Here is a 55918-nt window from a genome sequence, read left to right as displayed (position 1 = left end):
CGATGCTGGCTGCGGCGAAGGAAGCAAGCGCAATCGGCGGCGTGATCATCGACATCATGCCGAAGTATAGAACGAAGAGGTGGGCCGCCATCGGATGCAAGCCGACCTCGACCAGCGCGGGTGCAACCAGCGAAGCCAGCAGTACGTAAACGGCCAGCGTTGGTAGGCCCATGCCGAGGATTATGCAGACGATGGCGGACATCAAAAGCAGGACGATCGCGCTGCCGCCGCCGAGCTGCACGAGAGCGTAGGTGAGATTGAAACTTAGGCCCGTGATATTCATCACGCCGATAACAATACCGGCGGCGGCCGAGATGACGATGATCTCGACGACGGATTCCCCTGTTTCCACGATTGTGTCGAGGAGTTGGCGGACGGATGCACGCATGCCGTCGTAACCGAAGACGGCGGCTGTCGCCACGACACTGGCGCAGGCAAGGAAGGCAGCGCGTTCTGGGAGCCAGTTCATTCCAAAGAGCGCATAGATCAGCAATCCGAAGGCGATCAGGAAGTGGAGGCCGCCCATGATCGTACGGCGGCTAGGGATCTGATCCTCCGGAGCGCTTTTGATACCTAGTTTGGCCGCTTCGAGGTCGGCCTGGATGAACAATGCGCCATAGTAGAGCAGGGCCGGGACAAGAGCCGCGAGCGCCACGTCTGCATAAGGTACCTGCAGGAATTCGGCCATCAGGAAGGCAGCAGCGCCCATGACGGGCGGCATCAGCTGTCCGCCGGTTGAAGCCACCGCCTCGATGGCGCCAGCCTTGTACGCGGGATATTTGTCACGTTTGATCATGGGGATAGTGACAACGCCCGTTGCTACGACATTGGCGACAGCGGAGCCGGAGATCGAGCCGAACAGGCCCGACGCCACGACGGCGATCTTCATCGAGCCGCCGCGATAGCGCCCCATTGAGAGGAGCGCAGCATCCGTGAAGAATTTTGCGCCGCCGGTTGCCCCCAAGAGCGCGCCGAAGAATATAAAGGCCACCACGATCGTGGCGCCGACGGAGAGGGACAATCCGAAAACGCCATTGACATCGTAGGCCATGTAGCCTGCAAGCTTCTGCCAGTCCTGCGGACGGCCTGCCAATCGCCCGGGAACGATGTTTCCGAACATCGCATAGAGCAGGAATACGATCATGATGACGACGAGAACCCAGCCCGTGGATCGCCGCAAACCCTCGAGAAGCAGCACGAGCAGGATAATACCTGGCAGCCAAGCCTCGACCGGACGGGTGAATACGAAATTCACCACCGTAGCATAGTTGATGGCGATATAGGCGCAGGCTGTGAGGCTGAGGATCGCGCCGGCGACGTCATACCAGGGCAACGCCTGATCTGTCCGTTTCTCGCGATCAGGCCGATAGAGCATGAATGCGAGGGGCAGGGTCAACGCCAGGATGACGGCGAGGAACTGCTGCGGATAATAGGAGACGCCCATCATCCGGGGCACGTCCAGAGACCACGCCATCGCCGATAGGGTGACGGCTGCGGCAAGCGCAGCAGCCACAGGTCTCCATAGGCGGGCGGGAACGCCGAAATCGGGCTCCCTCGTGCGTTCCGCGTCCATGGCGGTCACTCTTTCCAAAGCCCGACTTCCTTGTAGAAGCGGATAGCGCCCGGATGATATTCTCCCGGCGCGGTCTCGCCCACCATGTTCTTGGGCTGGAATTCGCCGAAGGGCGGAAAGGCGGCTTTCATCGCTTCCTTGCTCTCATAAAGGATCTTCGTCATTTTATAGACGGCTTCCTCGTCTGCGGCGGAGTTTGTGAAGACAAGCTGCGGATAGGCGATGTAGGTGCCGGCTTCGCGTACGCCCGGAGTGGCCGGGCCGGGCTCCATCTTCACGACATATCCTGACTTCCAATGCTTTCGGATGGCGGCCTTCGCTTCCTCCGTGTCCGGTATAGTCAGCGCCCTTAGACCGCCCACGGCGGCGTCAGCCTCGCGCACCTTGCCTGCGCCATGGGCGAAGATGAAGCCGGCGCTCTGGCCAGAGATAAATGCATCTGCGCCTGCCACGACGCTCGGGACCTGAACAGGCCGCATATCCGCACGCGTCAACCCGGCGGTCGCATAGATGGCGTCGAGCTGCGGCAGGATCGTCTGTTGCGCCGTATAACCGTCGACCATAGGCTTGCCCTTAAGGTCGGCGATTGTCTTTATGTCGCTGTCGGCCCGCACGAAGATCGCTTCCTTGATCGGCATGATGAGCCCGACAATACGAAGGTTTTCGTTGACGCTGCCGGAAAACCAGGCCTCGCCTTTCAGGGCATTATTGAACTCCTCCAGATTGCCGACACCGAATTCGACGTCGTTTTGATTGACCAGCGGCATGTATTGGTTCGGGCTGGTTGCTGGCTGGATTGTCGCATTCAATCCCGCGTCGTTGGCCGCCTTCGCCACCGCCGTACCGATATTGTGGAAAATCGAGCCGGGATTTGAAGTTGCGATACCGACGGTCTGGGCGGACGCACTGCCGAACATGACGAGTCCAGCCGCCAGAGCGGCGGCAAACAACTGCTGCTTCATGATTTTCTCTCCTCCGCTTGTTTCCTCCATCGGCCAAGCAACCGACATAAAATCTCATTAAGAGAGATTATTGATCGATCATCTCTTGCATTTTGATAATTTACAAGTGCATTTTTGAGGTGACGCGAGTTGGTCGGGACGGCCGGGCGGGGCTGATAAACGGACACTGGGAGGACCTCATGGACGAAGCGACTGAAGGAACGGAGGTCCAAACGCTGACGACGGGCGCGGAATCCCTCCTTTTGGGGCTCAAGCGCAATGGCATCGATTACATCTTCGCCAATGCCGGTACGGACTTTCCGCCGATTATCGAAGCCTTTGTGTCGCTTGATAAAAGCTCCGTTCCCGAACCTATCACGGTCCCGCATGAGACTGCGAGTGTTGCCATGGCCCACGGTTATTACCTCGTCACCGGCCGGCCGCAGGCGACGATGGTGCATGTCAATGTCGGCCTGGCAAATTCCGTCATGGGAGTGATCAATGCGGCGAGCGACAACGTTCCCGTGGTGGTGCTTTCAGGGCGTACGCCGATCACCGAAAGCGGCCGCCGCGGTACCAGAGTGACGCCCATCCAGTATGGGCAGGAGATGTACGATCAATCCTCGATGGTAAGCGACGTCACCAAATTTCACTATGAAATGCGCTACCCGGAGCAGGGCGAGATCCTTGCGACCCGTGCGACGCGCCTTGCGATGAGCGAGCCGCGCGGGCCGGTCTATGTCAGCCTTCCACGGGAGCCTTTGATGGACGCTGTCCCGCCTATTGCCGGGCAGTCGGTTTCCCCGCAAGCGGTATCGTCGGTCGCCTATCCCGACCCGGAGGCGATCCGAACGGCTGCTGCCTGGCTTGCCGCGGCTCGCGCGCCGCTTGTCATATGCCAGCGCAGCGGTCCCGATGGAAAGGCGGCCGCGGAAATCCTTCGATTTACGGAGGAGTTCGCCATCCCGGTCGTCGAGCCCTACACGGTGCGAAACGTGATGCCGTCGGAGCACTCGATGTTTCTCGGCTATGACGTCAAGGCGCCGCTCAAGGAGGCGGACGTCGTGCTGGTGATCGACAGCGCCATTCCCTGGATGGAGTCGCTCCACCGCCCGGACAGTAATACGCGGGTAATCCAGATAGGGCCCGATCCGCATTTCCAGCGCATGCCGATCCGCGGTCATCGCAGTGATCTTGCGATCGTCAGCGATCCGGCCGCGGCCATGGCCGCGCTTCGCGAGGCGGTGCGGCCGTTGGCGGGCGGTGCCGAGGAGCGGCGGAGGATGATCGCCGCGCGGGCGCAGCAGCGCGTGGAGCGCGCCGCCGCACTGGCTGCTGCAGGGTGTGAGAGCCCGATGTCCGCCGAATGGATGAGCCGCTGCATTTCCGAGGCGATCGACAGTCGGGCGGTGATTTTTTCTGAACTCGGCGTCGTACCGGAGGTGATGAAGGTGAGCGGTCCCAATCGCATCTTCAACAATCCGCATTCCGGCGGGCTTGGATGGGGACTGCCGGCAGCGCTCGGAGCGCAGCTTGCCGACCGCAACAGGCTCTGCATCGCCTGTATCGGCGATGGTTCCTATATGTTCGCCAATCCTGTTGCATGTCATCAGATTGCAGAGGCACTGGAACTCCCTATTCTAACAATCGTCAAAAACAACGGCATTTGGAACGCGGTCCGCCGGTCCGTCGTCAGCAGTTATCCGGATGGGGCGGCAGTTATGGCGAACAAGATGCCTCTCGTCTCGCTTGAACCTTCTCCGGACTACAGCGCGATCGCGGCCGCAAGCCGAGCTTACACTGAACGGGTCGAGCACGGGCGCGACCTTCCGGGGGCACTGGAGCGCGCCATTGGCGTGATCCGCAAGGAGAAAAGGCAGGCGATGCTCGAACTCAGGATTGCCGTTTCAGACGACCGCTGAAATCGGCGTAAGCCCAAATTCTCACGACGGCTTTTATCTTTTCAGTCAGACGCGTGCTTTGGTAGTATTGCGCTAATCAGCGAAAGCATCACGTGGAGTGACTGCTCTCAAAGACTCGTGGATACCGTCGGAGCAGTTCAGCTATGCGGAAATCCGTCTTGATATGGGGTGCCGCCGCGGTTGCCACTCTTGGCATGGCAGGTTTTGGCGGTTGGATGATCAGCCTGCCGTCTGGTACGAGGGCTGCAAATGCACCCCTCGTACCGCAGGCGGAGGCGGACGCGATGCTTGCTTCGCTCAGGCCAACCAAGCGCGAGCGGCCGCTTGTCGCGGTCATCGGCATCAACGATGCCACCGAAACGACCGACTATCTCGTACCTACCGGCATCCTGCGGCGGGCGGACGTCGCCGACGTGATGATGCTGGCAACCAGGCCGGGGCCGGTTCAGCTCTATCCGGCCCTGAAGGTCGAGCCGGACGCGACGATCACGGAGTTCGACGCCAACCATCCCGACGGAGCGGACTACGTCATCGTGCCCGCCATGAGCCGCGACGACGATCCGGCAGCGCTTGCATGGCTACGGAGCCAGGCGGAGAAGGGCGCGAAGATCATTGGTATCTGCGCCGGCGCCAAGGTCGTCGGCGCTTCAGGTCTTCTCGATGGGCGGCGCGCCACCACCCACTGGTATTACCTGAGTGAAATGCTTGGCCGTAGCCCCACGATCGAATACGTAGCCGACCGCCGTATGGTGTCGGATGGAAGCGTCGTCACGACAACCGGCATCACCGCCTCCATGCCGATGATGCTGACGTTGATCGAAGCGATCGCTGGCAGGGGCAAGGCCGAAGCGGCGGCTCGCGATCTCGGGCTCGAGCGGTGGGGTGCGCGGCATGCCAGCGCTGCTTTTAAACTGACTCGACCGTTTGCGACGACCGTACTTGCCAACCAGGTGGCCTTCTGGAACCGGGATGAGCTCGGCATCCGCGTCGAGCCGCGCATGGATGAGGTGTCGCTTGCCCTGGTGGCCGATGCCTGGTCGCGGACCTACCGTTCGAGCGTCACGATTTTTTCCACCTCGGCGGATGTCGTAGAAACGCGCAGCGGTATTCGTGTCATGCCGGACCAGGTGCGTGCGAACTGGCCAGAAGGTCGTCGCGCGTCGACCTTTCCCGACCGGAAGCCGGCGGATGCGCTCGATCAGGCGCTGGAGGCGATTGCGGGGCGCTACGGTCACCCCACCACCAATGTGGTCGCCATGCAGCTCGAATATCCGCGCTGACCACGCCCGAAGTGCCGGCTATAACCGAATGTGCGGTAGCGCCTGCAGGTCAGTCGGCATCAATGCCCGATCCATTTCGGTGCGAGATTATAAACGCCGACCCCTTGCCGGCATCATAGACGTTGGCACGATCCAATTCTCAACCCTCATTTGGCCTGTTACCGTTACTGGGCGGATGTTCGGACATGTTCGTCGATGGCGGAAATGATCTCTCGCCAATCTTCGGGATGAATTTCATGGCCGCCGCCCTCTACCTTTACGAGCTTTGCATCGACCACAGCTCGCGCCAGTGCCTCGCCGTGCGCCAGCGGGAAGACCGGATCGGCCGTGCCATGAAGGACAAGAAGCGGCGCCATCATCTCGTTCAGCCGGCCCTGCCATATGTCGCCGACCTCAAAGAGGATGCTATGGTTGGTGGCGCTGAGATAACCTCCGGAGCGGTCGAAATCTCGTTCAAGGAAGGCTCGGGTCCCGGCTTCGTCGAACGTATGTGCCGTCCCGGCGGTCAGGCGCGCATCCTCGACCAGATATGCGACGGCGTCTGAGCGGTCCGACCAATCCGCCTCCAGGGACATATGCTCCATCCAGGCCTCGCCGCTCGGAGGGAAATGCGATTTGTCCACCCCGACCGGCGAGGTGCTGATCGCCGTCAGGGAAAGCACGCGTTCCGGAAACTTCAATGCGGCGCCTTGGCCGATCATGCCGCCGAGAGAAAAGCCGACGAGATGCACGCTCGAAATCGCGTAGCCGTCGAGCACGCGGAAGACATCATCGACGGCGTCGTCGAAAGTGTAGCCGGGCTGACCGGGCGGATATTTTGTCGAAAGACCTGTGTCGCGTTGGTCGTAGCGGATGACGAAGAGGCCCTGTTCAGCGAGCCGCCGGCAGAATTCCTCCGGCCACCACAACATCGATGCCATCCCGCCCATGATCAGAATGACGGGTGGATGCACCGGGTCGCCGAAGCTCTGCGTGGCGAGCTCGAGCCTGTCAGTGCGGATAACAAGCTCATTCATGCCAAGCCCTCCCGGTGAAACGCCGCTTGTACGGCGGGCCGCTGTTCGATCCGCGCGATATAATCGCCAAGCGGCTCGGGCAGCCGAAAGCCGAGTTGAGCTGCACCCCACGCCAGTTGGAAGAGATAGGGATCAGCGACAGTGAATGTCTCTCCAAACAGATATCCCCGCTCTAATCGGCCTGCTGCGAAGCCAAACCAGTGCAGTATTTCCTGAGCGGTCTGCTCCCGGATGCCTTCAGGAAGCGACAGGTAAGTGGGAAAGCGCTTGTGAATCTCGGTCGCGATGAAACTCAGCATTTCGAGCAGGCGCTCGCGGCCCAGATGACCCTGCGGCGCGAGCTGCGGTGCGCGATCGGCGACCCAAGCCAGGATCGCGACATTTTCGGTCAGCACCTCGCCATCGTTGAACTCAAGCGCCGGCACGTAGCCCTTTGGGTTGATATCTGTATAGCTGCCGCCGCCTTCGATCTGCTTGGTCTCGATGTCAACCTTGACCAGCTTGAACGGGAGTTCAGCCTCCAGCAATGCGATGTGGTCGGCCAGGCTGGTGAAGCCGGGCGCAGAGTAGAGCTTCATTGATCGACTCCTTCTAATATTGATTGCAATTTGCAACTGGTTGCATGCTAGCATACCGATTTTATTTTGCAACCGGTTTTTGAGGGGCAGATCGGGTGTAGTATATGGAGCGACTCTCTGCGGAAGCTCGCAGGCTGAGCGGCGAGCCAGCGACGCCTTGCAACGGATGGACGATTGCGCGGAGGTTCCTTATGAAGGCCATGGTATTGCATGAGGTCGGCAACCCGCTCGAACTGGTGGAGCGGCCAGATCCTGAACCGAAAGCGGGAGAGCTCCGTGTCCGGATAGAGGCATGTGCGGTCTGTCGGACCGATCTGCATGTGGTCGACGGGGATCTTCCAAACCCAAAACTTCCGCTTGTGCCCGGCCATGAGGTCGTCGGCATCGTGGATGCGGTCGGGGAGGGAGTTCCCTCGGCGAGAATTGGTTCACGAGTCGGGATTCCCTGGCTCGGCCATACCTGCGGTCATTGCGGCTATTGCAAATCGCGGGCCGAAAACCTTTGTGATGATCCTCTTTTTACGGGCTACACGCGGGACGGCGGTTTCGCCACGCATGCGGTGGCAGATGCAGCCTATGCCTTCGATCTCCCGATGGCGGCCGACCCTGTTGCCCTGGCACCACTTCTCTGCGCGGGCTTGATCGGCTGGCGATCCCTCAAGAAGGCGGGAGAAGGTAGGCGGATAGGGCTTTACGGGTTCGGAGCGGCCGCGCACATCATCGCGCAGGTCTGCCGCTGGCAAGGAAGGCAGGTCTACGCCTTTACGCGGCCGGACGACAAACAGGCGCAGGCCTTTGCCCAGGAATTCGGGGCGGCATGGGTGGGTGGTTCCGATGAGCTGCCGCCGGCACCATTGGATGCAGCGATCATTTTTGCTCCGGTCGGCAGTCTGGTGCCGGCAGCGTTGAAGGCAGTCAAAAAGGGTGGGCGGGTTGTCTGCGGTGGCATTCATATGAGCGACATTCCGCAGATGCCCTACGCCCTTCTTTGGGAAGAGCGGCAGGTGGTCTCCGTCGCGAACCTAACCAGGGAAGATGCGCAGGAGTTCTTCCCGACCGCGGCGGCAGCAAACGTGAGGACGCATACTGTCGTCTATCCGCTCGCAGATGCAAACCGCGCACTCGATGATCTTAGGGAAGGGCGCCTGAGCGGCGCAGCCGTCCTCATCCCCTGACAACCCAAAGGCGTCACTCCTCTGATCCCGAGAGAGCGCGTCTGACCTTTCGCAGGATTGCGCCGCGAGCCTTTTCGTCTGCCGCACTGTCCAGTTTCTCCTGGAGATCCAGGATCAGAGACTGGAAGTCGTTATGCCAGTCCCTGCGACCGACCTGTAATGGGTTGAGCCTCGGCGGAGCCTGCGCGATGGAAATCTCTCTCGGTTCCCTGGGCGTCAGAGCATATTCGGCATCGAGCGACGGCTCTATGACCCTGACGTGAGGCTGCAGGGTGGAAATGCGCTCCTTCATGGCCGCGACTGCGGGCAGTTCCCCATGGACCAGAAATACGGCTTTCCGGACCGGCGCGCGTGCCGCAAGCCATGCAGCGAGTTCCGGCCCGTCGGCATGGCCGCTGTAGACGTCAAGCTTGCGGATGCTTGCTCTTACGGCAATCTCGTCGCCCTGGATCCGGACGGTAGGGGCACCGTCTTCCAACAGGCGTCCCAGCGTTCCGGTAGCTTGATAGCCTACGAGGAGAACGGTCCCTTCCTCCCGCCACAGCCAATTTTTCAGGCGATGTCGTATACGGCCAGCCTCGCACATGCCACTCGCCGCGATGACGATGTGGAAACCTCGCATGTTGTCAATCGCCTTGGATTGCTCGGCGGTTTCGGTAAACCGGACATTCCTGGCTCGAAGGGCACGAAGCAGCAGGTCACCGTTCTCGAGGTCCCGGGCATGTTTCTTGAAGACCTCGGTTGCTCGCAGGGCCAACGGAGAGTCGATGATGATCGGGCATTGGTCAATCTGGTGTCTCTCCATAAGATTGATCAGGTCGGCCAAAAGCTCCTGAGTACGTTCGACGGCGAAGGATGGTATAAGAAGAGCTCCGTCCCGGTGGCGACAGGCATGGCGGACCTCATCACGCAACATGGTCCGCCGCGCTTCGTCGGAAGGATCGTGGCGGTCGACGTCGCCGTAGGTGCTCTCGCAAATCACATAGTCCCAGCCGGGAGGGGCTTCAGGATCGAATTGCAGCAGCTTGTGGCTCGGGCCGATATCGCCTGAGAAAAGAAGCCGCTGGCGCGCCGCGGCCGTCCCGATCTCGACCTCGATGGAGGCTGATCCGAGAAGATGCCCAGCATTCCAGAAACGGAAGCGGATGGCCGGATCCAGTTCCTCCCATTGCTCGAACCCAACAGTTCTCATCTGAACCAGAGCGGCCATAGCGTCAGCCGCGGTATAGATCGGATCGACAGATTTGCGGCCCCGCCGCTCATTGCGCCGGTTGAGTTGCTCCACTTCCATTTCCTGGATATGAGCGGAATCGGGCAGCATGACTGCACACAGATCCAAGGTCGCCGGCGCGCAAAAGATCGGACCGGCAAAGCCATCCTTAACGAGCTTGGGAAGCAGGCCGCTGTGATCGATATGGGCATGTGTGAGGAGAACCGCATCCAACGATGAGGGTGCGAACGGAAAAGGACGATAATTGAGTTCCTTTTCAGTCTTCGAGCCTTGAAACATCCCGCAATCGATGAGGATTCGGATATCTCCGAACTCAAGGAGGAAACAGGAGCCGGTTACAGTGCCGGCTGCTCCGTGGAACGCGATACGCGGGGAGTGATCGTTCAACGCGGGCCTCCTTGTGTCTCAAATGAATAAATATCGTATTTCTTCGTCTAACTCATCCTCACTGTCGGCAAGTTGACGGAAATCAACGTACTTATGCTCTCCCGATCGGGCGGCGTTCACGTCGCTGTTCCGCTTCTCAAGATTGCGGCTCTTCCGCCGGTCGGCGAATATGAGGTAACCGTTTCGCCGGGTGGCCGGAAGCGGTCGGCCGGATTGCATATTAAGATCCGCACGTATTCCAGGACGGTCTCCATCTTTTCCGCGGATGGTATCGAGCAGCGTCAAAGGCGCTTCTGGTGGCCGAGCCCAGAACGGTAGGATGATTGACACCGATCAAACCCTACGTTTCCAAAATGATTATCCTGCTCCTATCTCCAAGGAGGATGATGTGATGAAGAGCAAGGTCATTCCCTACGACGCCTGGGTGCTCGTTGCGGACGGGCAGAAGGCACTTTTGCTGCGCAATACCGGTACGGCGTTTAAACTGGCGTTGGAGGTCGAACAGGTGATCGAAGCGCCTGACAATCCTTCGGCACGTAGCCAGGGGACGGACAGGCCGGGTCGAGCGGCGGTTGGTAGCCGACGCAGCGCGCTTGGACAAACCGATTTCCATGAGCAGGAAGAGGAACACTTCTCCGTCACTGTCGCGGAGAGGTTGGAGGCGATTTGCGAAGAAAAGAAAGTCCATAAGCTGGTGGTCGTCGCACCGCCGAAGGCGCTTGCAGACCTGCGTCACGCGATGCCGGTCTCGGTCAGAAAGCTGATCCTTGCAGAGTATGATAAGGATCTTATCAAGCTACCGGTGCAGGAAATCGAAAAGCACCTGGCCTTCTAGTCTGAAAGAGACCGCCAGATACTGCCTGCCGGTCTCTTTCAACTCATGCAACCCGCGGTATTCAGCAATTGCTTCAATAACGACGTCTGCGACCGCAGGCGTACGGTGGGGTTCAGCAACAACGCGGCTTCTTCATCCTTTGGAGCCTACCGACATCTGCGGGGCGACTCACCAGCAACTTCTCCCGGTCTCGCGCCGGACAAGGCTACGGATATGTTGGAGCTATGTTGGAGCTATGTTGGAGCGGCTGTTAGCTGTTCGCCGACTAAAAAGAAAAGGCGCGCAAAATATTGATGCGCGCCGGGTTGGAAAGTAAGAGCCGGTCGGTCAAGCAGCTTTGATCTCAACCTTGCGCTCGTTCTTCTTAGCTTCTGCGCTCTTGGGCAGCTTGACCTTCAAAATGCCTTTATGAAAGGTCGCCTCCACCTTCTCGGCGTCAATCCCGTCCGGAAGCTGGAACGTCCGCTGGAAGGAGCCATAACGGCGTTCCGAGACGTGATATTCCTTCTGCTTTTCTTCCTTTTCCTCGGTCTTCTCACCGCGGATGATCAGGTAACCGTTCGAAAGCTTCACATCGAGGTTCTTTTCGTCGATGCCAGGAACTTCCGCGGTGACTTCAAAAGCGTCGTCGTTCTCAACAATATCGACAGCCGGCGCGGTGGCCCAGCCGTTCAACGACGGCATGGCTCGGCCGAACAAGGAGCGTTCCGGAGTACGCCTGGAGGTCGGAGCGAAATCTTCGAACAGCCGATCAATCTCATTGCGAAGCGTTTGGAAGGGAGACCAGAAGGTACCAGCCGGTTGTACTGGCTTTTCATCCTTCTGAACGGGCAGTTTCGTCGCAGCCTCAACCATTACATTCTCCTTTGCTGTTAAGGGACTTTATGCAGCGCAAACAAGCGCTCTCCTCGTCCCGGTGGCAGCTCTTCATCGAGCACCGTAATTCAAGCTCGTGTCGGATTTGCACGCATTGACCAGCATCAATGATATATGGCCGAGGAGCTTCGATGAATTTCTCGATTAGGCAGGGAGCAAGTTCCTGTTGCCTGTACTCGTGGTGGCGGTTTACGGAACTGATGTCTTTCCACCGGCCGTTAAAGCCAGCAACGCTATCGCGCATGCAGGGAGCGGAAGGTGCGGATGTCCTCAGACGTCACGCGAATATGGCCGGCGGCGTCGAATTCCTTCCTGTCGAACTTGTCACTTGCGATCTGGCTAAAGAGGTCGACATATTCTTGGAGCCTGAATTCATCTGCTCGTGGCGGATTGGCGATGGTTTGGAGCGCGTCATGAGTCCCAAGCACGACCTGGTCGCCTGTTCCCGAATCCATCAAGAGGCGGCCTTCGTCTCCGTCGGATGTCATAAATCCTGACTTGAGCTTCAATGGCATAGCATCCTCCTCGCTGTAGAAGGCTCCAGTATAGGCATGTCCCGCATATCTTCAGTGATCGAGATCAATGCTGCGGGCACCTCTAGGTTTCTGTCGGCCCCACCATTGCTCGCGTGTTTGTATGAGAAGGTGGAGCATCTGGAGAACGTTAGTCCCCATCAATGATCTTCGGGGCTGTGGTTCTATGCGTCGAAATTCGCCAACCACTTTGACGCAGATCATCGTTGCCCGCTGCTACGCGGTTACAACTTTTCGGTATCAGGTCAATTAAGGCCCATCGTGAGGGAACGTGCCATGCCTTTCAAGACAGTTCTTGCCGTCATAGGTGCCTCCGGCGCTGCGTCCGATATCAAGAAAGCTATCGCACTCGGCTCGGAACTCGAGGCTCACCTTTCCATCGTTGTTGCAGGCCTGGCCCTACCGCCAAATGTCGGCGACTTTCCAGCCGGTACCGCATGGCTCGATCAGCGATACGATGAGCTGAAAATTCTCGATGAGATCCGGAAGAAGGCGGAAGCAGAATGCAAAGCAAGCGGGCTGTCTTTTGACGTCGGCGAAGTCTATGCCGAGACTGTCACGCTCGACGAGGAGATATATAGGCGCGCGCTCTATGCGGATGTGGTCATTCTGGGCGATGGAGTTCGCGGCGATCCTCAACTTGCCAAGGCGATCATAAACGGTGCGGTCTTCGATGCCCACCGACCGCTTCTCCTGGCCTCCAAGGAACGTGGGTCGACTTTGAAGCCCAAACGGATATTGCTCGGTTGGAATTCTCGGGGCGAGGCGGCTCGCGCCGCCCGAGAGGCGCTGGACATGTTCGTTTCCGCGGACCTCGTTTACGTCGTGCTGATCGATCCAGACAGTTCCTATTGGGAGAATGGCGGAGAGCCTGGCGCGGACATGGCGACCTATCTTGCCCGGCACGGCGCCACCGTGCAGGTCGAGCAGGTTGCCAGCGGCGGACGGCCCGTCGCCGAAGTTCTGGAGCAGCGTGCGCTCGATTTCGATTGCGATCTGATCGTCATGGGAGCCTATGGTCATTCGCGGCTTCGCGAGAGGATATTCGGTGGCGTTACGGCCTCGATGCTGGACAAGTGCGATTTTCCCGTCTTCCTCGCCCGCTGATCCCATGTCGCGGCCTGCTGTATGCGGGGTCGGAAACAGGGTTGGACCAGATCAATGCCCGCAGCCGGTGCTGCGGGCATTGTCGGGCTCCGATTAACTATCTGAAGCGCGGCTGGCGACGAATGTTCGCCCACAGCTCATTTCTGATAGCGAAGGGGCCCAAAAGCCGTTGAAGCTGCCTGATCTCGGCCTCGTCAATGCCATGGCAACCGCAGAATGCTTCGACACTGATCGTTTCTTCGGTGGAAGAAGTGTTTGGACTCGGCAGTTTGCAGTGGCCGCGGTCGTCAAGTGGACGATGTCGTTCCCATAATTTCTCGACTGCTGCGCGATGAAGATCCAATGACGCCTCCTGCATGTGCCTGGGCTGGACGTTCATGCCGGCCAACCAGGCAAAGCCTCCAATTGTTATTGTAGCCACCCACAGCGAAGATCATCTTTGATCCCTCTCAAAGACAGTTCCTTTTGTCCCTGCAATAATTTCAGCGGCATCTTCCAGGCCGCCTATGACGGCTCGACGCCTGGCTTCCTTGAAGCGGGCCGCCGCGTCGATCCTGCCGGGAACTGCGTTTCATCCATGGCGGACGGATCAATCTTTGCCAGCGGGCGTGCAGCCCGCTTGCCGAAACCCGCATAGACGGCATCGGCGTCCGTCAGATGAAGCAGCAAGCAGCGCCCATTCTCTTCATCGCGGTTTTATCCTTAGCGCCCGAAGCGCGTTTAGAATGACGGCGACGTCGATTGCCTCTTGCAGGATTGCTCCCTCGACCGGGCGCAGGAAGCCGAGCGCTGCAGCCACCATGGCGAACACCGAAAGGCCGATCCTTACGACAATGCTCTCGATCGCAATCCTGCGTGATCGCCGGGCGATCTCTATCCCGGTACGGAGCCTGTCGATCCTGTCCACCAGAAGGACGACGTCCGCTGCTTCGGCGGAGGCGGCGGCTCCCCTCGCGCCCATCGCGACGCCGACGTCTGCCGCCGCAAGGGCCGGCGCATCATTGACGCCGTCCCCAACCATCATGACAGGTCCGTTCTTTCGCTCCGTCAGTACCACCAGTACCTTCTGATCCGGAGTGAGGCTGGAACGAATTCCATCGAGACCGAGGCCATCGGCGACACGTTCGGCTACAGCGGCGCGATCTCCGGTGGCGAGCAGAATACGCCGGATGCCTTCGTGGCGTAACCCGTCAAGCATCTCCGCCGCCTCTTCCCGCACCGGATCGGCCATCAATATGTAACCAACCAGCCTGTTTGCGATCGCGACAGCGACGACAACCGAACCGGCTGCGGTTTCCGGAATGGAAAATGGCGTGGCTTGGACGCGCCTTTCCACGAAGCCATTGCCGCCGACCGTCACCTCCTTATCGTCCACGCAGCCCGCTATCCCTTCTCCCGCCACCTCGTTTACCTCCGACGGCAGAGCGAGAGGGAGATTTCGCCGCCGGGCCGCCGCAACGATAGCCTGGGCGATAGGGTGCTTCGATGCTTGGTCCACGGAGGCGGCAAACCGTAGGATTTCGTCCTCAGTGTAGCCCAACGGGCTGTGGATCGAGGCGATCTGGGGCCGGCCGTCGGTGAGCGTCCCCGTCTTGTCCAGGACCAGAGTGTGAATGCGAGCCATGTTCTCGAGAGAATGCGCGCCCTTGATGAGGACGCCGAATGGGCGGCGCGCGAAAGCCCCGCCACGAGAGCCACGGGCACCGCCAGGATCAACGGACAGGGCGTCGCCACGACCAGCACCGCGACGGCCCGGATCGGGTCTCTTGTGAACCACCATGCGGCAAAGGCAATTATCACAGTGATCGCCAGGAATCCTGTCGACCATCTGTCGGCGAGCCGGGACATGGGAGCCTTGGAGCGTTGTGCGTCCTCGACCAGGCGCACAATACCTGCGTAAGTGCTATCTTTGGCTTCATGCGTAGCGCTTGCTTCGGGCATCGTCTTCGGATTCGGGCTGTCCTTGTCCGGCATGCTAAATCCTGTCCGAGTCCAGGGTTTCCTCGACATCTTCGGCGCCTGGGACCCAAGCTTGGCGTTCGTTCTTGGCGGCGCGGTCGTCGTCGCCTTCACCGGCGTGCAGGTGATGAAGCGGATGGAGCGTCCGGTACTCGACGACAGCTTCCATGTGCCGACGGACAATCGGATCGATGCACCCTTGGTGGTCGGTTCGGCTTTGTTCGGCCTGGGCTGGGGGATTGGCGGCTTCTGTCCCGGTCCGGCCGTTGCATCCCTGTCGGTCGGCCTCCCCCAGACGGTCCTGTTCGTCGCAGCCATGCTGGCCGGAATGACCTTGTATGGCAGAGTATGGAGCAGACGGACGTGATCTGCGGCGCGGCGGGCTGTGCGAAAACGGCAGTGCCGTGGATGTTCGAACTGACAACCTTTGTGACAAGACGGCCGTTTGACCTGCCTCAATGAAGGGAGCCGAAAAGTCGCCCAGCTTTACCTCGTCCAACGAGGGTTTCTCCATGCCTGAACCTGCTCGACATATCGTAATCATTGGCGGCGGGATCGCGGGCTTGTGCACCGGCGTCTACGCGCAGCTCTGCGGCTATCAGGTGACGATCCTGGAGCAGCATGCGATCCCGGGAGGCCTCGCGACCAGCTGGACGCGGAACGGCTACACATTTGAAACCTGCCTGCACTGGTTCCTTGGGTCCGCCCCAGACGGGACGCTGGGTCGGCAATGGCGCGAAGTCTTCGATGTCGACAAGCTCCGCTTCGTTGACGCCGAGGTATATCAGCGCGTGGAAACCGAAGACGGGCGCTCGCTCACGTTTTACTCCGACGTCGACCGGATGGAGGCGGAGCTTCTGCATGCAGCGCCCGAGGATGCCGAAGAAATCATGGAGTTCACGTCCGCCATCCGTCGGCTGGCAAATCTTCCGATGGATGATCTGAACGCCGCCTGGCCCCGCCGGACCTGGGCGATGCTGCGCCTGATCCCGAAACTTCCGCTGCTCACGCAATGGGCTGGCATGAGCGCGGCGGAATACGGCAAGCGCTTCAGAAACGACTTGTTGCGCCGCTTCTTTACTGAGAGCGCGACGGCCGACATGGCTGCCATCGCGCTCGTGCTGATGTTCGGCTGGATGAGTGCACGCAATGCGGGTTACGCGGTGGGCGGCGCTAAGTCGATCATCGACGCGATCACCCAACGCTTCCGCGCGCTTGGCGGAAAATTGCGCCTCATGGCGAAAGTCGAAACGATCCTGGTCGAGGATGACGTTGCCGTGGGCGTCAGGCTGAGCGACGGCGAGATTATCAGGGCGGACTGGGTGATCTCCGGCGCCGACGGCCACGCGACGATCTACGATATGCTCGAGGGCCGCTATCGCAACGCGGCGATCGACGCCTTCTACGACAGCCAGAAGGTCTTTCCTTCCTATCTGCAAGTCTCGTTGGGCGTCGCAAGGGACCTTTCGCAGGAACCCGGCTTCCTCGCTCGAACTCTGGCCAAGCCACTCGAAATCGATCCCGAGACCAGCCTCGACACCGTCGCGTTCCGCATCTTCCATTTCGATCCGACCTTTGCGCCCGCAGGCAAGACCGCGGTCACCTGCTTTCTGCCAACATGGAACTATGCCTATTGGCAGGATCTGCAGCGCAAGGATGCGACCGCCTACGAGGTGGAGAAGCGGCGCATTGCTTCAGCCGTGATCGAAATTCTCGAACGCCGCCTGCCGGGTGTCCGCGAAGCCATCGAAGTGACGGATGTTTCGACGCCGGCCAGCGTCATGCACTTTACCGGCAACTGGAAAGGCAGCATGGAGGGTTTTCTGCCTACGCCAGGCGTCGGCTTTCGGCCGCGTCGCCAGACTCTGCCGGGCCTCCACCGGTTCCGGATGGTCGGTCAATGGGTGCAGCCCGGCGGAGGATTGCCGTGCGGCCTCATGACGGCGCGCGCAGCGGTTCGGGCGATCTGCCGCCGCGACCATGTCGCCTTCCTGCCCGATGGCCCCGGCCGCCGGGATGAGAGCATGCCGCGGGAGTTATTCGGATGATGACGCGGCGCGGTCTGCTCATCGGAGGCGGCGCGGTGGCGATTGCGGGCGCAGGTGCTACCTATTGGAGCCTACGCCAGATGGGTTCGATGGAGGCGTACGAAGTTTCGATTGCGGCGAGCAGGGCGGTGCTCTCTGAAAACCCCCGGCTGCATGAACTTGTCCGCTACGCGACGCTTGCCGCGAACGGCCACAACACGCAGCCGTGGCGGTTTCGCCTCGGTGAGAGGCGCGTTGACATCCTCGCCGACCCTACGCGGCGCACCCCCGTGGTCGATGCCGATGACCACCATCTGTTTGCGAGCCTCGGATGCGCAGCCGAGAACCTCGCGCTCGCCGCCTCCGCGGCTGGCCGTCCTGCCGAAGAAATCAGCTTCGATCCGGCGTATCAAGGCGCCGTGACAGTGGTTTTCGGCGACGGAGCAGCGAGCCGATCCGATCTGTTCGCTGCGATTCCGAGGCGCCAGTCGACCCGCGCCGACTATGACGGCAAAAGCGTTTCCGCGGCAGACCTCCAGGCTCTGGTAGCGGCGGCAGACATGCCGGGCGTCGATCTCGTGCTGATCACTGGGAAGCCCGGGATGGATCGCGTGCGGGATCTCGTCGTCGCCGGAAACACCGCGCAAATGGCGGACGCCGCCTTCATGCGCGAACTGAAATCCTGGTTGCGCTTCAACCCGCGCCAGGCGATGGCATCTGGCGATGGGCTGTTCGGGCCTACGAGCGGCAACCCATCCTTGCCGAGCTGGCTGGGTCCGCACCTCTTCGATCTCGCGTTTCGCGCGGATACCGAGAACGATAAATACGCAAGGCAGCTTCATTCGTCAGCGGGCGTAGCGGTGTTCGTTTCCGCACGTGACGATGCGGAGCATTGGGTCCGCGCCGGACGTGCCTGCCAGCGCTTCGCCCTGCAGGCGACGGCGCTCGGTCTCAAGCATGCCTTTATCAATCAACCGGTGGAAGTCGCGCAACTGCGACCCGAACTGGCCGCGCTCGCGGGCCTGCCGGGACGTCGGCCGGACATCGTCATGCGGTTCGGATATGGGCCGACGCTACCCTATTCGCCGCGGCGCCCGGTGGAGGCGGTGCTGGCGTAAGCGAACACACGAGACCTCGCCGTCATGGGATCTGCGGACAAGCGTCATTGGCGACGGCCCGGGCCTTTCCGGTAGTTGCGGAATCGGATGCTCGAACCCCTTGCTCAGCTTCTCAGATGCGCCGCGGTCTACAGCAGACCTTCTTTGGGAACGAGCTGGCACTCGAGCCATGTCGCGGTAGCGGCGAATTTGATGAATCGATGAAGTTGGCGAGGCTCTTATCCGAGGGGGTGGCCAAGTTGGGACCGATTGCGCCCGCCCGGAATCCCTGAAACGTAATTCGTCCCTACCGCCTAATGCCGTGGTATCTCAAGGCATCCACGACGACCTTGAAGGCAGGGGAGTTCTGATGCCGGGTCGGGTAATAGATGAAATAGCCTGAAAATGGAGGCGACCATTCTTCCAGCATGGGCACGAGGCGTCCAGTCGCGATGTGTTCGGCGACAAGATCTTCCGGCAGATAGGCGATGCCACCATTTTTCATGGCAGCATCTATCATGGGGTAAGAGCTATTGAAGGTGAGCTGGCCGTCGACTCTGACACGTAGCTCTTGCCCGTCCTTCTCGAATTCCCAGACGTAGAGCCCGCCGCCGGTGGCCTGGCGCATGTTGATGCAGTTATGCTGTACGAGGTCCTGCGGATGCTGCGGCGGCGGTTGCGTGGCAAGGTACTGGGGCGAGGCGACAGCCAGCATTCGCCAGTCGGGACCGACCCTGATGGCGATCATGTCTTTCTCGATGCTCTCGCCGAGCCTTATCCCTGCGTCGAAACCGTCTTCCACAATATTGCGCAAGCCGTTATCCCGGCTCAGCTCAAGCTTGATATCGGGGTATTCAGAAAGGATCGGCTGCAGTCTGGGCCAGACGATGCTTTCCAGCGCGTGATCAGACAAGGTAATCCTAATAGTGCCGGACGGTTTGTCGCGCAGGGCCATGAGTGCCGCAAGATCATCCCTTATGGCGGAGACCCGAGGCGCCAGCGATTGAAACAGACGCTCACCGGCTTCGGTCAGCGCCACGTTACGGGTGGTGCGGGACAGAAGCCGCAGGCCCATGCGTGTCTCCAGGCGCTTGATCGTGTGGCTAAGCGTGGACTGAGTAATACCGAGTTTGGCCGCAGCCCTGGTGAAACTCCGCTCCTCTGCCACGGCCAGGAACCATAAAAGGTCGTTGAAATCTTCCCTGGCCATCGTTTCCCCGTCCGGTTTTCATAGACGACTTATGGTCTGGATCGATAAATTAAGCGAAGTATGGATACCAATCCATAGGCGTTGCCTCTGCTGCCGTCTTCAGCGAGACAGCATCCTTCTGTCTCGACGACGCCCGGCCGCACCCCTCCGTCTCGATTAGCGGCAAGGACGACATCGGCGGCTGAAAAGAGAAGGCCGGTGCCCGTAACGAAGCATTCTTGCGCAACTTTTAATTTGACGAATGTAATAACATTACATATGCAGGCCCGTGTGACTTTTGAGAGTGATTATACGACACGGGGCTCGGTATGCTTCTCCTCACCTATCACCGGCATCTCGCCGAGCCGATCTCGACTAAAGTCCCGGTCCGAACGGGCGCGGAAATCTCATACGCTTGCTCTTCGGTTTCCGCACCTTGGCTGCCGTCTTTTCCGGCTTGACGGCGAGAGGGACGGGCCTTTATCTGGCGATGACGGTTCCCGGAGTCAAAAGCAACGGGACGAAAAGGGAATACGGTGCGGACGACCCGAAGGGGATCCAAGACCGTGGCTGCCCCCGCAACTGTGAGCGGATTGCCGTCCATCCTCGTGGTGCCGAAAGGCGCCATGCCACTGCGCTGGTTTTCGGCGCGGGAAGGCAGATGGGCGACAGATATTCGCAAGCCAGGAGACCTGCCGTCGAACATCGATCCATCATCACGGGCGGGGATGCCCGAAGAGGAGAAAGACATGGCCGACACCCGCGCTTCATCGCGCTTTTGCGTATCGTATTTCCCAGATCTCCATCGTCGACGGGGCGACCGGGTGCTTTGAAGGCATCCTGATATCTACCGCGGCCCGTTTAGGACCCGCATTCACATCACACTTCGGGAAATATAACGATGATCACTTCCAAGCGGTGGCCGCACGTTGGCCTGTGCGCTTTGTCCTTGATTGTTTCAGGACTGTTTCACAACGCCATGGCGGCAGAAACCGTCTATCCTCTCACGCTTGAGAATTGCGGACGGCAGATAACCTTCAAGAGGGCGCCGGCGCGCACCGTCTCGATCGGCCAGAGCAGCACCGAGATTCTCTACCTTCTCGGTCTTGCGGACAAGGTGAGGGGCACTGCGCTGTGGGTCGGGCCTGTCCTGAAAGGCTACGAAGAGGTCAACGCCAAGATCGAACGCCTCGCCGACAACGATCCGAGCTTTGAAAGCGTCCTCAGCAAAAAGCCGGACATCGTCACCGTGCAGTTCCAGTGGCAGGTCGGTCCCGAGGGTGTCGTTGCCAAGCCCGAACAGTTCGAGGAACTGGGCATCGCGGTCTACACGTCGCCGTCCGACTGCATGGGCAAGGAAAATTCCGCCGCCGGCGACGGCGTCCGCCATCAGGTTTTTACCATGGACCTCGTCTATCAGGAGGTTCGTGATCTCGCGAAGATCTACGACGTGCAGGAAAAGGGCGAGGAAGTAGTGGCCGATCTCAAGCGGCGTGAGGCAGCGGCGCGCGCCAAGGTCGCTTCTGTCGAGGGCAGGCTTTCGGCCGTCTTTTGGTTTTCCAGCGCCCAGCAGGACGCTGACCCATACGTGGCGGGTAAAAACGGGGCGCCCGGCTACATCATGTCGGCTCTCGGGATCGAAAACATCATCAAAACCGACGAGGAATGGCCGACGGTGGGCTGGGAGACAATCGCCAGGGCCAATCCGACGATGATTGTGGCCGGCGCAATGAATCGCCGCCGTTACCCGCTGGACAGCATCGAGGCGAAACGCAAATTCCTGGACGCCGATCCTGTCGCCAGCCTGATGCCGGCAGTCAGGAGCGGCCATGTCTTCGATATGGATGCGCAAGCCATGAATCCGACGATCCGCACCATCGAGGGCATTGAGGCGCTGGCCGATGCCATTGCAGGCGCCGGTCTGGTCAAATGAGACCTGCAGTCTCTTCCATTGGCCGTACGGGCGCTATTCCGCTGGCGCTTGTGGTCCTCGTCGCAGCCTTGTGGCTTGGCGCAGCGATCGGCGAGACTTCGATCCCGTTCGGGGTGGTTGCCAAGACGGTTGCCAACCGGCTGTGGAGTGCGGGCTATGCGCTCGAGCCGATCGACGAAGGCATCGTCTGGAGCTATCGGCTCAGTCGGGCAGTCGTGGCGGCTTGCTGCGGTGCGGCGCTCGCCTTGTCCGGGGTGGTGCTGCAGTCGCTGCTGCGCAATCCGCTAGCCGATCCCTATATCCTCGGGATTTCCGCGGGGGCTTCCACCGGGGCCGTCAGCGTGGCGATCCTTGGCCTGGGGGGCGGCATGATGACGCTCCCGATGGGTGCATTTCTCGGAGCGCTCATAGCTTTTGCCCTTGTCAGCCTGCTGGCCCTCAAGGCGGGCAAAGGAACGGCGGCCATCATTCTTGCAGGCGTTGCGGCGTCGCAACTTTTCAATGCGCTCACTTCCTTCATCGTTACCAAGGCGGCGACCGCGGAACAGGCGCGGGGCATCATGTTCTGGCTGCTCGGCAATCTGTCGGGAGTCCGTTGGCCGGATGCCTGGCTGGCGATTCCTGCCGCATTGACGGGTCTTCTGGTCTGCCTTTGGCATGCCCGCTCGCTTGACGCCTTCACGTTCGGCGCGGAATCGGCGGCATCACTCGGCATATCCGTTCGCCGCACCTACGTCGCACTGGTCGGAGTCTCCGCAATGATGACGGCGGTCATGGTTTCGATCGTCGGCTCCATCGGCTTTGTCGGTCTGGTCATTCCGCATGCAGCGCGCATGCTGGTCGGCGTCCGCCACAGCGTGCTGTTGCCGGCTGCCGCGCTGATCGGCGCCGTTTTCATGATCCTGGCGGATATCCTTTCCCGCGTTCTCATCCCGGGTCAGGTCCTGCCGATCGGAGTGATCACCGCCCTTGTCGGAGCGCCGGCCTTCGCTTTCGTTCTGGGGCAGCGAAGGGGACGCGGATGACGCTTACGGCAAAAGACGTTTCCTGGGGCGTCGGGGAAGCTGCGATTGTGAAGAGCATCTCGCTGGAGGTCAGGGAAGGAGAGTTTCTCGGTCTCATCGGTCCGAACGGCTCGGGGAAGACGAGTCTGATGGCGTTGCTTTCCGGCATCCGCAGGCCGCGGTCCGGCGAGGTCATTCTGGATGGAGTGCCGATCGGCAGGCTCGGTCGGCGCGAAGTCGCCCGGCATCTGGCTTTTGTGGAGCAGCAGGCGGAGACCGCCGAGCGGATCACTGCCAGGCAGGCCGTCGAGCTTGGACGCACGCCTTATCTCGGACCTTTGTCGCCCTGGTCCGCGAATGACGATGCGGTCGTTGAGGCGACCCTTGCCAATGTCGACATGGCTCATCTTGCCGATCGGCTTTGGCATACGCTTTCGGGCGGGGAACGCCAGCGTCTGCATATTGGCCGCGCTCTTGCCCAGCAGCCGAAGATTCTGCTCCTGGACGAGCCGACCAACCACCTGGACATAGGCCACCAGATCGGCCTGCTCGATCTCGTCGGCCGACAGGGGCTTACAGTGGTCGCGGCACTGCACGACCTCAACCATGCCGCCATGTTCTGCGATCGGATCGCCGTGATGCAGGGCGGGCGGCTGGCTGCGCTCGGAACGCCTTCCGAGGTGCTCACCGCCAAACGCATCCGCGAGGTTTTTGGGATCGAAGCCGAAGTCGAAATCGATATCCAAGGAAGCTGTCACGTCCGTTTTCAAGCACAAGGCCGAAAGGGCGGGCAATCTGCTTCCATGGGGTAAAATCGTGGTGTGCCGACTGCAACTTCTCCCGAGGAAAGATCATGCCGGCGTGATGCAATACGCCGTCAATGAACTGCGGAAGGATACGATTTCCGGAGGTAATCCGGCAGAGCCGCACGTTGCCGGTTAAATCACGCAGGCGTTGCCATCTTCGCAGCATCCTGGAAGGAAACGAGCTTGCGGCTCTTTTCATCCCAAAGCACGAGCCTGACGCACTGAATGCTCTGCCACAAGGTTATGCGGCCGATACCAGCAAGCTCGGGATGGTCGTGAAGCACTTCCGTCAGCCTGTAGTAAGGAATCCGGCTCGATAGGTGATGGACGTGGTGAACGCCGATATTGCCGGTAACCCATCGAAGCACCAGCGGCAGGTCGTAATGGGATGCGCCGTGAAGCGCGGCTTTCGGGAACTGCCATTCGTCGCCCTTCGACCAATGGGTGTCCTCGAACTGATGCTGGACGTAAAAGAGCCATACGCCGGCTGCACCTGCAAGCAGAACCACCGGCAGATGGACCAGCAGAAAGGGAACGAGCCCGACGGCCCAGATCATCAGAGCCGTGAGGATTGCGACCGCGAGATTGGTCGCCATCGTGGAAACCCACGGCAAAGCCCCGGAATTCATCATCCCGAAAGGCAGGCGCTGCTTGAAGAGAAAGAGCCAGGCAGGCCCGATGCCGAACATGACCAGCGGATGACGGTAAAGCCGGTAGGCGAGACGCTTCGACCAGGGAAGGGCATGATATTCAGCAACCGTCAGCGTGGTGATATCGCCGACGCCCCGTTCGTCAAGATTGCCGGCCGAGGCGTGATGGGCGGCATGGGCCCGCCGCCAGTAGTCGTAAGGCGTCAGGGTCAGCACCCCGAGGGCCCGCCCGGTCCAATTGTCGAGACGCCGGCGCGCGAAGAACGAGCCGTGCCCGCAATCGTGCTGGATCATGAAGAGTCGCAGCAGAAAGGCGGCTGCCGGGAGAACGAGGACGAGCCCGATCGGAAAACCCAGGATGACGGAGATATAGGCGCCGGCCCAAAACGCCGTGAAGGGAAGAAGCGTGACGATCAGTTCGAATGCGCTACGGCCAAAACGGGGCTGCCGATATTTCGAAAGAATCTTCAGCCACGCGCCGTCGTTGTCATCTGCGACACTCGCGATTGGAAAAACATGGGCGTTCATGGAGTTCGATCCACCTTCTCGGCCTCGGGGCGCAGCAGCTCCGAGGAGAGATTCGCCGTTGCGTTCTGCTGGTATATGCTCTGCAACCGTCAGCGCTGACGGGCCTTGCGTGCCGCGTAGCGGCGGTCGCGTTCTGCCTTGCGGGCGGCTTCATCGGCCACGACGCGGGAAACGCGCTCGTTGATTTCTGCTTCTCTGGCGGCAGCCTCGGCTTTTTCATGGGCTTCCGCGGCGGCGGTCAATTCCGCCGCTTCCTTCCTGAGGCGCTCATTTTCCGCTGCCTTCAATGCTTCACGTTCGGCGCGGCGGGCTTCTCGCGCTGCCGCAACGGCTTCGCGCTCAGCACGCCGCTCCTGCATGGCGGGATCGTCCGCTTTCGGGGCGGACGCAAATTTCGCCAAAAGCCTTTGCTTAGCATCCGCTGCGGTTTTGCGGCGCTCGGCAAAGCTGTTGTCGTTCGGGTGTCTCAATGGATCTTCCTTGTATTTTTCGGCATGTTACAGGTGTAGGCGGAGATCGCTCGGCGGGAAGCCGGGCGACTATTCGCGTCAGCCAATTACCTTAACAGAAAAAGGCCAGACATCCGCCTGGCCTTCGCATACTTTCGCTACCCATGCCAGTACATCCGTGGTCATGGAAGCCAAAGTTTAGGCAGCCTGAAGCTGGCCTGCAGACATCTTGCCCGACTTCTTGTCGCGCTCGAGTTCGAAGCCGAGCTTCTGACCTTCAACGATCGAGCTCATGCCGGCGCGCTCGACAGCAGAGATGTGAACGAAAACGTCGGCGCTGCCGTCGTCAGGCTGAATGAAGCCGAAGCCCTTGGTGGCATTGAACCATTTAACTGTGCCAGTGGTCATAACGAACCCTTTCATAGCAATTGTGAACCGCCGGGCGACGCACGGCGGGATGTTTTCGACTTTTGAGAGGGAACGTTCGTCAAGAAGCGCGAGGCGCAGCAACAACAATATCAGCAAACAAAGTATCGATGGTTCTCAAATAGGGGATGCCAATGCGATTGTCAACTTTTTGTTTTAGGAAATATAAATAATGCTACTTAAGGTAGATTTTTACCGAATGCAATCGGCGCCAACACTGCGCCATCACGGAGCGGTGTTGAAGAAGGCGAGCCGGGTGAGGATGGTATAGTTCGCTTCCGAGATCATCAGCGCCGTGAAGATCAGCACGGCTGCCGGCGGCAGCAGGATAGCGTAAACGAGCGCCAGCCGTTCCCAGGCCATATGCATGAAGACAGCAACGATCAAACCTGCCTTCAGCATCATGAAGACGATGATCAGCAACCAGCGCGCCAAGCCCTGGACCCCGAGATAATCAACCATGTAGGAAAAGGCGCTGAGCACGAAGAGCAGGCCCCAAACGAGGAGGTAGAGCCGGATCGGATGCTGCGCGCTGTGCGCTTGCGTGGGTGTCTGCATATGCGATGTTGTCTCGCTCATGATGACGCTCCTTCACCACAGATAGAAAAACGCGAAGATGAATACCCAGACCAGATCGACGAAGTGCCAGTAGAGGCCCATGATCTCGACGGACTCGTACTGGCCTTTCCGGCTTGTGAAAAAGCCGCGGCGCGCCACGTCGAAATCCCCTCGCCAAACCTTGCGGGCGACGATGAGGAGAAAAATGACGCCGATCGTGACGTGAGTGCCATGGAAGCCGGTGATCATGAAGAAGGTCGATCCGAACTGGGGAGCACCCCAGGGATTCTCCCAGGGAAGCACACCTTCGGATATCAGCTTCGTCCATTCGAAGGCCTGCATGCCCACGAAGGTAGCGCCGAGAAGCGCCGTCGCCAGCATCAGGGCGGCCGTCCGTCCGCGTTCGCGGCGATAGCCGAAATTTACAGCCATCGCCATGGTGCCGCTGCTTGAGATCAGCACGAACGTCATGATCGCAATCAGGATCAGCGGTACGTCCTGCCCGCCGATATGAAGCGCGAAGACTTCGCTCGGATTGGGCCAGGCGACAGGCGTCGACATTCGGGCCGTCATATAGGCAATCAGGAAGCAGCCGAAGACGAAGGTGTCGCTGAGGAGAAAAATCCACATCATCGCCTTGCCCCAGGAGGCGGTCTTGAAGGCGCGCTGATCGGAGGAAAAATCGGCGGCGACCCCTCGCAGCCCGGTGGGACCGAGGTCGGAATTGCCGAGAGACTGTGTCATCCGAGATACCTCCTAGCTGATCAGTTGGCGGCAGAGATCGATGAAATCATTCGCCCAGCCGGCAAAGAGCACGAAGAGCAGCAGCCAGACGGCGAGCATGAAATGGGAATAGATGGCGGAAAGATCGACGCTAAGACGTAGCCTGTCTCGCGGTACATCCGCTGCAAATACCCGCACTGTCGTACGGCCAAGCACGACAAGCCCGCCGAGGATATGAAGGCCATGCAGGCCGGTGAGCATATAGAAGAAGCTGTTGGCTGGGTTGTCGGCAAGCACGTAGCCGGCCGATACCAGCTCCCGCCAGGCCTGGATCTGTCCGATGAGAAAGAGAACGGCAAGCGAAAAAGCGGCTGCTAGCGCCAGCGGCAGGCTTTCCATGCGGTCATGCCGCGCTTCTCTTTTTGCCCATTCCAGGGCGCCGCTGCTCAACACGAGCACGGCGGTGTTTGCCCAGAGCAGGCGCGGAACCGGAGTGGCCCACCAGTCCGCCGAGGCCATGCGCATGAAATAAGCGCTGACAGAGAGGCTGAAGAGGGCGCCGACGACGCCGAGGAAGACAAAGAGGCCGATTTTCACCGCAGGTTCGGACGGCAGTTCCTGCCTGTCTGTCGCGGGCGGTGCAGTCCCTGTTTCGAGCCAGGGTTTCGACATCAGCCGCTGCCCGGCCAGCCACCAGATAACGACGCCGCCGATTAGGGCAAGGAAGATCAGCACCACGTTCATGCGACGACCTCCCTCGTGAGGCCGCCGCTTGGAGGCTGCGTCTGCGGAATGAAATCCTCAGCCGATCCCGGCACGCTGTAGTCATAGGCCCAACGGTAGACCACCGGCAGATCCCTGCCCCAATTCCCGTGCGCAGGAGGGGTTTGCGGCGTCTGCCATTCGAGCGTCGTTGCCCGCCAGGGATTGCCGCCTGCTTGCCTGCCTTTGAAGAGGCTCCAGACCAGATTGAACAAGAAGACGATCTGAGCTGCGCCCACAACGAGCGCCATGACGGTAATGAAGACGTTCAATGTGTTGGCCGAAGGCGGAACGAAGACCGTGTCTCCCAGTTCGTGGTAGCGGCGCGGCATGCCGAGCAGGCCGAGATAATGCATGGGAAAGAAGATCGCATAGGTGCCGAGAAAGGTGATCCAGAAATGGATATGACCGAGGAAATCGTCCAGCATCCGTCCGGTAACCTTGGGATACCAGTGGTAGATCGCCCCGAAGATGACGAGGATCGGCGCGACGCCCATGACCATGTGAAAATGCGCGACGACGAACAGCGTATCGGACAGGGGAACGTCGACCACGACGTTGCCTAGGAACAGTCCGGTCAGGCCGCCGTTGACGAAGGTGACGATGAAGGCTAGCGCGAAGAGCATGGGCAGGGTTAGATGGATGTCGCCGCGCCATAGTGTCAGCACCCAGTTGTAGACCTTGATGGCAGTCGGGACAGCGATGATCAGCGTGGTGGTGGCGAAGAAAAAGCCGAAGGCCGGGTTCATGCCGCTGACATACATATGATGCGCCCAGACGATGAAGCTCAAGGCGCCGATGACGACGATCGCCCAGACCATCATGCGGTAGCCGAAGATGTTCTTGCGGGCATGGGTGCTGATAAGGTCAGAGACAATGCCGAAAGCGGGTAGCGCCACGATATAGACTTCCGGATGGCCGAAGAACCAGAACAGGTGCTGGAAGAGGATCGGGCTGCCGCCCCCGTGTTGCAGCTGCTCGCCCATCTCGACGATGGCGGGCATGAAAAAGCTCGTGCCGAGCAATCGGTCGAACAGCATCATGACGCAGGCGACGAAGAGCGCGGGAAATGCAAGCAGCGCCATCACGGTCGCGGTGAAGATGCCCCAGACGGTCAAAGGCATGCGCATCAGCGTCATGCCGCGCGCCCGTCCTTGCAGCACCGTCACCACATAATTCAGGCCGCCCATGGTAAAGCCGATGATGAAGACGATCAGTGAGAAGAGCATGAGGAGAATGCCCCAGTCGCTGCCGCCCGGCGTACCGGACAGAACGGCCTGCGGAGGATAGAGGGTCCAGCCGGCCCCTGTCGGGCCGCCGGGGACGAAAAAGCCTGCGACCAGGATCAGGACGGCAAGCAGATAGATCCAGTAGCTCAGCATGTTCGCATACGGGAACACCATATCGCGGGCGCCGAGCATCAGGGGAATGAGGTAATTGCCGAAACCGCCGAGGAACAGCGCTGTCAGAAGATAGATCACCATGATCATGCCATGCATGGTGATGAACTGGTAATAGTGATTGGCATCGATGAAGGCGAAATAGCCGGGAAAGGCAAGCTGGAGGCGCATCAGCCAGGAAAGCACGAGCGCGACCAGACCGATCGAGATGGCCGTGAGCGAGTACTGCACGGCGATGATCTTGGCGTCCTGGCTGAAGACGTATTTCGTCCACCAGCTTTTCGGATGATAAAGCTCGACATCCTCCACCTCGGCGGCCGGAACGGCGCCTGCGCTGCCAGACGGAATTTCGACCATGATATCTCCTCCCGTTTCATCCGATGCCGCTTTGACTGTCTTTCCCGGCCTCAGTTGACCGGCTGCTGCTCTCCCGATGCCAGAAGCTGGTTGAACGTCTGCTGTTGGTCGAGCCAGATCTGATAGTCCGCGGCCTCCTCGACCACGACCGTTCCGCGCATCTGTGGATGGCCGACGCCGCACAGTTCGGCGCAGAGAATGTCGAAAGTTCCGGTTCGCGTCGGTGTGAACCAGAAATAGGTCACCATGCCGGGGATCACATCCATCTTGGCGCGGAATTCGGGCACGTAAAAATCGTGGACGACGTCCACGGAGCGCAGCAGCACCCGCACCGGTTTGCCGACCGGCAAATGCAATTCGCCGCCCTCTACGATCACGTCGTCGAGACCTGCGGCATCGTTCCTGTTAAGGCCGAGCGGATTTTCGGAGGTGATGTCACGCGTATCCGCGCGGCCGAGTTTCCCGTCCACTCCCGGCAGACGGAAGCTCCACAGCCATTGCTGCGCGACGACCTCCAGAGGTGATGCCTCGTCCGGCACCGTGACGAACTGGTTCCATACCACAAGGCCGGGCGCGAGCATGGCGGCGACGCCGACGGCGGTGCCTGAGGCGAGCAGCATTTCCAGCCTGCGGTTTTCCGGCTCGTACGCCGCCTTGTTCCCGGGTTTGTGCCGGAAGCGAAAGACGCAATAGGCCATGAACAAGACCACGGCCACGAAAACCACGCCGGTAATCCAGAAGGTGACGACGAGAGTGCTATCGATATAGGTCCAGTTGGACGCAATCGGCGTCCACCACCATGGGCTCAGCACATGGAAGAGCAGCGAGCCCACCACCAGCAAGACGAGGATCAGCACGACAGCCATTTCCGCCCCTCCCTGAGCCGATCCGACCGTGGATAGGAAACCGCATTTCGCAACTCTTATTTTTTGATTATCTCACAAATAGAAAACACCCGCAATTACGGCAATTTAAGCATGTGTCCCCGGCGTCGGCCGGTTCCGTCGTTCAACCATCGATCCCCTCGCAGGCTCTGCGTCGCAGCGCACGGGATGGTTTCAGTCCGGAACCACCACCAATTTACCGACGAAATTCTTGGCCATGAAGTCGGTCTGTGCCTGATGAAACTCAGAGAGAGGATAGACGCCGCCGACAAGCGGCCGGATCTTCTTTTCCTCGATATAGCGGACGAGCCGTCGGAAATCGGTCCGGCTCCCCTGGCTCGACCCGTGCAGTTCGAGCTGCTTGAGATACATCGTCCGGAGATCCAGTTGCACGACCGGTCCGCCGATCGCGCCAGCCGTCGTATAACGGCCCTCCGGGCGCAGGATCTTCAACAGGTCGTTGAACATCTGTCCTGCGACAAGATCGGCGACGACGTCGACTGGTCTGCCTCGCGTCGCCAAATGCACGGCGTCGACCAGATTGCCCGCGCCTCGCGTTACGACCGCTTCCGCGCCGATATCGAGCACCGCCTGCTCCTTGCCGGCGCCGGCAATAGCAATGGGGACGGCTCCGCGCGCTCGCGCCAACTGGATGATCGCAGAGCCAACGCCGCCGGATGCGCCGGTGACCAACACGATTTCACCCGCCGAAAGTCGCGCCCGTTCGAGCATCCGTTCGCCGGTCAGATAGGCGCAGCAGAAGGTCGCGAGTTCGACGTCGGTGAGGTCGGTATCGACCACATGCGCATTCTCGGATGGCAGCGCCATGTATTCCGCATAGCCGCCATCCCGGCCGTGGCCCATGTAATCGATATCGGCGAGGCTGTCGTCGTCGCGGTTGTAGATCGAGAAATCGACCATGACGCGTTCGCCGATCCGGGCGTCATCGACGCCCTTGCCGACCGCGACGATGCAGCCCACCGTATCGGTGCCCTGGATGCGCGGAAAGGTCAACGTATTGCCTTGCCGGCGCCAGGTCGAGACGGCGGACGGGTCGTCTTCGGTGCCATAGGCCCCTTGGCGGACCCAGACATCGGTGTTGTTCATGCCGCAAGCGGTGACTTTAATCAGCACTTCGCCATCGGCAGGCACCGGAACGGGCGTGGCGCGGTTATAGATCAGTTTGTCGAGGCCGCCATGACCGATCAGCTGTACGGCGGCCATGGTTTTGGGAATCGTATTCATTCGGCACTCCTCAGATCGACTTGAAGACGCTGTCGATCGCTTCCGCCGTGGCTTTCACAACGGTGTCCGCCTCTTCGCGAGTGAGGCAGAGGGGCGGCGCAAAGCCGAGGATGTCGCCTTGAGGCATGGCGCGCCCGATGACGCCGCGTTCAAGGAGTGCCGTTGCGACTCGGGGGCCGATCTTCTGTGAAGGATCGAAGAATGTGCGGTCGTCCTTGTCTTCGACGAATTCGACCGCAGCCATCAGGCCGTCGCCGCGGACCTCACCGACATACTTATGGGAACCGACCGCTTTGGCGAGTTCGCTCCGGAAATAGGCGCCGGTCTCGCCTGCTTTCGTCACCAGATCGAGTTCGTCGATTAATTCGAGATTGGCGATGCCCGCAGCCGAGCAGATCGGATGCGCAGAATAGGTCCAGCCATGGCCGATCGCTCCCATCTGGTCCGAGCCCTGGACCAGTACCTGCCAGACCTTGTCAGAGACGATGGTTCCCGAGAGCGGCGCATAGGCCGAAGTCAGGCCCTTGGCTATCGTAATCAGATCCGGTCTCATGCCGTAATGGTCAGAACCGAACATGGTGCCGAGCCGGCCGAAGCCGGTGACGACTTCATCCGCGATGAGCAGGATGTCGTATCTGCCGAGCACGGCTTGGATCTTCTCCCAATAGCCCTTCGGCGGCGGTACGATGCCGCCGGTGCCGAGGATCGGTTCGCCGATGAAGGCGGCGATCGTATCGGGGCCCTCAGCCAGGATCAGTTCTTCGAGTTTGTCGGCGCAATATTGCGAGAATTGCTCTTCGCTCATGGAGCGGTCCGGCCGCCGGAAATAATAAGGCGCTTCGGTGTGCAGGACCGGTGCTCGCGGCAGGTCGAAGGCCTTGTGAAAAAGTTCGAGGCCGGTAAGGCTGCCGGTCATCACCCCGGAACCGTGATAGCCACGCCAGCGCGAAATGATCTTCTTCTTTTCCGATCGCCCGAGGATGTTGTTGTAGTACCAGATCAGCTTGATGTTGGTCTCGTTGGCGTCGGAGCCGGAAAGGCCGAAATAGACACGGCTCATGCCGGCCGGCGCCCGATCGATGATCATCTTCGACAAAGTGATCGAGGCTTCGGTGCCGTGGCCGACATAGGCATGGTAGTAGGCGAGGTTTCTCGCCTGCTCGGCGATCGCTTCGGCGATCTTCTGCTGCCCATAGCCGACATTGACGCAATAGAGGCCGGCGAAGGCGTCGAGGCTGGTGCGCCCGTTGACGTCGGTGATGTAGACGCCTTCTCCGCTGCCGATCACGCGGGTCGGCGTCTCGCCGCGCGCATGCATTCCCATATGGGTCGACGGATGGAAAAAATGGTCCCGGTCCCAGGCGGTGAGTTCATTATTTCTTTCGAGCATTGGCTTTTCCTTCGAGATACGGGACCGCTCAGCCGGCCGTGTCGATGCAGATGTATTTGACTTCACTGAAGGCCTCGATGCCGTGGCGAGAACCTTCGCGCCCGAGACCGGACTGTTTCCATCCGCCGAAGGGGATCGGCCCGCCGGTAATCTTCACGCGGTTGATGGCCACCATGCCATATTCGAGCGCCCGACTGACGCGCAGCTGGCGGGCGCCGTTCTCCGTGACGGCATAGGCGACCAGGCCGTATTCGGTGTCGTTGGCGCGGGCGATGACTTCATCCTCGTGGTCGAAGGCAGTTACGGCCGCAACCGGCCCGAAGGTCTCCTCGCGCATGACCAGCGCGTCGTCCGGCACATCCACCAATAGCGTGGGTTCGAAAAACAACGGACCGGCCGCGTGGCGCTTGCCTCCGGCGATCAGTCGCGCACCGCGCTTAATCGCATCCCCCACCTGCGCCTCGACCTTTGTCATGGCGCGCTCATGCATGAGGGGGCCGATATCGATGCCCTCGGTCAGCCCGTTGCCAATTTTCAGGGCAGCGATCCGCCCGGCAAAAGCGGCGTTGAAGGCGCTAAGGATCGGCCGCTGGACAAAAATCCGGTTGGCCGCGAGGCAGTCCTGCCCGGAGGTCGCGAATTTGGCGGCCATCGCTATATCGGCGGCGCGATCGATATCCGCGTCCTCGAATATGATGAGGGGTGCATGTCCGCCGAGTTCCAAGACCAGCCGCTTCATTGTCGGCATGCATTGCGCGGCGATCAGCTTGCCGATCTCGGTGGAGCCGGTAAAGCTCATCGCCCGCACCCGGTTATCTTCGCAAAGCCGACCAACGATGGTGGCTGCGTCACCGGTCACGACATTGAACACGCCGGCCGGAATGCCGGCACGTTCGGCGAGCTCGGCCAGCGCCAGGGCCGAAAGTGGCGTTTCGGAGGACGGATGGGCAACGATCGTGCAGCCGGCGGCAAGCGCCGCTGCACCCTTGCGGGTCAGCATGGCGGAGGGAAAGTTCCAAGGTGTGATCACGCCGACGACGCCGAGCGGTTCGCGCCGGATGATCATCTCCGCATCCGGCAGGTGGCTGGTGACGCTTTCGGCGTTTACGCGCTTTCCTTCCTCGGCATACCACTCGATGAAGGATGCGGCGTAGTCGATCTCGCCGCGAGCTTCGGCAAGCGGCTTGCCCTGTTCAAGGGTCATCAGGAGCGCAAGATCCTCCTTGGCTGCCAATACCAGCCGATGCCATTCCTTCAAGATCGCTGCCCTCTCCTGCGGCAGTTTTGCCCGCCAGAGGGGAAAAGCGGCCGCGGCGGCGTCGATCGCAATGCCGGTTTCCTCCGCGCCCAGGCTCGCGACAAAGGCAAGCGTGGCGGAGGAGGAGGGATCGGTCACCTGGAAGCTGTGGCCCTCCGTGCCGGCGATCCAACGTCCGTTCACATAGGCGAGATCGCGCAGCAGATGACGATCGATAAGACGCATCAGGGCCTCGTGATAGGCAGGGCGTGCAAAAATTGCGGTCATGGCCAGATCCTCATTCAAGCTCGTCTCCAGTGTGGCGGAGCTTCGGCGAGAGATTGTCCATTCCGCGGGGCGGAAAGAGAGAGATGGTCTAAACTGGCGGGTCTGTCCGGAGAAATTGTCTGTCACCGGTGTCGGCCCGGAAGAGGGCCGAGACCGGCACCCCGGTCTCTTCCTTCACGGTTTTTGTAACGATGTAGGTGAAATAACGCTCGATACCGAGCTCGCGGTTGAGCAGATCGTCGATCAGCCGCTGGTAGGCATCGATATCAAGGGTCACGATCTTTGCAATGTAATCGACGCCACCGCCGACCGACCAGCAGGCCGTAATCTCCGGAATAGCTGACACAGCGCGTTCGAAGCGATCGAAATCGCTTTGGCGGTGGTTGGCAAGCGTGACTTCCACCATGACGCTGGCAATGGGTGCGATTCGCCGCGCCGCGAGGTGCGCGTGATACCCGGCAATGATGCCCGCCTTCTCCAGTTTTCGAAGGCGCATCCAGCAGGGCGTCGGTGAAAGCCCGACCTTTTCGGCGAGCGCAAGCTTGGTGATTCGACCGTCGCTTTGGACGGCTTCCAGGATTCGCAGGTCGATGGCGTCGATTTTCATACGGTTTCCTGTCGTGCAGTTGTGAAGAAAGACAATGAAAATTCGTTTTGGCATTGTCAATTGAACTGATTTTAAGCACAGTCGAAATCATGACAAATTGGCGACCGGATCCCTCTCAACTTCGCCGACCGGCCTATCTCTCGCTCGCCGAGCAGATTGCGCGCGCCATCCAGGAGGGGACACTTGCCAGCGGCGCGAGACTTCCCACCCATCGCCGCTTGGCGGACGACCTCGGCCTTTCGGTTCAGACAGTAAGCCGCGCCTATGACGACCTCATCCGCCGCGGGCTGATCTCCGGCGAGATCGGGCGCGGCAGTTTCGTCCAGAGCCGGCCCCGAGAGCCCGAGCCGCCCTACCTGCCGGAGAGGCTGGGCGAGGTTATCGATCTGTCGATCCTCAAGCCGGTCTGCGAAAACATGCATCTGGACAAGATGCGGCAGGCCTTCGGCTGGCTTTCGGAAAACCTGCCGGCCAGTTCTGCGCTCTCCTTTCGACCGAACATGGTCTTTCCACGTCATCGCGCCATTGCGACCGAGTGGCTTGCTCTTTGCGGCATCCAGGCCTCCGCCCTGAACGTGAACCTGACCAATGGCGCGACATCCGGCATGACGGTGGCGCTGATGAGCACCGCTCCACCTGGATCGATCGTCGCCACGGAGGCGATCAGCCACCATACGCTGGTGCCGCTTTCCACCTATCTCGGCATTCATCTGGAAGGCTTGCCGATCGATGACGACGGCATGATTCCGGAAGCGTTAGACGAAGCCTGCCGCACGAGCCCTATCCGCGCCGTCTTCCTGCAGCCCTCGGTTATCAATCCACGAGCCACCCTGATGAGTGCACGGCGACGGGAAGCTCTGGCGCAAGTGGCAAGCCGGCATGATATCGCAATCATCGAAAACGACGTCCTCGGCCCCTTGGTGGGCGACAGGCCTCCGCCGATTGCGGCAATCGCGCCGGAGCGCACGCTGTATGTCACGAGCTTTACCAAAATTACCGTACCCGGCTTGCGTATCGGCTATCTCGTCGCTCCCGACCGGTATGTGGCCGCAGTCGCAAACCGGCATCTGGTTTCGAACTGGATGGCTACCCCCGCAATCGCCGAGATCGCCACCCGTTGGGTGGCCGACGGTACTGCCATGGAGCTTGTCAACTGGCAGCGCCAAGCTCTTGCCGACCGGCATGCCATCGCCCAGGAGGCGCTTTCGGGACTGCGTTACTATTCGCATCCGCAGAGCCTGCATGTCTGGCTTCCTCTCTCCGACGCTCATTCGGAAGAGGGTTTCGTGTCGCAAGCGAGGTTGCGTGGCGTGGCAATCGCCCCGGGCACATCGTTTCGCACCGCCGGTCAGGGATGGGCGCCCGCTGTGCGGATTTCGCTGGGCTCCACGTCAGGCGACGACCTGAGGACAGGCCTCGGGATTGTGGCTTCGCTCACTCAAGGAAATCCAGAGGCGCTTCTGCTCGCGATTTAGGTTTAGCGCTGGGGAAATGGGCAGATGTATAAATATTGTCATGATATTATATTATGAATTGACATGATTTCTTGAGGCCGTCATCGTTGGTGCATTGCTTGTCTCAACAGGGAGAGACATGAATGGCATCCCCTATCATCCGCATCGACAACATCGTGAAGAGATATGGTCCGCTCACCGTTCTCGACGGCTTGTCTATCAAGGTGATGCCTGGCGAAAAGCTGGCGTTGATCGGTCCGTCCGGTTCCGGCAAGACGACCATCCTGCGCATTCTGATGACGTTGGAAACGATCAGCGGGGGCCATATCGAGGTTGACGGCGAGCAGCTATATCACATGAGGAAGGGCGCGGACCTGATCTCTGCCGACGAGCGCCACCTGCATCGCATGCGCAAGAAGATCGGCATGGTCTTCCAGCACTTCAATCTGTTTCCGCACAAATGTGTGCTCGACAACATCACGCTCGCGCCGATGCTGACGCAGGGCGCGGGGCGCGCAGACGCGGAAAAGCGGGCGATGGAACTTCTGGACATGGTGGGCATGGCGGACAAGGCGAAGGCGGTGCCGGCCCAGCTTTCCGGCGGCCAGAAGCAACGCGTCGCGATCGCCCGGGCGCTCGCGCTCTCTCCGAAGATCATGCTGTTCGACGAGGTGACCTCGGCGCTCGATCCGGAACTCGTCGAAGAGGTATTGAACGTTATGCGGCGGCTGGCAGCCGAGACCGACATGACCATGCTTCTCGTAACGCATGAGATGGGTTTCGCTCACGATTTCGCCGATCGCGTCCTGTTTTTCGATCGCGGCAAGATCGTCGAAGAGGGGAGGCCGGAGGAGATTTTCCGAAACCCCAAGCAGGAGCGAACGCAGGGTTTTCTCCGCAAGATCATCGCGGCGGGGCACCGCGTCTGACCGCCTGGAGCGGTGACATTGCCCGAATAATAAATAGGAAAACCAGAGGAATTGGGACAATGAAGACAAGAATTCTCACGACCGCCGTCAGTATGGCAACGTTGCTTTCCATCGCAGCCGGGGTGCCTGCGTTCGCCGCTGACGACAAGCTGAACGATCTCAAGGAACAGGGCTTTGCCCGTATCGCCATCGCCAACGAGCCGCCCTATACGGCCGTCGGCGCCGACGGCAAGGTGTCGGGTGCCGCACCGGACGTCGCGCGCGTCATTTTCCAGCGCCTCGGCGTCAAGGAGGTCGTGGCCTCGATCTCCGAATATGGTGCGATGATCCCGGGCCTGCAGGCCGGCCGGCACGACGCCATTACCGCCGGTCTCTTCATGAAGCCGGAGCGCTGCAACGCGGTCGCCTATTCCGAGCCAATCCTCTGCGATGCGGAAGCTTTCGCCGTCAAGAAAGGCAACCCGCTGAAGCTCACGAGCTACAAGGACATTGCCGACAACACCAACGCGAAGATCGGGGCACCGGGCGGCGGCACCGAGGAGAAGCTCGCACTCCAGGCCGGCGTGCCGCGCGACCGTGTCATCGTGGTGCCCGACGGGCAGAGCGGCGTCAAGATGCTTCAGGACGGTCGTATCGACGTCTACTCGCTTCCGGTCCTTTCGATCCACGACCTCATGGACAAGGCCAAGGATCCAAACCTCGAAGTCGTCGCACCCGTCGTCGGAGCGCCGGTTTATTGTGATGGGGCGGCCTTCCGCAAGCAGGATGTGGCGCTTCGCGATGCCTTCGACGTGGAACTCAAGAAGCTGAAGGAATCCGGCGAGTTCGCCAAGCTCATCGAGCCCTACGGCTTCTCTGCCAAGGCCGCCATGTCGACGACCCGGGACAAGCAATGCACTGCCGCCCAGTAAGCTGCCGAGATCAGGTGGACGGAGCGGTCTATGTCCCGGTCCGCCACCGGTCACGGCCGAAGGCCGTCTCTGCACTGTATCGGATGATGGGAAGTTTTTGCTGATGTCGGTCTGGTCCGGCTATTTGACGCTGATCCTCGAGGGCGCGCTGGTGACGCTGAAGTTGACCGTCATGGGGTCGGCTCTGGCGCTGGTGATGGCTTTTCTGGCCGGGCTCGGCCGGCTCTCACGCTTCTTCGCCGTGAGGGCGCTTGCCACGACCTATATCGAGTTCTTCCGCGGTACTTCGATCTTCGTACAGCTCTTCTGGGTCTACTTCGTCCTGCCTTTTGCAGGCATCACGCTTACCCCGCTTCAGGCAGGCGTGCTTGCATTGGGGCTGAACGTCGGGGCTTATGGGGCCGAAGTCGTGCGCGGTGCCGTCAAGGCCGTTGGGCGCCAGCAGACCGAGGCCTGCGTGGCGCTCAATCTCTCGCGCTATCAGCGCATGCGCCATGTGATCCTGCCGCAGGCGCTGCCCCTGATGCTGCCGACCTTCTGCAACAATGCCATCGAGCTCTTGAAGGGAACCGCGGTCGTGTCGCTGATCTCGCTGACGGACCTGACTTTCCAGGCACAGGTCGTCCGCGCACAGACCGGCAACACACTCATTCCCTTCACCACGATCCTCTTCCTCTATTTCGTCATGGCGTGGGCGATTTCCACAGCCATGCGCTGGCTGGAGCGGCGGATGACGCGCGGTCTCGATGGCGTGAGGACCTGATCATGGAATGGGATTGGGATTTCGTTTGGCAGATCATGCCGACCCTTCTCGAAGGGTTCAAGATCACCATACTGGCGACCATTCTCGGTGCGCTGGTGGCTGCGGTAATCGGTCTCGCTCTCGCCATTGCGCGCCGTTCGCCGATCGCCGCGGTATCTCGCACGGTCGGCTTCGTCTCGGAATTCATCCGCGGCACGCCGCTTCTCGTACAGCTCTATTTCATATTCTATGTGCTGCCCGATATCGGCATCCGCCTGTCGCCGCTGGTTGCCGGCGTGATCGGTATCGGTGTGCATTACGCAACCTATACTGCAGAGGTCTACCGAGCCGGTATCGAAAACGTGCCGCGCGGCCAATGGGAGGCAGCCAACGCAACCAATCTCACCACGCGGCAGGCCTGGATACACGTCATCCTGCCGCAGGCCATTCCGCCGATGATCCCGGCGCTCGCAAACTATTTTATCGCGATGTTCAAGGAGACGCCGCTGCTTTCGGCGATCACCGTGCTGGAACTGATGAACCAGGCGAAGAGCATCGCCAACAGCAATTACCGCTACATCGAGCCGATGACATTGGTCGGCGTCTTTTTCCTCGCCGTCAGCCTGCTCTCGGTCGTCGGGCTGCGCTGGCTGGAGGAACGTTATGCCCGGATGGATGACTGATATGGTTCCTGTCGACATAAACCTCCATGGCCGAAAACCGCGGCTGGACGAGCGGCCGCTTGAAAAGCGGATCGGCCTCGTCATCCTGTCCACGGATCATACGACGGAGGTGGACTTCCAGCGCATGGTCGCAAGCGACCGCATCGGCGTCTACGTCAATCGCATCCCCTATGCCAATCCCACGACGCCCGAAAATCTCATGAAGATGCAGCCGGCGTTAAGCGAAGGCGCATCGCTCATTCTGCCCGACGAGCCGCTTGATGCCGTCATGTATTCCTGTACCTCCGCCTCCGTGGTGATCGGAGATGTCAGGATCGAGGAGGCGATACGTGCTGCCAAGCCGGGCGTTCCGGTCGTGACGCCGACTGCCGCGGCCGTAAGGGGACTGCGGGCGTTGGGCGCGCACAGTATCTCGATCCTGACCCCCTATACCGTCGAGACGAGCCGACCGATGGCCGATTATTTCGCCGGCCTCGGCTTCACGATCAACCGCTTCACCTGCCTTGGTTTCGAAGATGATCGCGAAATGGCTCGCATTGCTCCAGACGAGATCGTTTCGCTCGCCAGCGAAGCGATGGATCCGCAGTCGCAGTCGCTTTTCATCTCCTGTACCGCCGTCCGGGCCGCTCAAGTCGCGGGGCGCGTCGAAGCTGCGATAGGTAAGCCTGTGGTTACCAGTAATCTGGCCACTGCCTGGGCCTGTCTGCGCCTCTGCGGTGAAACCGCTTTGCGTCCAGAACTGGGCACGCTGATGACAAAACCCTATTCGGAGGGCTGAGTTCATGAGCGGGAAAACCTTGCCGGTTCGGCTTGACGATATCCGCGCCGCCTCGGCCCGGCTCGATGGTCGTGTACTCCGGACTCCGATGACGCAATCGGCAACGCTGAGGGAGCATATGGGCGTGCCGGTCCATCTGAAGCTGGAGCATCACCAGACCACCGGCAGCTTCAAATTGCGCGGCGCGACGAACGCCGTACTTTCCCTTTCTCGGAAAGAGCGGTCACGAGGGGTGGTGGCTGCTTCCACCGGCAATCACGGGCGGGCGCTCGCCTTTGCGGCCAAGGCAGAAGGCTCCGTCGCGACCGTCTGCATGTCGTCGCTCGTGCCGGAGAACAAGGTCTCGGAAATCCGCCGGCTAGGCGCCCATGTACGTATTGTCGGGCGCTCGCAGGACGAGGCGCAGGAGGAGGTGGAGAGACTGGTCGCGGAAGAGGGGCTGGTCATGGTGCCGCCCTTCGATCATCCGGCCATCGTCGCGGGGCAGGGCACGCTGGGCCTCGAGATCATCGAACAGTGCCCGGAGGTGGAAACCGTTCTGGTGCCGTTGTCCGGCGGGGGGCTTGCCGTTGGCGTTGCCGCTGCGGTGAAGGGCCTGAAACCATCGGTCCGGGTGATCGGCCTGACGATGGAGCGCGGAGCAGCGATGAAGGCGAGCCTCGACGCCGGCAGACCGGTGCTGGTCGAGGAGCTATCGAGCCTGGCGGATTCGCTCGGCGGCGGCATCGGTCTCGATAACCGCGTCACTTTCGCGATGTGTAGGGATCTTCTCGATGACGTCGTCCTTCTCTCCGAAGCGGAGATCGCGGCCGGCATGCGGCATGCCTATGCCGTCGAGCGCGAAGTAGTCGAAGGCGCCGCAGCCGTGGGCATCGCGGCGCTGTTGGCGGGCAAGGTCGCAAGTCGAGGCCCTGTCGTCACCATTCTCTCCGGCCGCAATATCGACATGGAGCAGCACCGGCGCGTGATCAACGGTGACATCTCCCATGGAAAGGATGCCGCATGAGCCGGATGGTAATTCTCACCGAAAGGGACCTGCGCAAACTTGTTCCGCTCGACGGCCAAGCGGTCGCCTGCGTTGAGGACGCATTTCGCGCGCTCGCCACCAAGCCTGTTGCCATGCCCCCCATCTTGCGCCTCGATATTCCCGAGCATCGAGGCGAGGTGGACGTAAAGACCGCCTATGTGCCCGGCCTGGAAGGTTTCGCCATCAAGATCAGCCCCGGGTTTTTCGACAATCCGAAGATCGGCTTGCCGAGCACAAACGGGATGATGGTCTTGTTGTCCAGTCGCACCGGTCTCGTTCAGGCGCTGTTGCTCGATAACGGTTATCTCACCGATGTCAGGACGGCAGCTGCCGGCGCGGTGGCCGCCAGGCACCTTTCGCGTCCGGACTCGAGCATTGCGGCGATCTTCGGAGCAGGCATGCAGGCGCGCCTTCAGCTGGAGGCTCTGACGCTGGTCCGCCCGATCCGGGAGGCGCGCATCTGGGCGCGCGATATGGCAAAGGCCGAAGCCGCTGCGACCGAGCTGGCCGCCAAGCTCGACTTTCCTATCCGCGCTGAAGCCGACCCTCAGGCCGCCGTCGCCGGGGCCGATATCATCGTTACCACGACGCCGTCCGAAACGCCGATCCTGAGGGCCGACTGGCTTCGGTCAGGTCAGCACGTGACTGCCATGGGCTCGGATGCCGAGCACAAGAACGAGGTCGAGCCGACGGCGATCGCCAAGATCGACGTCTATGTCGCCGATAGCCTCAAACAGACCAGGCGGCTGGGGGAACTGCATCACGCGATCGCGGCCGGGCTGGTTTCAGAGGATGCAGTGTTCCCGCAGCTAGGCGACGTCGTCGCCGGTCTCCATCAAGGCCGCGAGAACCCCGGACAGATCACACTCGCTGACCTCACCGGCACGGGGATCCAGGACACCGCCATCGCCACGCTTGCCTTCGCGCGAGCGGATGCCGCCGGCGCTGGCATCACATTCGAAAGCTGAGCCGGTCTTGCACCGGATAATGAAGGGAAGAAACATGACCCAGCCCAATCTCAAATTCTCACTTGGCGAATATGCTGCACGGCTGGAAAAGACACGGCGCGCTATGGAGGTAAAGGGGATCGATCTTCTGATCATCAGCGACCCCTCTAACATGGCCTGGCTGACGGGTTATGACGGCTGGTCTTTCTATGTGCATCAGGCGGTCATCGTGCCGCCATCCGGCGAGCCGATCTGGTTCGGTCGAGGTCAAGATGCCAATGGCGCCAAGCTGACCGCCTATCTCCGCCACGAAAACATCGTCGGGTATCCGGACCACTACGTTCAGTCGACCGAGCGGCATCCGATGGACTATCTCTCCGGTATCCTGACCGACCGCGGCTTGGGCAAATTGACTGTCGGCGTCGAGATGGACAATTACTGGTTCTCGGCTGCTGCCTTCGCATCGCTCACGAAGCACCTGCCGAACGCCCGGTTCGTGGATGCGACCGCGCTCGTCAACTGGCAGCGCGCGGTGAAAAGCGAAACCGAGATCAAATATATGCGCAATGCAGCCCGCATCGTCGAGGCGATGCATGCGCGGATCTTCGACAAAATCGAGGTCGGCATGCGCAAATGCGACCTCGTCGCCGAAATCTATGACGCCGGCACGCGCGGCGTCGACGGTATCGGCGGCGATTATCCGGCGATCGTGCCGCTGCTGCCGTCGGGCGTGGAAGCCTCGGCGCCGCATCTGACCTGGGACGACCGGCCGATGAAGGAGGGCGAGGGCACCTTCTTCGAGATCGCCGGCTGCTATAATCGCTATCACGTGCCGCTCTCGCGAACGGTGTTTCTGGGCAAGCCGACGCAAGCCTTTCTCGATGCCGAAAAAGCGACGCTGGAGGGCATGGCGGCGGGCCTTGCGGTGGCTAAACCCGGCAATACTTGCGAGGATATTGCCAATGCCTTCTTTGGCGTCTTGAAGAAGTACGGGATCGTCAAGGACAACCGAACCGGTTACCCGATCGGTCTTTCCTATCCGCCGGACTGGGGCGAGCGCACCATGAGCCTGCGCCCCGGCGACCGCACCGAGCTCAGACCTGGCATGACCTTCCATTTCATGACCGGCCTGTGGCTGGAAGACATGGGCTTTGAGACGACGGAGAGCATTCTCATTACCGAGACCGGCGTCGAATGCCTGGCGAACGTGCCGCGCAAGCTGATGGTTAAGGACTGAGACGGTGATGAGCGAGACAGCTTTGCGGCCCTCGCCGATCAGCCCGACGGTGGATTTCGATGCCGAGGGTGTGCAGCACGGTTTCCTGCGGCTGCCCTACAGCCGCGACGACTCCGCCTGGGGATCGGTGATGATCCCAGTAACGGTGATCCGCAACGGCAAGGGGCCGACCGCGCTCCTGACAGGCGGCAATCACGGCGATGAGTACGAAGGACCGATCGCGCTCTTCGATCTCGCGCGCAGCCTGAAGGTGGAGGATGTAAGTGGCACGGTCATCATCGTCCCGGCAATGAACTACCCAGCCTTCCTGACCGGCACGCGCACTTCGCCGATCGATAAGGGCAATCTGAACCGCAGCTTTCCCGGCCGCCCGGACGGGACGGTGACGCAGAAGATCGCCGATTATTTTCAGCGCGAACTGCTGCCGCGCGCCGATATCATACTGGATTTCCATTCGGGCGGCAGGACGCTGGATTTCCTGCCCTTCTGCGCCGCTCACATCCTGCCTGACAAAGAGCAGGAGAAAAAAGCCTTCGAGCTGGTGAAGGCGTTTTCCGCACCCTATTCGATGAAGATGCTCGAAATCGACGCCGTCGGCATGTACGACACGGCCGCCGAGGAGATGGGCAAGGTCTTCATCACGACGGAACTTGGCGGCGGCGGCACGGCAACGGCGAAAACCGCAGGCATCGCCAAACGCGGCGTCATGAACGTGCTGCGCCATGCCGGCATCGTCGCGGGCAGGTTCGACGTCGGATCGACGACCTGGCTCGATATGCCGGGCGGCGATTGTTTCGTGTTCGCTGAAGAGGACGGGCTGATCGAGTTCACCTTCGACCTCGCAGACCAGGTCCAAGAAGGTGCCGTGGTGGCCCGTATCTACCCGACCGGAAGGACCGGCGCTGCGCCGCGCGAGATTCATGCAAAAATGAATGGCATCCTGTGCGCCCGGCATTTTCCGGGACTAGTCAAGGCGGGCGATTGCGTGGCGGTGATTGCCGCCGTCGTCAGTCATAGTTCGGATTGACGTTAAAGGCGAAGTGATTGCCGCGTTTTCCTGCGGCTCTATTTCGGGAACTGCTTGATATAGGCAATGACATTGGCGATGTCTTCGTCCGCCTTGAGGCCGACGAATGCCATTTTCGTTCCCTTGATCGTGCCCTTGGGATCACGAAGGTATGTGGCAAGCGTTGCCTCATCCCAGACGGTGCCATTCTTGCCGGCATCGACCATGGCGCTGGAATACTTGAAGTCGCCGAGCGTTCCGGCAGTTCTACCGATCACTCCCTTCAACGACGGACCGACTTTGTTTTGATCCGTATCGACGACGTGACAGGCCTTGCATTTGGCGAAAACTTTTTCGCCGGCGGCGGCGTCCTGACAGTGGGCGTGAGTCACGGTCATAATCATCACGCCAAGTGCGCCGAGGCAAACATTGAAATACATGTCATTTCTCCCAAAGGTCGAGCCTTGACAGGCGGGCAGCCATGACTGCCGGCTCTCCCAATAATTCAAGTAGCCCTGGGAAAAGGCAAGTCAACATAGTTCCGAGGTTGCAGCCGCAGTGGCGCAGGCGACCCTACCTCGCAGCAGAGGTCCAAAATCTGTCTGTTTTAAATATGATAAATTCACTCATCTTACATTGACATCGCCGACTGCGTTCTTTAGTTCCTCCTGGAAATGAAGCAGGGCGGTGGGTTTCCGTGCGGCCAGTGCTGAACACAGCCGGCCCGAAACATCGATTGTGACGAATGGCAGGAGATGCGAGCGGAGAGGTCTCGACTTCGAACGGCAAGGAAGGTTTCATCGCCAACCCGGCCTTCGACCTCGACAGACTGGTGGAAAAGAGCCCGTTCTCCTACTGCCGCGGCAAGCTCCTGCGAACATCCACGGGATCTGGATCCGTCATTCCCTGCAGCGATCTGCGGGAAGCGGCGACGCTGAACGATGTTATCTCCCGATATGCCAGCAAGTTTCCCGGCAGCGACCGGCGCGCCGTCGTGTCGATGTGGACGCTTTATTATTTCAGCATCCTTACCGTGGCGCCGTGTGTGCATCTCTTCGCTCACCGGATCGGATTGCCTTTGGGGCTCAGCCAGGTTTCGATAGTCTGCAACGAAGATACGGCCGAGCCTGAAGCCTTTCTGATGACGGCTGATACATTCACCGCGGCTGATCCGGGCGCCGAGCTTCACAATCTCTTGCTCGGGCATGTCGAGCCTCTTGTCGAAGCGATCGCAGCCCATGCTGTCGTGGCGCCGAAGCTTCTCTGGAACAACGTGGCCGCTTATCTTGCCTGGATACTCAAGGAAATCGCCTATAAGCACAGCCGCGAATTGGTCGAGGACGGTTTGGCGCTGCTTGATGAGCCGATCTGGCCGGACGGGCGCCGAAATCCCATGCATGGGATGATCCGCATCGCGCGGCAACAATGTGGACTGGAATTTTCGCGCCGGAAAATTTGCTGCCTTCGTTACAACCTTCCAGGTGTCGGCGGATGCGGTGAGGCTTGCCCGGTACCGGACGGCCGCCAGTAGGTCGGATCACACCGGCCTTAGAAGAGGCATCAGCAAAACCTCAGCTCCGCAGGGTGTGAAGGGCAGGCAGCACCTTTCCCCTGCATGAACCGAAGCCGATGGTGACATAGCCGTCACGGCGGACGCGGGCGGTGAAAACAACTTCGTCACCGTCTTCCAGGAACAGCCGCTCTTCGCCCGAAGCGAGGCGGATCGGCGACTTGCCGCCTTCAGTCGCTTCCAGAAGGCTGCCGGCGGCTGCGAGATCCGGCCCTGATATCGTACCGGAACCGAGAAGATCGCCCGGCTGCAGATTGCAGCCGCCGCTCGCGTGATGAGTGATCATCTGGGCTACCGTCCAGTACATATGGCGGGTGTTCGACAGCGCGAGCCGATGCGGCGGGAGGCCTTTTCGAGACAGTCCTTCCGTCATGACAGCAACCTCCAGCTCCAGATCGATTGCCCCCTGACGCTGGTCCTGCTCATCGAACAAATAGGGCAGGGGTTGGGGGTCGCCTTCCTCTCTCGGTGTCTGGGCGATGCGGAAGGGTGCCAGCGCTTCGGGTGAGACCACCCAAGGTGAGATCGTCGAGGCGAAATTCTTGGCGAGGAAGGGGCCGAGCGGCTGATATTCCCAAGCCTGGATATCGCGCGCCGACCAGTCGTTGAGGAGACAGAAGCCTGCAATATGTTCGGCGGCGTCGCCGATCGCAATGGGCTCTCCAAGAGCATTGCCGGGCCCGACGAAAACGCCGATTTCCAGCTCGTAATCCAGTCTGCGGCTCGGCCCATAGGTCGGGGCCTCGGCATCGGGAGTTTTCGTCTGACCGTTCGGCCGGCGGATCGCCGTGCCCGAGGCAAGGATCGAAGAGGCGCGGCCATGATAACCGATCGGGACGTGCTTGTAGTTTGGCAGGAGCGGATTGTCGGGCCGGAAGAGCTGCCCGACATGCATTGCATGATGGATGCCGACATAGAAATCGGTGTAGTCGCCGATCCGAGCCGGCAGATGCATGGCGCAATCGGAGGATTGGTGGAGGCAGGCTTCGACCTGCGGCCGTTCGGAGGAATCGGCCGCAAGCAGGGCCGAAACGCGACGGCGGAGCGCTATGCGGGCAGATGTACCCAGCCCAAGGAACGCATTCAGCTCCGAAGCGGCCGCCGTCTCGGCCGCCTCTTGCGCCTCTCCTTGGAAAAGGTCCGATTGCAGCGCGAGGCCGATATCGAAAATCGCATCGCCGATAGCGATGCCGCCCCGGCGCTCGGCTCTGCCGCGGCTGAAGATACCGATCGGCAAGTTCTGGATCGGAAAATCGGGGTGACCGTTTGCCGTGGCCACGAAACTCCTAAGCTTCGGAGCGTGCGTTTCATCGAGAATGGACATATCGGCCTCAGCGCCTGTTCGGATCAAAATGTTTCGCAAGACTCTTGCCGTAGGCGGTGTAATCCTTCTGCAGGCAAGGTGTTTCGGCGGCAAAAGCGGTCACCCGCTGGGGAAAACGCGTCTCGAACATGAAGGCCATCGTGCCTTCCAGTCTGTGGGGCTTGAGCTCGACCTTGCTCGCCCTCTCGAAAGCATCCACGTCGGGCCCGTGCGGCAGCATGGTGTTGTGCAGCGAGGCGCCTCCGGGCACGAAGCCGCCACCGGTCTTGGCATCGTACTGGCCGTAGACGAGGCCCATGAACTCGCTCATGACGTTCATGTGGTACCACGGCGGGCGGAACGTGCTTTCGGCGACGAGCCAGCGGTCGGAAAAGAGCACGAAGTCGATATTCGCCGTCCCGGGCGTTTCGGAAGGCGAGGTCAGGACGGTGAAGATCGACGGGTCGGCATGGTCGTAAAGCACTGGACCGACCGGCGAATAACGTCGGAGATCGTATTTGTAGGGCGCGTAATTGCCATGCCAGGCGACTACATCGAGGGGCGAATGCTCAATCTCTGCGGCCCAGAGGCTGCCCCCCCATTTCACGAAAAGTCTCGACGGGGCGTCTCTATCCTCATAGGCCGCCACCGGCGTGAGAAAGTCGCGCGGGTTGGCCATGCAATTGGCACCGATCGGACCTCGTTCCGGCAGCGTGAACGCACCGCCGTAATTCTCACAGAGATAACCGCGAGCCGACGTGCCACGCAGTTCGACGCGGATCTTCACGCCACGCGGAATGACGGCAATTTCGCCGGGCTCGATGTCAATGATACCGAACTCCGTCCAAAGGCGCAGTTCTCCCTGCTGTTGCACGAACAGCATTTCCCCGTCGGCATTGTAGAAATACTCGTCCACCATGGAGCGGGTCACGAGATAGACGTGAGCGCCCATGCCGCCATGGGCACCGCTGTCGCCTGCCGTTGTCAGGGTGCGTATGCCCTCGATGAAGGATAGCGGTTCGGGCGGAAACGGAATGGGGTCCCAGCGAAGCGGGCCGACCGGCAGTTCCGCCTCGGGCGCCGGCGCTGTGCGCCAAAGACCCTGATCGATCTTCTCGAAGCTGCCCCAATGGGCCACGGTTGGCCGAATGCGATAAAGCCACGACCGTTCATTGGTGGTACGGGGCGCCGTGAAGGGTGAACCGGAGAGTTGTTCCGCATACAGCCCATAGGCGCATTTCTGCGGCGAGTTTCTGCCCAACGGCAGTGCGCCCACAAGCGCCTCGGTTTCGAAGCCGTTTCCGAAACCGGACATGTAATCGGCCTGGATCGCCGATTGTTCTGCACCCTTAGGGGCGGCGGAAGGCTGAATATTCATGGCGTGTCCTCCATCACGAAATTAGTTGCAAAAGTAACCATCGATTTTGTAACTATCAATGATGACAAAACTCGCCCTTGAGCATTTTCTTCCCTACAGGCTTGCCCGCATCGGGACGGTCGTCTCGCAGGAGTTCCGCGAGATCTACGGCCGCGACTATGACCTGACGATCCCGGAGTGGCGGGTTCTCGCAACGCTTGGCCAATTTGGAGAGATGGGCGCCAAAGCCATTGGCCGGCATTCGTTCATGCACAAGACCAAGGTCAGCCGGGCGGTGCGCGCTTTAGAAGAAAGGCGCTGGCTGAAGCGGCGGGAGAGCTTGGAGGATCGCCGCGAGGAAGTGCTTGCCCTGACGCCCCAGGGGCTCACAGCCTACGAAAATATCGTGCCGAGCGCGCTTGCCTACGAGGAGAAGCTGCTCTGCTCCCTGGGCATTCATGCCCAGGCACTTCTCGATGCCTTGGATGCCTTGGAGCGCGTGAAGAAGATGAATTAAGCCGCGGCCGCGTTACAGAGTCAGCCGAGTGGCAATCCTTGCTCGTCCTTGAGGCGCATCAGCACGATCTCCGAGCGAACCTGCGCCACCTGCGGATGCGGCAGCAGGGTCCGGTGGATGAAATCCGCAAAGGCAGCAAGGTCCCGCGCAAGGATGATGAGCACGTAGTCCGCATCCCCTGAGACGGAATAGGCTTGCCGAACCTCGTTGTGCCGGGACAGAAATTCTGCAAAGGACTCGGCGTTCTTCTCGCTATGGGTGGAAAGATTGACGCGGGTGATGGCCCGCAATCCAAACCCAAGCGCTTCAGGCGCCAACTGCGCCGAATAACCCGTAATGATGCCATCTGCCTCCATCCGGGCTCGCCGCCGTGAGCATTGCGAAGCCGAAAGGTTGACGATGCCGGCGATCTCCGCATTGGTCAGTGCGGCATTGCGCTGCAATGCATTGAGAATGGCCTTGTCAAACGTATCCAGGGAAGTTTCGTGCATGATACCCCTCGCAGATGCATAAATCGTGCAAAGGATGACCGGAGGCTCCTCATTTTGCAAGGACATTGCAGGCCGAAATCGGCAAGCTTTCTTCATCAAGCAATGGAGGAGAATTGCATGGGCCCGTTCCCGCACGACGCGCCGAAGGCGGAGATCAGCGCTGCCAATCCCGCAGGTACCGATGGATTCGAGTTCGTGGAATTTGCCCATCCTGAGCCGGAGAAGCTGGATACGCTCTTCCGGCAGATGGGCTTCACGCCGGTCGCCAGACATCGCGAAAAAGATGTCGTTCTCTACCGGCAAGGCGACATCAACTACCTGCTCAACCGCCAATCCGACAGCCATGCTTCGGCCTTTGTTGCCCAGCATGGCCCATGTGCACCCGCCATGGCTTGGCGCGTGGTCGATGCAAAGCACGCTCTCAAAAGAGCCGTCGATCTCGGAGCCACGGAATACACCGGCGAAGGCAAGTCGCTGGACGTACCGGCCGTCATCGGCATCGGCGGTTCGCTGCTCTACTTCGTCGAGACCTACGGTGATGATGGAAGCTGCTATTCCGCCGAATTCGAATGGCTTGGCGAGGAAAATCCGAAGCCGGAGGGGGTTGGCTTCTACTACCTCGATCACCTGACCCACAACGTCGTGCGTGGCAACATGGACACCTGGTACAAATTCTACCACGACACGTTCAATTTTCGAGAAATCCGCTATTTTGACATCGCCGGCAAGATGACCGGCCTGACGAGCCGGGCGCTGACGTCACCCGACGGCAAGATCCGGATTCCGATCAACGAAAGCTCCGATGATCGCAGCCAGATCGAGGAATATCTGCGCGAATACAAGGGCGAGGGCATTCAGCATATCGCCGTCGCCACCAACGATATTTACGCCAGCACGGATGCGGTCGCGGCTAATGGCCTCGAATTCATGCCGGGACCGCCGGACATCTACTATGAGAAGTCGAAGTCAAGGGTAAAGGATCACCAGGAGCCGCTCGATAAGCTCAAGCGGCGCGGCATCCTCATCGACGGCGAAGGTGTCGTGGGCGGCGGAGAGACGCGCGTCCTGCTCCAGATCTTTTCGAAAACCGTCATCGGCCCGATCTTCTTCGAGTTCATTCAGCGCAAGGGTGACGACGGCTTCGGCGAGGGCAACTTCAAGGCGCTCTTCGAATCGATCGAGGAAGACCAGATCCGGCGCGGGGTTCTGAAGGTCGATGCGGCCGAATGATCTTGGTTTTGGGTGCCGCGGCAGATGAGTGATGGGTGGCGCTCCTATTCGAGTGCGCCGGAGACCGGCGCGCTCGTCTGTGCTTCCTCCGAGATCGACGAGGGCGTCGCCCGCTGCCTATCAGTGCAGACGGAGAGAGGCATCTTTCCGCTTCTGCTGGTGCGGAAGTCCGGTCGCGTGCGGGCCTTCGTTAACGCCTGTCCGCACCAGTATCTTCCGCTCGACTACCGATCCGATTCTGTTCTTTCCGCCGACGGTGCGCGGTTCCTGTGTTCAGCGCACGGGGCCGCCTTCGATGTGACAACCGGTGCCTGCCTTTCCGGTGATGCGGCAGAGGGGCTCGATCCCGTGCCCATCGCGGAAGATGCGAATGGCAATTTGCGGATCGGAGCCTAGATTGAGGACTTCGTCACGAGATATATGAGGGTACGAATGACAGACGCCGTCCTTTATGATTACTGGCGTTCGTCGGCGAGCTACCGGCTGCGGATTGCGCTCAATATGCTGGCCGAACCCTTTGTCACGGTACCCATCGACCTGCTCGCAAAGGCCCACAGATCCGAAGAATATCTGCGGCGCAATCCGCAGGGACTGGTGCCGGTACTGGAGATCGACGGGCACAGCTTTACGCAGTCACTGGCGGTGATCGAATATCTGGATGAAACGCGCGGAGGAGCTTTCTTGCCTGACGATCCCGTCGGGCGGCAGCGGGTGAGGGCGCTCTCCTATATCATCGCCATGGAGATCCACCCCGTCTGCAATCTGCATGTCGTGGCGCATGTGATGTCTCTGACTGACGGTGCGGAGGAAACGCGAAAAGCCTGGATGCAGAAGTTCATCCATGAGGGGCTTGGCGCGTTCGAAACGTTGCTGGATTCGCCGTCGACCGGAGCGTTTTGCCATGGCGATCGACCGACCATGGCCGATATCTGCCTTGTGCCCCAGATCTACAACGCGCGACGATGGGACGTGGAGCTTTCCGGATTCCAAAAGGTTGTGGAAATTGCCGACCGTTGCGCGAAGTTGGCGCCTTTTATTGCAGCACATCCGGACAAGGCGGCGCGTTGACGATGGGCCAAGTCCCTTTCGAGGGGCTGCGTGAAGCACGGTATCATTCGATCTTGCCGGTGAAGATATAGCCGACGCCACGAACGGCCTTGATCAATTGAGGATTGCTGGCGTCTGCCTCGATCTTTCTGCGCAGCCGGACGATTTGTGCGTCGATGGTGCGATCAAATGCCTCAAGCTGACGCCCTCTGGTGGAATCCATTAGGAAATCCCGCGTCAGCACCCGCCCGGCATTCTGCAGGAAGGCTGCCAGCATGTCGAATTCGCCCGTCGTCAGATCGACTTCCGAAGCATCAGGCGCCAGAAGCTGCCGCCGGGAAAGATTGAGGCTCCATCCTTCGAAACGGATGATCTTGTCTTCGTTGGCTTCCGGCTTGGAGGTACCAGGCTGGCGGCGCCTGAGAATCGATTTCAGCCGCGCATGCACCTCGCGCAGATGAAAGGGCTTGGCGATATAATCGTCGGCTCCGATCTCGATGCCGATGATCCGGTCCACCACATCATCGCGTCCCGTCAGCATCATGATCGGCACATCCGAGTGGCTCCGAACCTCGCGAGCGAGATCAAGACCGTCCTGCCCGCCGGGAAGCGAAAGATCGAGCAGGATGATATCAATCTCTTTCTGCCGGAGTTGAACCTTCATTTCGGTGCCGTCGCCAGCCGTGCTTACGAGATATCCTTCATCCTCGAAATATCGGATGAGCATCTGACGGATCCGAGGGTCGTCGTCGACGACGAGGATGTGTGCGGCAGTGGATGAAAGCAGGGTCATGGGGTTGTTACAGTCTGTTACCAAATAGAACCATGTTTCACCGGGTTAGCATTCGCGTGTTACCCGGATTTGGTCAATTGAGCCCATCCGCAGATGGAGGCAGGGCCATGTTCGTTACCAGCAATCGCATTTATAAAGACGCGTTCGCAACAACAATTGACGATAGTGGCCCAAACTCCCTGCGCACGCTGTTCGCGAAGCAGCCGGCTGAACATCTGGCGCCCGGCCAAGCGCTGTTCTTCGAAGGCGATCAAGCAAAACATGTCTTCGATGTGCTTGAAGGTACATTGCGAATCTATCGCATCATAGCGGATGGGCGTCGTGTCATCACGGGGTTCCTCGATGCGGGGGACATGGTTGGCGTTTCTTTGCGAGGAAATTATCTCTATAGCGCAGAGGCGATCACCTCTGCCAAGGTTCGCCGTCTCACCCGCAAGACATTCGACGCGGCCGTGTCGGATTCAGCAGAACTTCGGCCGCAGGTGCTGGCCCATGTTTGCGACGAAATGGCTGCTGCCCAAGATCAGATGGTTCTTCTGTCCAGCAAAAATGCCGAGGAAAGGGTCTGCACTTTCCTCCAGAAGCGGTTGAAACGATCCATTGCCGAGGGCGCAATGAAGCGGATTGTCGACTTGCCGATGACACGTCAGGACATGGCGGACTATCTGGGGCTTACGATCGAGACGGTTTCGCGTACAATCACGAAACTGGCCGGCAAGGGAATCGTGGCTGCCGCCGGGCGGCATTCGTTGCAGATTACAAAGCCCTCCGCCCTTGCGCATCTCGCCGGAGACGGCGATGAATACGAGGACAGCAGGCGGGATTTCGACGGTCATGGTGAACGTCGCCGCCACTAGCGGCACCGCTCACGGAAGAGAAATGATTTCGAATACGCATACCGACAGCACCACCGAAACCGAGCTCGATGCCGTCGCCCGCCTTCTCGATGATGCAAACCTCATCATTCACGGCCTGGATGGCGTCATCACCCGCTGGACCGCCGGATGTGCGAACCTCTATGGCTGGACGGCCGAGGAAGCGATCGGAAAAGTGGTGCAAGAGTTACTGGCCACGGAATTTCCAGAGCCTCTGGATTCGATTCGGCAGCAGGTTCTGGAGACGCAATCCTGGGAAGGTGAGGTCGTTCACCAGCACAAGAACGGCCAGCGTATCTTCGTGGCGACGCGTTGGGTTGCGCTCAACAGTGAACAGGCCGTCATCATCCAGACAAACAACGATGTGACGGACATGCGGAGGGTGCAGAACGATCTGGCGGGGCGAGAGGCGCATCTGCGCTCGATTCTCGACACCGTGCCCGAAGCTATGGTGGTGATCAACGAGGTTGGCATCATCTCCTCTTTCAGCGCGGCTGCGGAGAGACTTTTTGGCTATTCGGCGGATGAAGTCTGCGGGCGCAATGTCAAGATGCTGATGCCGTCGCCGGACAGGGAGGCTCATGATGGTTATCTCTCTCGATATCTCACCACGGGCGAACGCCGTATCATCGGTTATGGCCGAGTGGTCACGGGGCAACGGAAGGATGGGTCGGTATTTCCAATGGAACTTGCAGTAGGCGAGGCCCTTACAGGCGGCGAACGGATTTTCACAGGCTTCATCCGGGATCTCACCAGCCGTCACAAGATCGAGGAAGAGCTGCGGCAATCGCAGAAGATGGAGGCTATCGGCCAGCTTACCGGCGGGCTGGCGCACGACTTCAACAATCTGCTCACCGTCATCAGCGGTAATCTCGAGATGATCGAAAACAAGCTGGCCGACGAAAAACTACTCGTGCTGTTGCGCGAAGCGCAGGACGCCGCCGACGATGGTGCCAAGCTGACGGGACAGTTGCTGGCTTTCGGGCGACGCCAACCGCTCAACCCGAAGCTTGTCGACATTGGGCAGCTGGTAACCGGTTTCTCCGACCTTCTGCGCCGCACGCTCGGGGAAACGATCGAGTTCCGGACCGTCGTAACGGGTGCTTCCAACGAAGCCCTTGTCGATGCGTCGCAATTGCAGAACGCGCTTCTCAACCTCACGCTGAATGCGAGAGACGCAATGCCGAAGGGCGGAAAGCTGACCATCGAGATATCCCGGGTCAAGCTGGATGTCGATTATGCCCAGATGTATCCCCATGTGCGAACCGGCGATTATGTCCTGATTTCGGTGACCGATACCGGTATGGGCATGACCCCGGAGGTGAAGGAAAAAGCGTTCGAGCCGTTCTTCACGACCAAGGGTGTGGGGGCCGGCACTGGGCTTGGCCTCAGCATGGTCTACGGCTTCGCCAAGCAGTCGGGCGGCAACATCCAGCTCTACAGCGAGCCGGGTCAGGGCACGAGCGTCAGGATTTTCCTGCACGCCGCTCAGAAGGACGTAATAGCTGCTTCGAGCAATGAGGATGTGTCGCGCCCGGCGCCAATTCCGGGCGGTACGGAGAAAATTCTGGTGGTTGAGGACGACCCGCGCGTTCGCCGCGTCGCCATTTCCCGCCTGACCGATTTCGGCTACCAGGTGGTCGAAGCTGCAAACGGCAAGGAGGCGCTCGAACAGCTCGAACGCCATGACAATATCGCGTTGCTCTTTACCGATATCGTCATGCCGGGCGGGATCACTGGCGACGAACTCGCGCAAAGGGTAAGAGAGGAGCGGCCGAACATGAAAGTCCTGTTCACGTCCGGCTATGCCGAGCCCGCCATCGCCGGCCGCGAGCTTGCCCAATCCGGAAGCTGGCTCAAAAAGCCCTATACGGCGAGAGAGCTTGCAACGCGGCTGCGACAGCTTCTGGATTGAAAGAGGCGGTAAAGGGATGCCGTCTCACGTCGGCGGTCAGCAATCGAAAAGACCCAGGCGGTTCCGCCATTCCTGACGATAGGCGCCTAATCCCGGCAGAATGCCCTGATATCTCGTGGAGGGGGTTTCGGGG

Annotated in this window: 53 protein-coding genes, 1 pseudogene and 1 riboswitch (1 of these 55 cut by a window edge); of the genes and pseudogenes, 28 read left to right on the top strand and 26 right to left on the bottom strand. The window is 60.2% G+C overall.

Going from position 1 to position 55918, the window contains the following annotated elements; all coding sequences use genetic code 11:
• Together C5L12_RS14885 and C5L12_RS14880 are read right to left on the bottom strand one after the other, a co-directional pair.
• A protein-coding gene (locus tag C5L12_RS14885) for a TRAP transporter permease (RefSeq protein ID WP_105372831.1) crosses the window boundary here: on the bottom strand, window positions 1-1573 show its 5' portion. Its footprint begins 371 nt before the window's first position; the window shows 1573 of its 1944 coding nt (coding positions 1-1573); it begins with the start codon at window positions 1571-1573; its stop codon lies off the left edge, out of view.
• Window positions 1574-1578: 5 nt separating this feature from the next.
• The gene (locus C5L12_RS14880) at window positions 1579-2535 is read right to left on the bottom strand and encodes a TAXI family TRAP transporter solute-binding subunit (protein WP_105372921.1); all 957 of its coding nucleotides are present in this window, start codon (window positions 2533-2535) and stop codon (window positions 1579-1581) included.
• Between the two features lie 179 nt (window positions 2536-2714).
• Here C5L12_RS14880 and C5L12_RS14875 point away from each other — a divergent pair, with 179 nt between their 5' ends.
• Window positions 2715-4436 carry a thiamine pyrophosphate-requiring protein gene (locus C5L12_RS14875; RefSeq protein ID WP_105372830.1) on the top strand — a complete coding sequence of 574 codons (1722 nt, stop codon included), beginning with the start codon at window positions 2715-2717 and terminating at the stop codon, window positions 4434-4436.
• Between the two features lie 143 nt (window positions 4437-4579).
• Window positions 4580-5716, top strand: coding sequence for a DJ-1/PfpI family protein (locus C5L12_RS14870; protein WP_105372829.1), 1137 nt, complete (start codon window positions 4580-4582; stop codon window positions 5714-5716).
• A 164-nt stretch (window positions 5717-5880) separates the two neighbouring features.
• On the opposite strand, the gene C5L12_RS14865 is transcribed toward C5L12_RS14870, so the two are convergent.
• Window positions 5881-6732 carry an alpha/beta fold hydrolase gene (locus C5L12_RS14865; protein ID WP_105372828.1) on the bottom strand — a complete coding sequence of 284 codons (852 nt, stop codon included), beginning with the start codon at window positions 6730-6732 and terminating at the stop codon, window positions 5881-5883.
• Window positions 6729-7346: a glutathione S-transferase N-terminal domain-containing protein gene (locus tag C5L12_RS14860; protein WP_245422912.1), complete on the bottom strand. Its 618-nt coding sequence runs from the start codon at window positions 7344-7346 to the stop codon at window positions 6729-6731. Before C5L12_RS14860 ends, C5L12_RS14865 begins: the two co-directional genes overlap by 4 nt.
• A gap of 155 nt (window positions 7347-7501) precedes the next feature.
• Here C5L12_RS14860 and C5L12_RS14855 point away from each other — a divergent pair, with 155 nt between their 5' ends.
• Window positions 7502-8485, top strand: coding sequence for a zinc-dependent alcohol dehydrogenase family protein (locus C5L12_RS14855; protein WP_105372826.1), 984 nt, complete (start codon window positions 7502-7504; stop codon window positions 8483-8485).
• 13 nt (window positions 8486-8498) lie between these two features.
• Here the strand turns inward: C5L12_RS14855 and C5L12_RS14850 are convergent, their stop codons facing one another.
• A complete protein-coding gene (locus C5L12_RS14850; protein ID WP_105372825.1) occupies window positions 8499-10103 on the bottom strand; it encodes an MBL fold metallo-hydrolase in 1605 nt (534 codons plus the stop codon).
• 319 nt (window positions 10104-10422) lie between these two features.
• Here C5L12_RS14850 and C5L12_RS14840 point away from each other — a divergent pair, with 319 nt between their 5' ends.
• Complete coding sequence (locus tag C5L12_RS14840; RefSeq protein ID WP_245422911.1) at window positions 10423-10938, top strand: baeRF12 domain-containing protein; 516 nt, start codon at window positions 10423-10425, stop codon at window positions 10936-10938.
• A 327-nt stretch (window positions 10939-11265) separates the two neighbouring features.
• Here the strand turns inward: C5L12_RS14840 and C5L12_RS14835 are convergent, their stop codons facing one another.
• Both C5L12_RS14835 and C5L12_RS14830 read right to left on the bottom strand, forming a co-directional pair.
• A complete protein-coding gene (locus C5L12_RS14835; RefSeq protein WP_105372823.1) occupies window positions 11266-11793 on the bottom strand; it encodes an Hsp20/alpha crystallin family protein in 528 nt (175 codons plus the stop codon).
• 254 nt (window positions 11794-12047) lie between these two features.
• The gene (locus C5L12_RS14830) at window positions 12048-12329 is read right to left on the bottom strand and encodes a hypothetical protein (protein WP_105372822.1); all 282 of its coding nucleotides are present in this window, start codon (window positions 12327-12329) and stop codon (window positions 12048-12050) included.
• A gap of 294 nt (window positions 12330-12623) precedes the next feature.
• Here C5L12_RS14830 and C5L12_RS14825 point away from each other — a divergent pair, with 294 nt between their 5' ends.
• Window positions 12624-13454, top strand: a complete 831-nt coding sequence (locus C5L12_RS14825; RefSeq protein WP_105372821.1) for a universal stress protein — start codon at window positions 12624-12626, stop codon at window positions 13452-13454.
• Between the two features lie 685 nt (window positions 13455-14139).
• On the opposite strand, the pseudogene C5L12_RS14820 reads toward C5L12_RS14825, so the two are convergent.
• A pseudogene (locus tag C5L12_RS14820) lies at window positions 14140-15380 on the bottom strand (heavy metal translocating P-type ATPase); the annotation flags it as partial.
• On the opposite strand from C5L12_RS14820, the gene C5L12_RS28785 reads away from it, so the two are divergent.
• From C5L12_RS28785 to C5L12_RS14810, 3 genes are all read left to right on the top strand, one after another.
• Complete coding sequence (locus C5L12_RS28785) at window positions 15355-15780, top strand: YeeE/YedE family protein (RefSeq protein ID WP_245422909.1); 426 nt, start codon at window positions 15355-15357, stop codon at window positions 15778-15780. The pseudogene C5L12_RS14820 and the gene C5L12_RS28785 overlap by 26 nt on opposite strands.
• 145 nt (window positions 15781-15925) lie before the next feature.
• Window positions 15926-17461 (top strand): phytoene desaturase family protein, encoded by a 1536-nt coding sequence (locus C5L12_RS14815; protein ID WP_105372919.1) that lies wholly within the window; start codon window positions 15926-15928, stop codon window positions 17459-17461.
• A complete protein-coding gene (locus C5L12_RS14810) occupies window positions 17458-18558 on the top strand; it encodes an Acg family FMN-binding oxidoreductase (RefSeq protein WP_342588634.1) in 1101 nt (366 codons plus the stop codon). The genes C5L12_RS14815 and C5L12_RS14810 overlap by 4 nt, the downstream gene beginning before the upstream one ends.
• A gap of 286 nt (window positions 18559-18844) precedes the next feature.
• Here C5L12_RS14810 and C5L12_RS14805 read toward each other — a convergent pair whose 3' ends face one another.
• Window positions 18845-19747, bottom strand: a complete 903-nt coding sequence (locus C5L12_RS14805; RefSeq protein WP_105372820.1) for a LysR family transcriptional regulator — start codon at window positions 19745-19747, stop codon at window positions 18845-18847.
• Between the two features lie 456 nt (window positions 19748-20203).
• Window positions 20204-20440, top strand: a riboswitch (cobalamin riboswitch).
• A 220-nt stretch (window positions 20441-20660) separates the two neighbouring features.
• Here C5L12_RS14805 and C5L12_RS14800 point away from each other — a divergent pair.
• From C5L12_RS14800 to C5L12_RS14790, 3 genes are read left to right on the top strand one after another with little or no spacing between them, the layout of a single operon-like run.
• Window positions 20661-21659: an ABC transporter substrate-binding protein gene (locus tag C5L12_RS14800; protein ID WP_425350794.1), complete on the top strand. Its 999-nt coding sequence runs from the start codon at window positions 20661-20663 to the stop codon at window positions 21657-21659.
• Window positions 21656-22684, top strand: coding sequence for a FecCD family ABC transporter permease (locus C5L12_RS14795; RefSeq protein WP_105372818.1), 1029 nt, complete (start codon window positions 21656-21658; stop codon window positions 22682-22684). Before C5L12_RS14800 ends, C5L12_RS14795 begins: the two co-directional genes overlap by 4 nt.
• On the top strand, window positions 22681-23475 hold the full coding sequence (locus C5L12_RS14790; RefSeq protein ID WP_105372817.1) for an ABC transporter ATP-binding protein: 795 nt from the start codon (window positions 22681-22683) through the stop codon (window positions 23473-23475). The genes C5L12_RS14795 and C5L12_RS14790 overlap by 4 nt, the downstream gene beginning before the upstream one ends.
• A 131-nt stretch (window positions 23476-23606) precedes the next feature.
• On the opposite strand, the gene C5L12_RS14785 is transcribed toward C5L12_RS14790, so the two are convergent.
• The 12 genes from C5L12_RS14785 to C5L12_RS14730 form a co-directional block, all read right to left on the bottom strand.
• Entirely contained in the window at window positions 23607-24647 is a 1041-nt protein-coding gene (locus tag C5L12_RS14785) for a fatty acid desaturase (RefSeq protein ID WP_105372816.1), read from the bottom strand.
• A gap of 89 nt (window positions 24648-24736) precedes the next feature.
• The gene (locus C5L12_RS14780; RefSeq protein WP_105372815.1) at window positions 24737-25117 is read right to left on the bottom strand and encodes a DUF6481 family protein; all 381 of its coding nucleotides are present in this window, start codon (window positions 25115-25117) and stop codon (window positions 24737-24739) included.
• A gap of 177 nt (window positions 25118-25294) precedes the next feature.
• Entirely contained in the window at window positions 25295-25504 is a 210-nt protein-coding gene (locus C5L12_RS14775; RefSeq protein WP_007754805.1) for a cold-shock protein, read from the bottom strand.
• Window positions 25505-25747: 243 nt separating this feature from the next.
• Window positions 25748-26101: a cytochrome C oxidase subunit IV family protein gene (locus tag C5L12_RS14770; protein ID WP_105372814.1), complete on the bottom strand. Its 354-nt coding sequence runs from the start codon at window positions 26099-26101 to the stop codon at window positions 25748-25750.
• Window positions 26102-26113: 12 nt separating this feature from the next.
• The gene (locus tag C5L12_RS14765) at window positions 26114-26824 is read right to left on the bottom strand and encodes a heme-copper oxidase subunit III family protein (RefSeq protein ID WP_105372813.1); all 711 of its coding nucleotides are present in this window, start codon (window positions 26822-26824) and stop codon (window positions 26114-26116) included.
• Between the two features lie 12 nt (window positions 26825-26836).
• Window positions 26837-27547, bottom strand: a complete 711-nt coding sequence (locus C5L12_RS14760) for a cytochrome c oxidase subunit 3 (RefSeq protein WP_105372812.1) — start codon at window positions 27545-27547, stop codon at window positions 26837-26839.
• Entirely contained in the window at window positions 27544-29322 is a 1779-nt protein-coding gene (ctaD, locus tag C5L12_RS14755; RefSeq protein WP_105372811.1) for a cytochrome c oxidase subunit I, read from the bottom strand. Before ctaD ends, C5L12_RS14760 begins: the two co-directional genes overlap by 4 nt.
• 50 nt (window positions 29323-29372) lie before the next feature.
• The gene (locus C5L12_RS14750) at window positions 29373-30188 is read right to left on the bottom strand and encodes a cytochrome c oxidase subunit II (protein ID WP_105372810.1); all 816 of its coding nucleotides are present in this window, start codon (window positions 30186-30188) and stop codon (window positions 29373-29375) included.
• Between the two features lie 192 nt (window positions 30189-30380).
• Window positions 30381-31451: an alcohol dehydrogenase family protein gene (locus tag C5L12_RS14745; RefSeq protein WP_105372809.1), complete on the bottom strand. Its 1071-nt coding sequence runs from the start codon at window positions 31449-31451 to the stop codon at window positions 30381-30383.
• Window positions 31452-31461: 10 nt separating this feature from the next.
• Window positions 31462-32841 (bottom strand): aspartate aminotransferase family protein, encoded by a 1380-nt coding sequence (locus C5L12_RS14740; RefSeq protein ID WP_105372808.1) that lies wholly within the window; start codon window positions 32839-32841, stop codon window positions 31462-31464.
• 28 nt (window positions 32842-32869) lie between these two features.
• Window positions 32870-34366, bottom strand: coding sequence for an NAD-dependent succinate-semialdehyde dehydrogenase (locus C5L12_RS14735; RefSeq protein ID WP_105372917.1), 1497 nt, complete (start codon window positions 34364-34366; stop codon window positions 32870-32872).
• An 88-nt stretch (window positions 34367-34454) separates the two neighbouring features.
• Complete coding sequence (locus C5L12_RS14730; RefSeq protein ID WP_105372807.1) at window positions 34455-34973, bottom strand: Lrp/AsnC family transcriptional regulator; 519 nt, start codon at window positions 34971-34973, stop codon at window positions 34455-34457.
• 89 nt (window positions 34974-35062) lie between these two features.
• Between C5L12_RS14730 and ehuR the strand changes: the two genes are divergently transcribed.
• The 10 genes from ehuR (at window position 35063) to doeB (ending at window position 44708) form a co-directional block, all read left to right on the top strand.
• Window positions 35063-36448 (top strand): MocR-like ectoine utilization transcription factor EhuR, encoded by a 1386-nt coding sequence (gene ehuR / locus C5L12_RS14725; protein ID WP_105372916.1) that lies wholly within the window; start codon window positions 35063-35065, stop codon window positions 36446-36448.
• A gap of 122 nt (window positions 36449-36570) precedes the next feature.
• The gene (ehuA, locus tag C5L12_RS14720) at window positions 36571-37356 is read left to right on the top strand and encodes an ectoine/hydroxyectoine ABC transporter ATP-binding protein EhuA (protein WP_105372806.1); all 786 of its coding nucleotides are present in this window, start codon (window positions 36571-36573) and stop codon (window positions 37354-37356) included.
• A gap of 59 nt (window positions 37357-37415) precedes the next feature.
• The gene (gene ehuB, locus C5L12_RS14715) at window positions 37416-38267 is read left to right on the top strand and encodes an ectoine/hydroxyectoine ABC transporter substrate-binding protein EhuB (RefSeq protein WP_105372805.1); all 852 of its coding nucleotides are present in this window, start codon (window positions 37416-37418) and stop codon (window positions 38265-38267) included.
• Window positions 38268-38370: 103 nt separating this feature from the next.
• The gene (ehuC, locus tag C5L12_RS14710) at window positions 38371-39030 is read left to right on the top strand and encodes an ectoine/hydroxyectoine ABC transporter permease subunit EhuC (protein ID WP_105372804.1); all 660 of its coding nucleotides are present in this window, start codon (window positions 38371-38373) and stop codon (window positions 39028-39030) included.
• Between the two features lie 2 nt (window positions 39031-39032).
• On the top strand, window positions 39033-39692 hold the full coding sequence (gene ehuD / locus C5L12_RS14705) for an ectoine/hydroxyectoine ABC transporter permease subunit EhuD (RefSeq protein ID WP_105372803.1): 660 nt from the start codon (window positions 39033-39035) through the stop codon (window positions 39690-39692).
• Window position 39693: 1 nt separating this feature from the next.
• Window positions 39694-40470 carry an ectoine utilization protein EutA gene (gene eutA, locus C5L12_RS14700; protein WP_425350791.1) on the top strand — a complete coding sequence of 259 codons (777 nt, stop codon included), beginning with the start codon at window positions 39694-39696 and terminating at the stop codon, window positions 40468-40470.
• 4 nt (window positions 40471-40474) lie between these two features.
• Window positions 40475-41476, top strand: coding sequence for a hydroxyectoine utilization dehydratase EutB (eutB, locus tag C5L12_RS14695; protein ID WP_105372802.1), 1002 nt, complete (start codon window positions 40475-40477; stop codon window positions 41474-41476).
• Window positions 41473-42465 (top strand): ectoine utilization protein EutC, encoded by a 993-nt coding sequence (eutC, locus tag C5L12_RS14690; RefSeq protein WP_105372801.1) that lies wholly within the window; start codon window positions 41473-41475, stop codon window positions 42463-42465. Before eutB ends, eutC begins: the two co-directional genes overlap by 4 nt.
• A 34-nt stretch (window positions 42466-42499) precedes the next feature.
• Entirely contained in the window at window positions 42500-43681 is a 1182-nt protein-coding gene (gene doeA, locus C5L12_RS14685) for an ectoine hydrolase DoeA (protein ID WP_105372800.1), read from the top strand.
• 7 nt (window positions 43682-43688) lie between these two features.
• Window positions 43689-44708, top strand: coding sequence for a N(2)-acetyl-L-2,4-diaminobutanoate deacetylase DoeB (gene doeB, locus C5L12_RS14680; RefSeq protein WP_105372799.1), 1020 nt, complete (start codon window positions 43689-43691; stop codon window positions 44706-44708).
• A gap of 38 nt (window positions 44709-44746) precedes the next feature.
• On the opposite strand, the gene C5L12_RS14675 is transcribed toward doeB, so the two are convergent.
• Window positions 44747-45091 carry a c-type cytochrome gene (locus C5L12_RS14675; protein ID WP_245422919.1) on the bottom strand — a complete coding sequence of 115 codons (345 nt, stop codon included), beginning with the start codon at window positions 45089-45091 and terminating at the stop codon, window positions 44747-44749.
• A gap of 341 nt (window positions 45092-45432) precedes the next feature.
• On the opposite strand from C5L12_RS14675, the gene fhuF reads away from it, so the two are divergent.
• Window positions 45433-46218 (top strand): siderophore-iron reductase FhuF, encoded by a 786-nt coding sequence (gene fhuF / locus C5L12_RS14670; RefSeq protein WP_105372797.1) that lies wholly within the window; start codon window positions 45433-45435, stop codon window positions 46216-46218.
• Between the two features lie 40 nt (window positions 46219-46258).
• Here the strand turns inward: fhuF and fahA are convergent, their stop codons facing one another.
• Together fahA and hmgA are read right to left on the bottom strand one after the other, a co-directional pair.
• Window positions 46259-47581 carry a fumarylacetoacetase gene (gene fahA / locus C5L12_RS14665; protein ID WP_105372796.1) on the bottom strand — a complete coding sequence of 441 codons (1323 nt, stop codon included), beginning with the start codon at window positions 47579-47581 and terminating at the stop codon, window positions 46259-46261.
• Between the two features lie 7 nt (window positions 47582-47588).
• Window positions 47589-48938 (bottom strand): homogentisate 1,2-dioxygenase, encoded by a 1350-nt coding sequence (gene hmgA, locus C5L12_RS14660; RefSeq protein ID WP_105372795.1) that lies wholly within the window; start codon window positions 48936-48938, stop codon window positions 47589-47591.
• 58 nt (window positions 48939-48996) lie between these two features.
• Here hmgA and C5L12_RS14655 point away from each other — a divergent pair, with 58 nt between their 5' ends.
• Window positions 48997-49434 (top strand): MarR family winged helix-turn-helix transcriptional regulator, encoded by a 438-nt coding sequence (locus tag C5L12_RS14655; RefSeq protein WP_342588633.1) that lies wholly within the window; start codon window positions 48997-48999, stop codon window positions 49432-49434.
• Window positions 49435-49454: 20 nt separating this feature from the next.
• On the opposite strand, the gene C5L12_RS14650 is transcribed toward C5L12_RS14655, so the two are convergent.
• The gene (locus tag C5L12_RS14650) at window positions 49455-49925 is read right to left on the bottom strand and encodes an Lrp/AsnC family transcriptional regulator (RefSeq protein ID WP_105372913.1); all 471 of its coding nucleotides are present in this window, start codon (window positions 49923-49925) and stop codon (window positions 49455-49457) included.
• A gap of 117 nt (window positions 49926-50042) precedes the next feature.
• On the opposite strand from C5L12_RS14650, the gene hppD reads away from it, so the two are divergent.
• The 3 genes from hppD to maiA are packed head-to-tail and all read left to right on the top strand — an operon-like array spanning window position 50043 to window position 52223.
• Window positions 50043-51155: a 4-hydroxyphenylpyruvate dioxygenase gene (hppD, locus tag C5L12_RS14645; RefSeq protein ID WP_105372794.1), complete on the top strand. Its 1113-nt coding sequence runs from the start codon at window positions 50043-50045 to the stop codon at window positions 51153-51155.
• Between the two features lie 24 nt (window positions 51156-51179).
• A complete protein-coding gene (locus C5L12_RS14640; protein WP_105372912.1) occupies window positions 51180-51551 on the top strand; it encodes a Rieske (2Fe-2S) protein in 372 nt (123 codons plus the stop codon).
• 36 nt (window positions 51552-51587) lie between these two features.
• The gene (maiA, locus tag C5L12_RS14635) at window positions 51588-52223 is read left to right on the top strand and encodes a maleylacetoacetate isomerase (RefSeq protein ID WP_105372793.1); all 636 of its coding nucleotides are present in this window, start codon (window positions 51588-51590) and stop codon (window positions 52221-52223) included.
• A gap of 43 nt (window positions 52224-52266) precedes the next feature.
• Here maiA and C5L12_RS14630 read toward each other — a convergent pair whose 3' ends face one another.
• Window positions 52267-52995 (bottom strand): response regulator, encoded by a 729-nt coding sequence (locus C5L12_RS14630; RefSeq protein ID WP_105372792.1) that lies wholly within the window; start codon window positions 52993-52995, stop codon window positions 52267-52269.
• 107 nt (window positions 52996-53102) lie between these two features.
• Between C5L12_RS14630 and C5L12_RS14625 the strand changes: the two genes are divergently transcribed.
• Complete coding sequence (locus tag C5L12_RS14625) at window positions 53103-53852, top strand: Crp/Fnr family transcriptional regulator (protein ID WP_105372791.1); 750 nt, start codon at window positions 53103-53105, stop codon at window positions 53850-53852.
• Window positions 53853-53874: 22 nt separating this feature from the next.
• Window positions 53875-55785 carry a hybrid sensor histidine kinase/response regulator gene (locus C5L12_RS14620; RefSeq protein ID WP_105372790.1) on the top strand — a complete coding sequence of 637 codons (1911 nt, stop codon included), beginning with the start codon at window positions 53875-53877 and terminating at the stop codon, window positions 55783-55785.
• Window positions 55786-55918: the final 133 nt, after the last annotated feature.

It is taken from the genome of Neorhizobium huautlense, assembly GCF_002968575.1.
GTDB classification, from domain to species: Bacteria; Pseudomonadota; Alphaproteobacteria; order Rhizobiales; family Rhizobiaceae; genus Neorhizobium; species Neorhizobium huautlense.
The sequence above is the reverse complement of the archived record's forward strand: the minus strand, read 5'-3'. Positions and strand labels throughout refer to the sequence as shown.

Excerpts from the sequence above, each read along its gene's own strand:
- C5L12_RS14880 (WP_105372921.1), bottom strand. The coding sequence starts at position 2,535 with ATGAAGCAGCAGTTGTTTGCCGCCGCTCTGGCGGCTGGACTCGTCATG.
- C5L12_RS14875 (WP_105372830.1), top strand. The coding sequence starts at position 2,715 with ATGGACGAAGCGACTGAAGGAACGGAGGTCCAAACGCTGACGACGGGC.
- C5L12_RS14870 (WP_105372829.1), top strand. The coding sequence starts at position 4,580 with ATGCGGAAATCCGTCTTGATATGGGGTGCCGCCGCGGTTGCCACTCTT.
- C5L12_RS14865 (WP_105372828.1), bottom strand. The coding sequence starts at position 6,732 with ATGAATGAGCTTGTTATCCGCACTGACAGGCTCGAGCTCGCCACGCAG.
- C5L12_RS14855 (WP_105372826.1), top strand. The coding sequence starts at position 7,502 with ATGAAGGCCATGGTATTGCATGAGGTCGGCAACCCGCTCGAACTGGTG.
- C5L12_RS14840 (WP_245422911.1), top strand. The coding sequence starts at position 10,423 with ATGATTGACACCGATCAAACCCTACGTTTCCAAAATGATTATCCTGCT.
- C5L12_RS14835 (WP_105372823.1), bottom strand. The coding sequence starts at position 11,793 with ATGGTTGAGGCTGCGACGAAACTGCCCGTTCAGAAGGATGAAAAGCCA.
- C5L12_RS14830 (WP_105372822.1), bottom strand. The coding sequence starts at position 12,329 with ATGCCATTGAAGCTCAAGTCAGGATTTATGACATCCGACGGAGACGAA.
- C5L12_RS14825 (WP_105372821.1), top strand. The coding sequence starts at position 12,624 with ATGCCTTTCAAGACAGTTCTTGCCGTCATAGGTGCCTCCGGCGCTGCG.
- C5L12_RS14815 (WP_105372919.1), top strand. The coding sequence starts at position 15,926 with ATGCCTGAACCTGCTCGACATATCGTAATCATTGGCGGCGGGATCGCG.
- C5L12_RS14810 (WP_342588634.1), top strand. The coding sequence starts at position 17,458 with ATGATGACGCGGCGCGGTCTGCTCATCGGAGGCGGCGCGGTGGCGATT.
- C5L12_RS14805 (WP_105372820.1), bottom strand. The coding sequence starts at position 19,747 with ATGGCCAGGGAAGATTTCAACGACCTTTTATGGTTCCTGGCCGTGGCA.
- C5L12_RS14795 (WP_105372818.1), top strand. The coding sequence starts at position 21,656 with ATGAGACCTGCAGTCTCTTCCATTGGCCGTACGGGCGCTATTCCGCTG.
- C5L12_RS14790 (WP_105372817.1), top strand. The coding sequence starts at position 22,681 with ATGACGCTTACGGCAAAAGACGTTTCCTGGGGCGTCGGGGAAGCTGCG.
- C5L12_RS14785 (WP_105372816.1), bottom strand. The coding sequence starts at position 24,647 with ATGAACGCCCATGTTTTTCCAATCGCGAGTGTCGCAGATGACAACGAC.
- C5L12_RS14775 (WP_007754805.1), bottom strand. The coding sequence starts at position 25,504 with ATGACCACTGGCACAGTTAAATGGTTCAATGCCACCAAGGGCTTCGGC.
- C5L12_RS14770 (WP_105372814.1), bottom strand. The coding sequence starts at position 26,101 with ATGAGCGAGACAACATCGCATATGCAGACACCCACGCAAGCGCACAGC.
- C5L12_RS14765 (WP_105372813.1), bottom strand. The coding sequence starts at position 26,824 with ATGACACAGTCTCTCGGCAATTCCGACCTCGGTCCCACCGGGCTGCGA.
- C5L12_RS14760 (WP_105372812.1), bottom strand. The coding sequence starts at position 27,547 with ATGAACGTGGTGCTGATCTTCCTTGCCCTAATCGGCGGCGTCGTTATC.
- ctaD (WP_105372811.1), bottom strand. The coding sequence starts at position 29,322 with ATGGTCGAAATTCCGTCTGGCAGCGCAGGCGCCGTTCCGGCCGCCGAG.
- C5L12_RS14750 (WP_105372810.1), bottom strand. The coding sequence starts at position 30,188 with ATGGCTGTCGTGCTGATCCTCGTCTTGCTGGTGGTGGGCTCGCTGCTC.
- C5L12_RS14745 (WP_105372809.1), bottom strand. The coding sequence starts at position 31,451 with ATGAATACGATTCCCAAAACCATGGCCGCCGTACAGCTGATCGGTCAT.
- C5L12_RS14740 (WP_105372808.1), bottom strand. The coding sequence starts at position 32,841 with ATGCTCGAAAGAAATAATGAACTCACCGCCTGGGACCGGGACCATTTT.
- C5L12_RS14735 (WP_105372917.1), bottom strand. The coding sequence starts at position 34,366 with ATGACCGCAATTTTTGCACGCCCTGCCTATCACGAGGCCCTGATGCGT.
- C5L12_RS14730 (WP_105372807.1), bottom strand. The coding sequence starts at position 34,973 with ATGAAAATCGACGCCATCGACCTGCGAATCCTGGAAGCCGTCCAAAGC.
- ehuR (WP_105372916.1), top strand. The coding sequence starts at position 35,063 with ATGACAAATTGGCGACCGGATCCCTCTCAACTTCGCCGACCGGCCTAT.
- ehuA (WP_105372806.1), top strand. The coding sequence starts at position 36,571 with ATGGCATCCCCTATCATCCGCATCGACAACATCGTGAAGAGATATGGT.
- ehuB (WP_105372805.1), top strand. The coding sequence starts at position 37,416 with ATGAAGACAAGAATTCTCACGACCGCCGTCAGTATGGCAACGTTGCTT.
- ehuC (WP_105372804.1), top strand. The coding sequence starts at position 38,371 with ATGTCGGTCTGGTCCGGCTATTTGACGCTGATCCTCGAGGGCGCGCTG.
- ehuD (WP_105372803.1), top strand. The coding sequence starts at position 39,033 with ATGGAATGGGATTGGGATTTCGTTTGGCAGATCATGCCGACCCTTCTC.
- eutA (WP_425350791.1), top strand. The coding sequence starts at position 39,694 with ATGGTTCCTGTCGACATAAACCTCCATGGCCGAAAACCGCGGCTGGAC.
- eutB (WP_105372802.1), top strand. The coding sequence starts at position 40,475 with ATGAGCGGGAAAACCTTGCCGGTTCGGCTTGACGATATCCGCGCCGCC.
- eutC (WP_105372801.1), top strand. The coding sequence starts at position 41,473 with ATGAGCCGGATGGTAATTCTCACCGAAAGGGACCTGCGCAAACTTGTT.
- doeA (WP_105372800.1), top strand. The coding sequence starts at position 42,500 with ATGACCCAGCCCAATCTCAAATTCTCACTTGGCGAATATGCTGCACGG.
- doeB (WP_105372799.1), top strand. The coding sequence starts at position 43,689 with ATGAGCGAGACAGCTTTGCGGCCCTCGCCGATCAGCCCGACGGTGGAT.
- C5L12_RS14675 (WP_245422919.1), bottom strand. The coding sequence starts at position 45,091 with ATGATTATGACCGTGACTCACGCCCACTGTCAGGACGCCGCCGCCGGC.
- fhuF (WP_105372797.1), top strand. The coding sequence starts at position 45,433 with ATGGCAGGAGATGCGAGCGGAGAGGTCTCGACTTCGAACGGCAAGGAA.
- fahA (WP_105372796.1), bottom strand. The coding sequence starts at position 47,581 with ATGTCCATTCTCGATGAAACGCACGCTCCGAAGCTTAGGAGTTTCGTG.
- hmgA (WP_105372795.1), bottom strand. The coding sequence starts at position 48,938 with ATGAATATTCAGCCTTCCGCCGCCCCTAAGGGTGCAGAACAATCGGCG.
- C5L12_RS14655 (WP_342588633.1), top strand. The coding sequence starts at position 48,997 with ATGATGACAAAACTCGCCCTTGAGCATTTTCTTCCCTACAGGCTTGCC.
- C5L12_RS14650 (WP_105372913.1), bottom strand. The coding sequence starts at position 49,925 with ATGCACGAAACTTCCCTGGATACGTTTGACAAGGCCATTCTCAATGCA.
- hppD (WP_105372794.1), top strand. The coding sequence starts at position 50,043 with ATGGGCCCGTTCCCGCACGACGCGCCGAAGGCGGAGATCAGCGCTGCC.
- C5L12_RS14640 (WP_105372912.1), top strand. The coding sequence starts at position 51,180 with ATGAGTGATGGGTGGCGCTCCTATTCGAGTGCGCCGGAGACCGGCGCG.
- maiA (WP_105372793.1), top strand. The coding sequence starts at position 51,588 with ATGACAGACGCCGTCCTTTATGATTACTGGCGTTCGTCGGCGAGCTAC.
- C5L12_RS14630 (WP_105372792.1), bottom strand. The coding sequence starts at position 52,995 with ATGACCCTGCTTTCATCCACTGCCGCACACATCCTCGTCGTCGACGAC.
- C5L12_RS14625 (WP_105372791.1), top strand. The coding sequence starts at position 53,103 with ATGTTCGTTACCAGCAATCGCATTTATAAAGACGCGTTCGCAACAACA.
- C5L12_RS14620 (WP_105372790.1), top strand. The coding sequence starts at position 53,875 with ATGATTTCGAATACGCATACCGACAGCACCACCGAAACCGAGCTCGAT.